The organism is Natrialba aegyptia DSM 13077, assembly GCF_000337535.1.
In the GTDB taxonomy this organism is placed as follows: Archaea; Halobacteriota; Halobacteria; order Halobacteriales; family Natrialbaceae; genus Natrialba; species Natrialba aegyptia.
Genome location: NZ_AOIP01000032.1, coordinates 1 through 56223, shown reverse-complemented (window position 1 = coordinate 56223; position 56223 = coordinate 1). Strand labels below are relative to the sequence as shown.

The 56223-nt window shown below is 64.1% G+C and carries 55 protein-coding genes and 2 tRNA genes; 37 read left to right on the top strand and 20 right to left on the bottom strand.

Going from position 1 to position 56223, the window contains the following annotated elements:
- Positions 1 to 73: 73 nt before the first annotated feature.
- The 4 genes from C480_RS14305 (at position 74) to C480_RS14290 (ending at position 2202) form a co-directional block, all read left to right on the top strand.
- Positions 74 to 955, top strand: a complete 882-nt coding sequence (locus C480_RS14305) for a DNA-3-methyladenine glycosylase family protein (protein WP_006666328.1) — start codon at positions 74 to 76, stop codon at positions 953 to 955.
- 64 nt (positions 956 to 1019) lie between these two features.
- Complete coding sequence (locus C480_RS14300; RefSeq protein WP_006666327.1) at positions 1020 to 1322, top strand: hypothetical protein; 303 nt, start codon at positions 1020 to 1022, stop codon at positions 1320 to 1322.
- Positions 1323 to 1528: 206 nt separating this feature from the next.
- Positions 1529 to 1861 carry a DUF3784 domain-containing protein gene (locus C480_RS14295; protein WP_006666326.1) on the top strand — a complete coding sequence of 111 codons (333 nt, stop codon included), beginning with the start codon at positions 1529 to 1531 and terminating at the stop codon, positions 1859 to 1861.
- 56 nt (positions 1862 to 1917) lie between these two features.
- A complete protein-coding gene (locus tag C480_RS14290) occupies positions 1918 to 2202 on the top strand; it encodes an acylphosphatase (RefSeq protein WP_006666325.1) in 285 nt (94 codons plus the stop codon).
- Between the two features lie 16 nt (positions 2203 to 2218).
- Here the strand turns inward: C480_RS14290 and C480_RS14285 are convergent, their stop codons facing one another.
- The gene (locus C480_RS14285) at positions 2219 to 2716 is read right to left on the bottom strand and encodes a hypothetical protein (RefSeq protein WP_006666324.1); all 498 of its coding nucleotides are present in this window, start codon (positions 2714 to 2716) and stop codon (positions 2219 to 2221) included.
- A 75-nt stretch (positions 2717 to 2791) separates the two neighbouring features.
- Between C480_RS14285 and C480_RS14280 the strand changes: the two genes are divergently transcribed.
- Genes C480_RS14280 through C480_RS14270 form a run of 3 tightly spaced genes read left to right on the top strand, consistent with a single transcriptional unit; the run spans position 2792 to position 5839 of the window.
- Complete coding sequence (locus C480_RS14280; protein WP_049903769.1) at positions 2792 to 4261, top strand: bifunctional ADP-dependent NAD(P)H-hydrate dehydratase/NAD(P)H-hydrate epimerase; 1470 nt, start codon at positions 2792 to 2794, stop codon at positions 4259 to 4261.
- Positions 4254 to 4769 (top strand): cyclic pyranopterin monophosphate synthase MoaC, encoded by a 516-nt coding sequence (gene moaC, locus C480_RS14275; RefSeq protein WP_006666322.1) that lies wholly within the window; start codon positions 4254 to 4256, stop codon positions 4767 to 4769. The genes C480_RS14280 and moaC overlap by 8 nt, the downstream gene beginning before the upstream one ends.
- Before the next feature lie 41 nt (positions 4770 to 4810).
- A complete protein-coding gene (locus C480_RS14270; protein WP_006666321.1) occupies positions 4811 to 5839 on the top strand; it encodes a DUF7351 domain-containing protein in 1029 nt (342 codons plus the stop codon).
- A gap of 39 nt (positions 5840 to 5878) precedes the next feature.
- On the opposite strand, the gene C480_RS14265 is transcribed toward C480_RS14270, so the two are convergent.
- Together C480_RS14265 and C480_RS14260 are read right to left on the bottom strand one after the other, a co-directional pair.
- Positions 5879 to 6763, bottom strand: a complete 885-nt coding sequence (locus tag C480_RS14265) for an archaeal proteasome endopeptidase complex subunit alpha (RefSeq protein WP_006666320.1) — start codon at positions 6761 to 6763, stop codon at positions 5879 to 5881.
- Complete coding sequence (locus tag C480_RS14260) at positions 6760 to 7425, bottom strand: Ntn hydrolase family protein (protein ID WP_006666319.1); 666 nt, start codon at positions 7423 to 7425, stop codon at positions 6760 to 6762. The genes C480_RS14265 and C480_RS14260 overlap by 4 nt, the downstream gene beginning before the upstream one ends.
- Before the next feature lie 257 nt (positions 7426 to 7682).
- On the opposite strand from C480_RS14260, the gene C480_RS14255 reads away from it, so the two are divergent.
- From C480_RS14255 to cdd, 7 genes are all read left to right on the top strand, one after another.
- On the top strand, positions 7683 to 7988 hold the full coding sequence (locus C480_RS14255; RefSeq protein WP_006666318.1) for a hypothetical protein: 306 nt from the start codon (positions 7683 to 7685) through the stop codon (positions 7986 to 7988).
- A gap of 71 nt (positions 7989 to 8059) precedes the next feature.
- Positions 8060 to 9430 (top strand): phosphohexomutase domain-containing protein, encoded by a 1371-nt coding sequence (locus C480_RS14250; protein WP_006666317.1) that lies wholly within the window; start codon positions 8060 to 8062, stop codon positions 9428 to 9430.
- Positions 9431 to 9595: 165 nt separating this feature from the next.
- Positions 9596 to 10645, top strand: a complete 1050-nt coding sequence (locus C480_RS14245) for a BMP family lipoprotein (protein ID WP_049903726.1) — start codon at positions 9596 to 9598, stop codon at positions 10643 to 10645.
- A 4-nt stretch (positions 10646 to 10649) separates the two neighbouring features.
- Positions 10650 to 12326: an ABC transporter ATP-binding protein gene (locus tag C480_RS14240; RefSeq protein WP_006666315.1), complete on the top strand. Its 1677-nt coding sequence runs from the start codon at positions 10650 to 10652 to the stop codon at positions 12324 to 12326.
- Positions 12323 to 13612, top strand: a complete 1290-nt coding sequence (locus C480_RS14235) for an ABC transporter permease (RefSeq protein ID WP_006666314.1) — start codon at positions 12323 to 12325, stop codon at positions 13610 to 13612. The genes C480_RS14240 and C480_RS14235 overlap by 4 nt, the downstream gene beginning before the upstream one ends.
- Entirely contained in the window at positions 13605 to 14651 is a 1047-nt protein-coding gene (locus tag C480_RS14230; protein WP_006666313.1) for an ABC transporter permease, read from the top strand. The genes C480_RS14235 and C480_RS14230 overlap by 8 nt, the downstream gene beginning before the upstream one ends.
- Before the next feature lie 179 nt (positions 14652 to 14830).
- Positions 14831 to 15304, top strand: a complete 474-nt coding sequence (gene cdd / locus C480_RS14225) for a cytidine deaminase (RefSeq protein ID WP_006666312.1) — start codon at positions 14831 to 14833, stop codon at positions 15302 to 15304.
- 25 nt (positions 15305 to 15329) lie between these two features.
- Here the strand turns inward: cdd and C480_RS14220 are convergent, their stop codons facing one another.
- Positions 15330 to 15755 (bottom strand): DUF488 family protein, N3 subclade, encoded by a 426-nt coding sequence (locus C480_RS14220; protein ID WP_006666311.1) that lies wholly within the window; start codon positions 15753 to 15755, stop codon positions 15330 to 15332.
- Between the two features lie 60 nt (positions 15756 to 15815).
- On the opposite strand from C480_RS14220, the gene C480_RS14215 reads away from it, so the two are divergent.
- The gene (locus tag C480_RS14215) at positions 15816 to 16637 is read left to right on the top strand and encodes a nucleoside phosphorylase (protein WP_006666310.1); all 822 of its coding nucleotides are present in this window, start codon (positions 15816 to 15818) and stop codon (positions 16635 to 16637) included.
- A 34-nt stretch (positions 16638 to 16671) separates the two neighbouring features.
- On the opposite strand, the gene C480_RS14210 is transcribed toward C480_RS14215, so the two are convergent.
- The 4 genes from C480_RS14210 to C480_RS14195 form a co-directional block, all read right to left on the bottom strand.
- Entirely contained in the window at positions 16672 to 17436 is a 765-nt protein-coding gene (locus C480_RS14210; protein WP_006666309.1) for a mechanosensitive ion channel domain-containing protein, read from the bottom strand.
- Position 17437: 1 nt separating this feature from the next.
- Positions 17438 to 18250, bottom strand: coding sequence for a diadenylate cyclase DacZ (dacZ, locus tag C480_RS14205; protein ID WP_006666308.1), 813 nt, complete (start codon positions 18248 to 18250; stop codon positions 17438 to 17440).
- A 141-nt stretch (positions 18251 to 18391) separates the two neighbouring features.
- A complete protein-coding gene (locus tag C480_RS14200; RefSeq protein ID WP_006666307.1) occupies positions 18392 to 19399 on the bottom strand; it encodes a hypothetical protein in 1008 nt (335 codons plus the stop codon).
- Positions 19400 to 19605: 206 nt separating this feature from the next.
- Positions 19606 to 19690: transfer RNA gene (locus C480_RS14195), tRNA-Leu, on the bottom strand.
- 571 nt (positions 19691 to 20261) lie between these two features.
- Between C480_RS14195 and C480_RS14190 the strand changes: the two genes are divergently transcribed.
- Positions 20262 to 20570: a transcription initiation factor IIB family protein gene (locus tag C480_RS14190; RefSeq protein WP_006666306.1), complete on the top strand. Its 309-nt coding sequence runs from the start codon at positions 20262 to 20264 to the stop codon at positions 20568 to 20570.
- 202 nt (positions 20571 to 20772) lie between these two features.
- Here the strand turns inward: C480_RS14190 and C480_RS14185 are convergent, their stop codons facing one another.
- On the bottom strand, positions 20773 to 21240 hold the full coding sequence (locus tag C480_RS14185; protein ID WP_006666305.1) for a phosphopantetheine adenylyltransferase: 468 nt from the start codon (positions 21238 to 21240) through the stop codon (positions 20773 to 20775).
- 138 nt (positions 21241 to 21378) lie between these two features.
- Between C480_RS14185 and C480_RS14180 the strand changes: the two genes are divergently transcribed.
- The 6 genes from C480_RS14180 to C480_RS14155 all read left to right on the top strand — a co-directional run bounded on the left by C480_RS14180 (position 21379) and on the right by C480_RS14155 (position 29096).
- Positions 21379 to 23628 carry an NADP-dependent malic enzyme gene (locus C480_RS14180; RefSeq protein WP_006666304.1) on the top strand — a complete coding sequence of 750 codons (2250 nt, stop codon included), beginning with the start codon at positions 21379 to 21381 and terminating at the stop codon, positions 23626 to 23628.
- A 236-nt stretch (positions 23629 to 23864) separates the two neighbouring features.
- Positions 23865 to 25211 carry an NAD(P)/FAD-dependent oxidoreductase gene (locus C480_RS14175; protein ID WP_006666303.1) on the top strand — a complete coding sequence of 449 codons (1347 nt, stop codon included), beginning with the start codon at positions 23865 to 23867 and terminating at the stop codon, positions 25209 to 25211.
- 406 nt (positions 25212 to 25617) lie between these two features.
- On the top strand, positions 25618 to 26421 hold the full coding sequence (locus C480_RS14170; protein ID WP_049903767.1) for an alpha/beta fold hydrolase: 804 nt from the start codon (positions 25618 to 25620) through the stop codon (positions 26419 to 26421).
- Between the two features lie 209 nt (positions 26422 to 26630).
- The gene (locus tag C480_RS14165; RefSeq protein ID WP_006666301.1) at positions 26631 to 28022 is read left to right on the top strand and encodes an outer membrane protein assembly factor BamB family protein; all 1392 of its coding nucleotides are present in this window, start codon (positions 26631 to 26633) and stop codon (positions 28020 to 28022) included.
- A 66-nt stretch (positions 28023 to 28088) separates the two neighbouring features.
- A complete protein-coding gene (locus tag C480_RS14160) occupies positions 28089 to 28463 on the top strand; it encodes a 30S ribosomal protein S8e (RefSeq protein ID WP_006666300.1) in 375 nt (124 codons plus the stop codon).
- Positions 28464 to 28769: 306 nt separating this feature from the next.
- On the top strand, positions 28770 to 29096 hold the full coding sequence (locus C480_RS14155; protein WP_006666299.1) for a hypothetical protein: 327 nt from the start codon (positions 28770 to 28772) through the stop codon (positions 29094 to 29096).
- A 111-nt stretch (positions 29097 to 29207) separates the two neighbouring features.
- Here C480_RS14155 and C480_RS14150 read toward each other — a convergent pair whose 3' ends face one another.
- A complete protein-coding gene (locus C480_RS14150; RefSeq protein WP_006666298.1) occupies positions 29208 to 30203 on the bottom strand; it encodes a phosphate signaling complex PhoU family protein in 996 nt (331 codons plus the stop codon).
- 393 nt (positions 30204 to 30596) lie between these two features.
- Here C480_RS14150 and C480_RS14145 point away from each other — a divergent pair, with 393 nt between their 5' ends.
- The 6 genes from C480_RS14145 to phoU all read left to right on the top strand — a co-directional run bounded on the left by C480_RS14145 (position 30597) and on the right by phoU (position 36464).
- Positions 30597 to 31571 carry a PstS family phosphate ABC transporter substrate-binding protein gene (locus C480_RS14145; protein WP_049903724.1) on the top strand — a complete coding sequence of 325 codons (975 nt, stop codon included), beginning with the start codon at positions 30597 to 30599 and terminating at the stop codon, positions 31569 to 31571.
- Entirely contained in the window at positions 31568 to 32491 is a 924-nt protein-coding gene (gene pstC, locus C480_RS14140; protein WP_006666296.1) for a phosphate ABC transporter permease subunit PstC, read from the top strand. The genes C480_RS14145 and pstC overlap by 4 nt, the downstream gene beginning before the upstream one ends.
- Entirely contained in the window at positions 32491 to 33381 is an 891-nt protein-coding gene (pstA, locus tag C480_RS14135; RefSeq protein WP_006666295.1) for a phosphate ABC transporter permease PstA, read from the top strand. The genes pstC and pstA overlap by 1 nt, the downstream gene beginning before the upstream one ends.
- 2 nt (positions 33382 to 33383) lie before the next feature.
- Positions 33384 to 34283 carry a phosphate ABC transporter ATP-binding protein PstB gene (gene pstB / locus C480_RS14130; RefSeq protein WP_006666294.1) on the top strand — a complete coding sequence of 300 codons (900 nt, stop codon included), beginning with the start codon at positions 33384 to 33386 and terminating at the stop codon, positions 34281 to 34283.
- Positions 34284 to 34553: 270 nt separating this feature from the next.
- Positions 34554 to 35711 (top strand): glutathione-independent formaldehyde dehydrogenase, encoded by a 1158-nt coding sequence (locus C480_RS14125; protein WP_006666293.1) that lies wholly within the window; start codon positions 34554 to 34556, stop codon positions 35709 to 35711.
- A gap of 81 nt (positions 35712 to 35792) precedes the next feature.
- Positions 35793 to 36464 (top strand): phosphate signaling complex protein PhoU, encoded by a 672-nt coding sequence (phoU, locus tag C480_RS14120; protein ID WP_006666292.1) that lies wholly within the window; start codon positions 35793 to 35795, stop codon positions 36462 to 36464.
- A 90-nt stretch (positions 36465 to 36554) separates the two neighbouring features.
- Here the strand turns inward: phoU and C480_RS14115 are convergent, their stop codons facing one another.
- From C480_RS14115 to C480_RS14105, 3 genes are all read right to left on the bottom strand, one after another.
- Positions 36555 to 36899, bottom strand: a complete 345-nt coding sequence (locus tag C480_RS14115; protein ID WP_006666291.1) for a HalOD1 output domain-containing protein — start codon at positions 36897 to 36899, stop codon at positions 36555 to 36557.
- A gap of 54 nt (positions 36900 to 36953) precedes the next feature.
- Entirely contained in the window at positions 36954 to 37595 is a 642-nt protein-coding gene (locus C480_RS14110; protein ID WP_006666290.1) for a helix-turn-helix domain-containing protein, read from the bottom strand.
- Between the two features lie 71 nt (positions 37596 to 37666).
- Positions 37667 to 38530 (bottom strand): polymer-forming cytoskeletal protein, encoded by an 864-nt coding sequence (locus tag C480_RS14105; RefSeq protein WP_006666289.1) that lies wholly within the window; start codon positions 38528 to 38530, stop codon positions 37667 to 37669.
- A gap of 162 nt (positions 38531 to 38692) precedes the next feature.
- On the opposite strand from C480_RS14105, the gene C480_RS14100 reads away from it, so the two are divergent.
- The 3 genes from C480_RS14100 (at position 38693) to C480_RS14090 (ending at position 41166) form a co-directional block, all read left to right on the top strand.
- Positions 38693 to 38890: a DUF5800 family protein gene (locus tag C480_RS14100; RefSeq protein ID WP_006666288.1), complete on the top strand. Its 198-nt coding sequence runs from the start codon at positions 38693 to 38695 to the stop codon at positions 38888 to 38890.
- Between the two features lie 270 nt (positions 38891 to 39160).
- Positions 39161 to 39994, top strand: a complete 834-nt coding sequence (locus tag C480_RS14095) for a YgaP-like transmembrane domain (protein ID WP_006666287.1) — start codon at positions 39161 to 39163, stop codon at positions 39992 to 39994.
- A gap of 2 nt (positions 39995 to 39996) precedes the next feature.
- Positions 39997 to 41166 (top strand): zinc-dependent alcohol dehydrogenase, encoded by a 1170-nt coding sequence (locus tag C480_RS14090; protein ID WP_006666286.1) that lies wholly within the window; start codon positions 39997 to 39999, stop codon positions 41164 to 41166.
- A 30-nt stretch (positions 41167 to 41196) separates the two neighbouring features.
- On the opposite strand, the gene C480_RS14085 is transcribed toward C480_RS14090, so the two are convergent.
- Positions 41197 to 42387 (bottom strand): saccharopine dehydrogenase family protein, encoded by a 1191-nt coding sequence (locus tag C480_RS14085; RefSeq protein WP_006666285.1) that lies wholly within the window; start codon positions 42385 to 42387, stop codon positions 41197 to 41199.
- 86 nt (positions 42388 to 42473) lie between these two features.
- Positions 42474 to 43061 (bottom strand): DUF7097 family protein, encoded by a 588-nt coding sequence (locus tag C480_RS14080; protein ID WP_006666284.1) that lies wholly within the window; start codon positions 43059 to 43061, stop codon positions 42474 to 42476.
- Between the two features lie 193 nt (positions 43062 to 43254).
- Between C480_RS14080 and C480_RS14075 the strand changes: the two genes are divergently transcribed.
- Entirely contained in the window at positions 43255 to 43611 is a 357-nt protein-coding gene (locus tag C480_RS14075; RefSeq protein WP_006666283.1) for a DUF192 domain-containing protein, read from the top strand.
- 225 nt (positions 43612 to 43836) lie between these two features.
- The gene (locus C480_RS14070; protein ID WP_006666282.1) at positions 43837 to 45366 is read left to right on the top strand and encodes a (R)-citramalate synthase; all 1530 of its coding nucleotides are present in this window, start codon (positions 43837 to 43839) and stop codon (positions 45364 to 45366) included.
- Positions 45367 to 45508: 142 nt separating this feature from the next.
- Here the strand turns inward: C480_RS14070 and C480_RS14065 are convergent, their stop codons facing one another.
- From C480_RS14065 to C480_RS14055, 3 genes are all read right to left on the bottom strand, one after another.
- Positions 45509 to 45712, bottom strand: coding sequence for a hypothetical protein (locus C480_RS14065; protein WP_006666281.1), 204 nt, complete (start codon positions 45710 to 45712; stop codon positions 45509 to 45511).
- Between the two features lie 55 nt (positions 45713 to 45767).
- Positions 45768 to 47369, bottom strand: coding sequence for a 4Fe-4S ferredoxin N-terminal domain-containing protein (locus tag C480_RS14060; RefSeq protein ID WP_006666280.1), 1602 nt, complete (start codon positions 47367 to 47369; stop codon positions 45768 to 45770).
- 230 nt (positions 47370 to 47599) lie between these two features.
- Positions 47600 to 47684: transfer RNA gene (locus C480_RS14055), tRNA-Ser, on the bottom strand.
- A 211-nt stretch (positions 47685 to 47895) separates the two neighbouring features.
- Here C480_RS14055 and C480_RS14050 point away from each other — a divergent pair.
- Positions 47896 to 48864, top strand: a complete 969-nt coding sequence (locus C480_RS14050; protein ID WP_006666279.1) for an AAA family ATPase — start codon at positions 47896 to 47898, stop codon at positions 48862 to 48864.
- A gap of 33 nt (positions 48865 to 48897) precedes the next feature.
- Here C480_RS14050 and ppc read toward each other — a convergent pair whose 3' ends face one another.
- The gene (gene ppc, locus C480_RS14045) at positions 48898 to 51588 is read right to left on the bottom strand and encodes a phosphoenolpyruvate carboxylase (RefSeq protein ID WP_006666278.1); all 2691 of its coding nucleotides are present in this window, start codon (positions 51586 to 51588) and stop codon (positions 48898 to 48900) included.
- 715 nt (positions 51589 to 52303) lie between these two features.
- Between ppc and C480_RS14040 the strand changes: the two genes are divergently transcribed.
- The 3 genes from C480_RS14040 to C480_RS14030 all read left to right on the top strand — a co-directional run bounded on the left by C480_RS14040 (position 52304) and on the right by C480_RS14030 (position 54728).
- Complete coding sequence (locus C480_RS14040) at positions 52304 to 52984, top strand: class I SAM-dependent methyltransferase (protein WP_006666277.1); 681 nt, start codon at positions 52304 to 52306, stop codon at positions 52982 to 52984.
- Positions 52985 to 53036: 52 nt separating this feature from the next.
- Positions 53037 to 53732: a creatininase family protein gene (locus C480_RS14035; protein WP_006666276.1), complete on the top strand. Its 696-nt coding sequence runs from the start codon at positions 53037 to 53039 to the stop codon at positions 53730 to 53732.
- A 315-nt stretch (positions 53733 to 54047) separates the two neighbouring features.
- Positions 54048 to 54728 carry a class I SAM-dependent methyltransferase gene (locus C480_RS14030; RefSeq protein ID WP_006666275.1) on the top strand — a complete coding sequence of 227 codons (681 nt, stop codon included), beginning with the start codon at positions 54048 to 54050 and terminating at the stop codon, positions 54726 to 54728.
- A gap of 19 nt (positions 54729 to 54747) precedes the next feature.
- Here the strand turns inward: C480_RS14030 and C480_RS14025 are convergent.
- A partial coding sequence (locus tag C480_RS14025; protein WP_006666274.1) for an ABC transporter substrate-binding protein occupies positions 54748 to 56223 on the bottom strand: 1476 nt, incomplete at its 5' end.

Sequence of the window (56223 nt, the reverse complement as noted above, 5' to 3'; positions counted from 1 at the left end):
TTCACGGCTCCCTCCCACGGGCAAAGCGGCCGGTTCGAAAGGCCCAAGCCGACGCCACCGTAGGGACGAACGAATGGAAACGGGGACGATCCGCCGCGATGAACTCGCGGGCGGACTCGATCTGTATCGGACGCTCGAGAGCGGCCAGACCTACCTCTGGCGGCGCGGCGACGGCGACATGTACGGCGGGACGCCCGCGCCCGGCGAGTGGTACGTCACCGTCGTCGACGGCGAGGTGATCCGGGTGCGGACGACCGACGCCGCGCTCGAATGGGAGTCGACGACGGACGCCGAACCGACCGTGCGCCGCCTCCTCCGCCTGGACGACGACCTCGAAGCGATCGTCGACGCCGCACCTAACGATCCGCTGTTAGACGAGGCCTACGAAGCCCACCGAGGCATGCGCCTCGTCACGGACCCGCCCTTTGGAACCCTGATCTCGTTCATCTGTTCCGCGCAGATGCGCGTCAGCCGCATCCACTCGATGGTCTCGACGCTCGCCCGGGAGTACGGCGACGCGGTCTCCTTCGACGGCGAAACGTACCACGCGTTCCCGGCGCCGGCACAACTCGCGACCGCCACCGAAAGCGAGCTTCGGGACCTCGGCCTCGGCTACCGCGCCCCCTACGTCGTCCGCACCGCGGAGATGGTCGCCGACGGCGAAGCTCACCCGGCCGACGCGCGTGAACTCGAGTACGAGGCGGCCCGCGAGTTCCTCTGCCAGTTCGTCGGCGTCGGCGACAAGGTGGCCGACTGCGTGCTCCTGTTCGCCCTCGAGTTCGACGAGGCGGTGCCGCTCGACACCTGGCTGCGGTCGGCGATCGAGGAGTATTATCCCGACTGCGATCGCGGCTCGTACGCCGAGACCTCGCGAGCGCTTCGTGAGCAGTTCGGCGGGGAGTACGCGGGGTACGCTCAGACGTACGTCTTTCATCATCTCCGGACCGGCGACTGATCGCGGTGGGGGTCGCCGAGTGTCATTCCAAAACAGTATACGCACTAGTCACGATGCGACGCTCATGGCTGGTGGTCGTCCGTCGGAGACTGGTGCGTTCGTGCTCGGCGGTGGCGCAGGCGCGGTGCTTCTCTCGTGGTACGCCACACGGCTGGACTATCCGCTGTTCGCGCTCGAACATCCGGTTCAGGTGCTGGTGGTGGCGGTGTTTTTCGTTCTCAGCGGGCTGCCGGTGTTCCTCCTCCAAAAACGAGCGCTTACACCACCGCTCATTGCTGTGTTGATCGTCGCCCTCTGGGTCCGCGCGGAGACCGAGCGGAGACCGAGCGGGGTCCGGGCGATCCGCTCGTCGGGCTCGTTTTCGTGACGGCACCGATCGGCATCGCGCTGATGCTGGTGAGTTCCAGGATCGAACGCCACGTTTCCCGTCGAATCGCCTGACCCCGCTGCTCGAGTTCAGTGTGGCCGTTCCGACCCGGAGACGACTCTCCCTCCCAGAGTCTTCGAACGCGGTAGCAACTCTACGGACGGGCGGTGGAAGCACTTTTGTTGGATTACAATAACTAACTGCGTATGAGTACCGGCTCCGTCATCCTCCTCGCGTGTGCCGCGTTCGTCGGCGCGCTCGGAATCCTGATCACGTACTTCGGGCGGGTCGAACTGATCGCGGGTTACGATCCGGACCGCGTCACCGACGAGGAGGGGCTGGCGTCGTTCATCGGGACGAACGCGCTCGCCGTCGCCGGGCTCCTCGTCGTCCTCGCACTCGTCGAGTTCACCGAGCCGGCCGACGGCGCTGCAACCGATGTCGCCTGGATCGTCTTTTTCGTCGCCGTGGTCGCACTGGCAGGCTGGATGGTCGTCGGATCGCGGCGCTACGAACGAGAACGCGACCATGAACGGTAGGACGCGGGGAATCGCAGACGACGGGATTTTTGCCGCTCGCAATCGACCGCCCGCACATGGCAGACACAACGCGAACGCGAGCGCACGTTTTCGTGTCGGGAACGGTCCAGGGCGTCTACTACCGGGCGAATACGCGCGATACGGCCAGGGAGAAGGGAATCGACGGCTGGGTGAAGAACCTCGACGACGGCCGCGTCGAAGCGGTCTTCGAGGGTCCCGAAGACGCCGTCGAATCGATGGTCGAGTGGTGTCACACGGGCAGTCCGGCCGCCGACGTCGAGGCTGTCGACGCCGAGTTCGACGACCCGGAGGGCGAGGACGGATTCGAGATCCGGTACTGACGGCGTACGGGATCTATCAGGCCGTCTCGGCGAGGGACGCCGCGAGCCACGGCGGTTCCTCGGTATACTTCCATTCGGCCCACTCGGCCTTCTCGCCGGCGTAGTAGGCGCGGTAGGCGGCGACCGGGTCGCCGGGACGCTTGTACTCGTCGGGCATCGCCTGCGGCCGCGGCGTCGGTTCCGCGGACGGGAACTCGATTCGGTCCGGGTCGATCCGCTCGATGACCTGCCAGCTCGCGTGGTCTTCGTCCTTCTCGTAGCGCTCGGTGAACTCGGCGTTGAGTGCCTCGGCGTGTTCGCGCAGGCGCAGCCAGTTCGCCCGCGATTCCGTCGCCCACTTCGTGACGGGATGGTCGACGTGGGTCGACCGGTAGCAGAACTCGGCGTCGTACCCGTTCTCGCGGGCCGCCGTACAGAGGACCTGTGCGGCCTCGAGTAGCAACTTGTTGACGTGCTGATCGCAGTGATAGCGCGCCGCGAGCCGCGGGTCCTCGTCGAGCCAGAAGACGTTCACGTCTACGAGAGGTGATCGGGGATATTGAGGGTGTCGTCCGCAATCTTCAACGGTCGGCCCGTCGAACGCTCGCCCATGATTACAGGCGAACGAATGGCCGCCGTCGACGCGAACGCCGCGGCGCTCGGCGTTCCGCGAAAGCAGCTGATGGAGTCGAGCGGGAACGCCGTTGCCCGCGTCGTTCGGGAGGTCGCAGAGCCGGACGCGAGCGTTGTGATCGTCGCCGGCCGCGGCAACAACGGCGGGGACGCGTTCGTCGCCGCTCGCTTTCTCGATTCGTTCGACGTGCGGACGCTCCTGCTCGGACGGGCCGAGACGATCGGGACCGAAATCGCCCGCGAGAACTGGGACGCGCTTCGGCGGGCGGGGGACGACGCCCGCGAGGTCACCGATTCCACGGCGTTCGAGGTGCCGGAGTGCGACGTGGTCGTCGACGCGATGCTCGGAACGGGGATCAGCGGCGACCTGCGGGAACCCGAAGCGACGGCGGCACGGGCGATCAACGAGGCCGACGCGACCGTCGTGTCGGTCGACGTCCCGTCCGGATTCGACGCGAACGCTGCTGTCGGCGCGGACGACGGCAATCGCGGTTCGGAGAAGCCGCTCGCAGCCAACGCCGTCGAGGCCGACCGCATCGTCACCTTTCACGACGCCAAACCCGGCCTCTCGGCGCTCGACGCGGACGTGACCGTCGCCGACATCGGCATTCCGGCGGCGGCGGAACGGTTCGTCGGCCCCGGTGACGTGCGCCTCGCGCGGCCCGACGACCGTGGCGGTCGGGCCTTCGTCGTCGGCGGCGGTCCCTACACCGGCGCGCCGGCGCTGGCCGCCCAGTCCGCGCTCCGGGCCGGCATGGAACTCTCCTTCGTCGCCGCGCCCGAGTCCGTCGCCGGCGAGATCCAGGGCTACGCCGAGGACCTGATCGTCCAGTCCTACGAGAGCGACCGCCTGACGCCCGACCAGGTCGACGACCTCGTCGACACCGCCGAACGCTACGACGACGTGGTGATCCTCGGCCCGGGACTCGGCACCGCCGACGAGACGCTCGCGGCTACCCGTCAGTTCCTCGAAACCTACACCGGCCCCGCGGTCGTCGACGCCGACGCGCTCTCGGTCGTTCCCGAACTCGAGACCGAGGCGACGCTGATCTGTACGCCCAACCGCGGTGAACTCGCCGGGATGGGCGGCCCCGACGTTGACGACCTGCGGGAAGCCGCGGACGAGATCGAGGCCTTCGCGGCCGACCTGGGACACGTCGTCCTCGCGAAGGGCGCGACCGACGTGGCGACGGACGGCGAGCGCACGCGACTCAGCCGCTCGGGAACGGCGGGGATGAAAGTCGGCGGGACGGGCGACGTGCTCACCGGTATCGTCGCCGCGCTCATGGAACACGCCGATCCGCTCGACGCGGCCGCCGCCGGTGCGCAGGTCAACGGCGTCGCCGGCGAACGCCTGGCTACGTCACGGGAGTTCGGCTTCCTCGCCTCGGAGGTTCTCGAGGAAATCCCCAAGGCGCTCTGGAACGAGGGTGGATCCGATGACTGACGATTCACCGCCGGCGGACGGCGAGGACGCCGATACCGGCGACCTCACGCACACCACCGACGACGGCGACGTGCAGATGGTCGACGTCGGCGACAAGCCCGACAGCGAGCGCCGGGCCGTCGCGGCGGGCGAAATCCGGCTGCAAGAGTCGACCGTCGAGGCCATCCGCGAGGACGAAATCGGCAAAGGAGACGTGCTCGCAACCGCCCGTATCGGCGCGATCCAGGCCGTCAAACACACCTGGGAGACGGTCCCGATGTGCCACCAGATCCCGATCACGAACGTCGACACCGAGTTCTCGATCGCCGAGAACCGCGTCGAACTCGCGGTGGCGGTCGAGACGACGGGCAAGACCGGCTGCGAGATGGAGGCGCTCGAGGGCGTCACGACCGGCCTCAACGTCGTCTGGGATATGGTCAAGGCCGTCGAGAAGGACGAGAGCGGCCAGTATCCGGAGACCGGAATCGAGAACGTGCGGGTACTCGAGAAGGAAAAGCACCGGGGATAAACGAAGCTACTTCTCCACGCAGCCCGAGTATACAGTATCCTATGTCCGCAGAGGACGGAGAGGAATTACCGATCGCCGCCCCCGAGCCCAGCGACCGCGTCTCGGACCCGAGCGACGCCTTCCAGGCGCTCGGCAACGAGATCCGGATGGGGATTCTCGAGACGATGCTCGAGTTCAGCGACGGGGACACCACCGCCGAGAGCGACGACGGAGACCACGCTGAATCCACGCCTTCGACGCCCACCTTCTCGGCGCTCTTTGACGCCTCCGAGGTCGACACCACCGCCGGATTCGCCTATCACCTGGACGAACTCGTCGGGCCGTACCTCCGAAAGGTGGAGTCCGGTGCCGAGGACGGCGGTGAGGGCTACGAACTCACCTACGCCGGCGAGCGGATCGCGCGAGCGATCGCCACCGGAACGTACACCCAGCGGGTCGATCATCCCCCGACCGAACTCGACGACGACTGTCCGTTCTGTAGCCGGGCGGCGCTGACGGCGCAGGCGAACGATAACAGAGTGACGGTGCGCTGCGAGCACTGCGACCGGCGGCTCCTTCGGCTCGGCTTTCCGCCCGCCGGGCTCGACTCCCACGGCGCGGCGTTTCCGGCCGCCTTCGACCGCCACCACAGACACCGGCTCTCGCTCGTGCGCGACGGCGTCTGTCCCGACTGCAGCGGCGCGGTCGATGCTCGGCTCGCGACGCTCTCGCCGGCGACCGAAGACCTGCTCCCGGCCGAGCACACCGACCACGTCCAGGCCGAGTTCAGCTGTTCGCGCTGCGGGATGACGCTGCGTGCGCCCGTCGCGCTCTCGTTGCTCTCGCACCCGGCCGTCGTCTCGTTCTACCACGATCACGACCGGGACGTGCGCGACCGCCCGATCTGGAACGTCGGCCACGAGTGGGCCGAGACGGTGCTCTCGGAGGACCCGCTCGCCGTCCGCGTCGTGGTTGAACTCGACGACTCGGTGCTCGCGTTGTACGTCGATGAACGAGTGGACGTGATCGAGACGCAACGGGCAACAGCGGAGACGGCGGAGACGGTGGAAACGGCAGAAACGGTAGAATAAGTGAAAGCGGTAAACGTGGCGTGACGACGCCGTGTCGTGTTATTCGAGCGCGTCGAGTATCCGTTCGAGTTCGTCGTCGCCGACTGGCGTCGACTGTCCCGAACTCGATTCCGATTCCGGTTCGGGTCCGAGAACGCGAGCCGTGACCGTCGTCGGTGAGAGCGGGCGGTCGTCCGCGGCCGTGGTTGCGAGTGCGTCGAGAGCGATCGAGAGCCCGTGATCCCGGGTCAAGGCTTGCGTTTCACTGGAATCGCCGCCACCGAGTTCAGTCTCGAGGAACGATCGGATCTCGGCGGTACCGTCGCCGATGGCGGTTCCGCGCCAGCCGTAGAACGTGCCGCCCGGATCGACCTCGTAGAGTGCCGGCTGTGCGGTCCGGTCCGTGACCGACTCGTGCTCGGGTTCGGGCTCGATTTCGTCGGCGGATCGGTTGTCGGAGGCGGGGGAGGAATCCGGATTGGGACTCGGGTCCGGACTCGGGCCCGGGCCTGGATCGACACCCCCGACGAGCACCGCAGCCCCGTACGGTCGCGTCCCGCCAGATTGGGTCTGCTCCTGGATGTGATCCGCGAGGTCGCTCGCGAGGACCGAGACGGTGATCGGTTCCCCGTACTGCAGGCGATGCTGCTGACAGCGCTTGCGGGCCGCGTCGACGAGTTGGCGCGCGTCGGCGGCGTGGCCGGCGGTCGCGACGGCGAGATGATCGTCGACGCGGTGGATCTTTTCGACCGAATCCGGCTCGAGCAGCGGCGACCGAACGCGCTTGCGCGCCGCGAGGACGACGCCCTCGCTCGTCACGACGCCGACGCTCGGCGAGCCGCGCTCGACCGCCTCCCGGGCGTACTCGACCTGGTAAAGCCGGCCGTCAGGAGAGAAAATCGTGTGCCCGCGGTCGTAGGCTTGCTGGCGTGAACTCGCGTTCATCGGGCCACCTCCGAGTCTGTGGGCTGGCTGGTAGCGGCGGAAACGGCGCGTTCGATGCCGTCGTACTGCTCGCGTTCGAGTTCGTCTGCGGTGATCGTCGCGACGGTCATGCCGTCGCCGCTGGCGGTGTCGCGCTCGGTCGCGTTTCGGACGGCCATCGCGGCGACGGCTCGGAGTTCCGCAACCGACTGTTCGGGGTCGTAGGCGTCTTCCAGGTAGCCGTAGGCGAGTTGCATCCCGCTCCCGCTGGCGGCGATCGGTGCGTCCATAACACCGCCAGCGGGGTCGATCTGGTAGACGGTCGATTCGGGAGCGACCCCGCCCAGAACGAGTTCGAGTTGAGGAGTTCCGTCGCGGCGGATGAGATCGGCGGCGACCGTCGCCGCGGTGTCGACCGACGCGCCGGGTTCGTGATCCATATCGTACAGCGCGAGTTCGGCGCGGAGGCGGCGGACGAACGACTGGGCGTCGCCGACGCTGCCGGCGAAGGTGAGCGCCGTTCGGTCGTCGACGGGGACGACCTTCCGGGCCGTGCGGTTCGTGACGAATCGGCCGCCGAGGCTCGCTCGGCTGTCGGCTGCGAGGACGACGCCGTCCGCGCCGACGAGGCCGACCGTCGTCGTGCCTGTCGTGATGATTCCGTCGGAGTCTGTCCCGTGCATTATCCTCGTGAGAATCGAGGGTCCCCGTCGGAATAGGTGGTAGCTAAAATATATTTTAGCGCACCGGGCGTACGAACTCGGCTCGCGGTTCGCTGGCGTACGGAACGGACGGATACGTCTTCGCGGCCGGTGGCCGAAACAGTATTATTTTCGGTCTTCATCCACGTTACAAACAATGATCCCCGTTCTTGTCTGATTCGTGTTCCTCCTCGCGCTCCCGCTGACTGGACTCTGTCTCAGCTACGCCGTCAGCGCCGATGCTGCCGCTCGCGGAGCGGACGGAGGTACCTGGATTGGCTACCTTCTTTACCCTGTCTATCGCCGCCCTTGCGTACCTCGTCTACAGGCGGCGGCTTCCCGACCGGAGCGAACCGGCCACGCGACGCGAACGGTTGATCGGCACGGCCGGTATCGGTATCGGTACCGCATACATCGTCGGGTCGATCATCGCGCCGCCGGATCCGTTCAGCGTGCTCCTGTTCGTCCCGGCGCTGTCGGTGGTTACGCTCCCCGCGGCGTACGGTCTCTGTTACGAACCGGGCTGGCGTGCAATCGTCTCCTGACTGCTCCGATGGGTCCAGCGCGCAGCGCTCGTGTCACGTCATATAAGTAGTTGCTCGCGGAACGGGCCAGTATGACACTATTCGGGACCGCGGGCATCCGCGGACCGGTCGAGCAAATCACGCCGTCGCTCGCCCTCTCGGTCGGGCAGGCCGTCGGCGAACCCGGCGAGACGGTCGTCGTCGGCCGCGACGGACGCGAAACGGGACCGGCACTGGCAGCGGCGATGGAAGCCGGTCTGGAGAGTGCCGGCGCGGACGTGTGCCGTCTCGGCCAGGTGCCGACGCCGGCGCTCGCCTTCGCCTCGCGAGGACGAACGGGCGTCATGCTCACCGCGAGTCACAACCCGCCGACGGACAACGGCATCAAACTCTTCGCCGACGGGGTCGAGTTCGATCGCGACGCCGAACAGCGCATCGAGGGTGCCATCGACGCCGGCTCGTCGCAATCCGCGTGGGATCAGTGGGGTCGATCGAACGAACTCGAGATACTCGACCCGTACCGAACCGCGGTCGCTGCGTACGTTCGCGACCAGTTCGACGAGTTTGGAGAGTCGCCCCTCGCCGGTCTTTCGATCGCCGTCGACTGCGGAAACGGCGTCGGCGCGCTCGCGACGCCGCAGGTCCTCGACGCCCTCGGCGCGACCGTCGTCGGCGTGAACGCGACCGTCGACGGCCACTTCCCGGCTCGAGAGAGCAAACCGACGCCGGAAACGCTCTCGTCGTTCACCGCGTTCCTCGCGGAGGGCTCGTTCGACCTCGGGCTGGCACACGACGGCGACGCGGACCGGCTGGTCGTCCTCGATCCCGACGGCAACGTGATCCACGAAGACACCATCCTGGCCGTCGTTGCAGCGCACTATACGGCCACGAGCGACGCCGACGATCCGGTCGTCGTCACGACGCCGAACGCCTCGGCGCGGATCGACGAGCGAGTTCGGGACGCAGGCGGGCGCGTCGAACGCGTCCGTCTGGGGGCGCTTCACGAGGGCATCGCCCGGGAACGCGCCGCCGGAGACGAGTTCACCGAGGTCGTTTTCGCGGCCGAGCCCTGGAAGCACATCCACACGGCCTTCGGCGGGTGGATCGACGGCGTCACGAGCGCGGCCGTCGTCGCCGCACTGGTCGCCGCCGCGGGCGACACCGACGCTCTCCGCGCCCCCGTTACCGAACGACCCTACCGGAAGGTCAGCGTCGAGTGTCCGGACCAGCGCAAAGCCGACGTGATGGCGGCGCTCGAGAGCGAACTGCCCGCGGCGTTCCCCGAGACGACCGTCGACACCGACTACGGCATCCGCCTCGAGTTCGACGACGCGTCGTGGCTCCTCGTTCGGCCGAGCGGCACCGAACCGTACGTCCGCCTCTACGCCGAAAGCGAGGCCGTCGATGAACTCGTCGCCGAGGCGCAAGCGGTCATCGAGACGGCGGTCGCGGACGCCGCCTAGGGGCGTCGATCGCACGGCTGAACTCGGAATTCCGCCGGCGGCTTTTGTGAGATTGTCTCACTGTCTGGGGTGAGTCGTGATCGGCTGTTGAACTGTGTCTCGAATCGTGAACTCTAAGCGGGAATTTCGACGGGTATAAACCAATTGTGTACGCTAGCCGGTCGTATGTCACGAGATCGACGGCGGTTCCTTACGGGAGTGGGCACTGTTGGGTTGGCAGGCCTTGCCGGATGTGTCGGCGGGTTCGGTGACGAGGGGAGTGCCGATGTTCAGATCGGAACGGTGTATGCGGTCGGTGGCCTCGGCGACGATTCGTTCAACGACATGGCAAAGAAAGGACTCGACCAGGCGCGGGACGAGTTCAATATCGCGGTTGACAAGCGGGAGCCGGATTCGAACGGGGAGTTTAGCAGCGCACAGAGCACGTTTGCGGAGTCCGGCGAGTACGATCTGGTCAACTGTATCGGGTACGCACAGGCGCAGGCTCTCGGGGAGAACGCGCCGGCGTATCCGGAGCAGAACTTCATCATCGTCGACGAGGTCGTCGAGGCGGATAACGTTCGAAGCTACATCTTCGACGAGCCCGCAGGATCGTTCCAGGTCGGTCATCTGGCCGGACTGCTGACGGATCGCGAGTTCGCGGCCGGCGAGGGCGAGACGAATCCGGACGCCGACGTGGTCGGCTTCGTCGGGGCGACTGAATCGCCACTGATCGAGTCCTTCGAGGCCGGATTCCGAGCCGGCGTCGAGTACGCAAACGATGATGCCGAGGTCGTCTCGGCGTACGTCGGGAGCTTCGAGGACACCGGCGGCGGGCAGCAAACCGCCAGAACGATGTACCAGAACGAGGACGCGGACATCATCTTCCACGCGGCCGGCCGAACCGGTATCGGCGTCTTCCAGGCGGCGCGAGACGAGGGGCGGTTCGCGATCGGCGTCGACGACGACCAGTCCGTCTCGAACGAGGACCTCGCCGACGTGATTCTCGCGAGTATGGTCAAGCGCGTCGACAACGCGGTGTATTCCGCCGTCGAGTCCGCCGTCAACGACGAGTTCGAGGCCGGCGAGGAGCGCCTGGGGCTTGAAGAAGACGGTGTCGCTGCGGTCTACGGCGATACGATCGGCGACGAGATTCCCGAGGAAGTCAAGACGCAGGTCGAGGAGTCCAGACAGGCGATCATCGACGGCGAGATCGACGTTCCAACAGCACTGTAACCGCATGACCAAGCCGGGACCGGGAACGACGGACGGAGCAGAACTGGCCGCCGGGTCGGAGGTAGATACCGCCGACCGCGGGACGAGAACGGGGGAGACGGGGACGGATCTCGCCGTCCACCTCGACGGAATCACCAAGCGATTCCCCGGCGTCGTCGCGAACGACGACGTCGATTTGCGCGTCGAACGGGGGAGCGTTCACGCCTTGCTCGGCGAGAACGGCGCGGGGAAGACGACGCTGATGAACGTCCTCTACGGGCTCTACGAACCGGAGGCGGGGCGTGTCGTCGTCGATGGAACCGAGCGCGGGTTCGGCTCGCCGCAGGATGCCATCGACGCCGGTATCGGGATGATCCACCAGCACTTCATGCTGGTCGACTCCATGACGGTCGCCGAGAACATCGCCCTGGGGAACGAGCCGACCAAGTGGTTCGGCATGGCGGTCGACCGCGAGCAGATCGCCCGCGAGATCGACGACCTCTGCGATCGGTACGGGTTCGATGTCGATCCCGAGGCGACCGTCGAGGACCTGAGCGTCGGCGTCCAGCAACGCGTCGAAATTCTCAAAGCGCTGTTTCGCGGCACGGACGTACTGATTCTCGACGAACCGACGGCCGTCCTCACACCCCAGGAGGTCGAGGACCTCTACGACGTGCTCGACGAACTCACTGCCCAGGGAAAGACGGTCATCTTCATCACGCACAAACTCGAGGAGGCGACCCACGCAGCCGACGCGATTACGATTCTCCGGGACGGCGAATCCGTGGGGACGGTCGCGCCCGAACGCACGGACCGCGAAGACCTGGCCGAGCGCATGGTCGGTCGCGAGGTGCTTCTCGAGGTCGACGCCGACCCCGTCACGACGGGTAAGGTCGTCCTCTCGACGCGGAACGTCGCCGTCGAGGACGCTCGCGGCGTCGATGTCGTCTCCGGCATCGATCTCGACGTTCGCGCCGGCGAGATCGTTGGTATCGCGGGCGTCGACGGGAACGGCCAGGCCGAACTGATCGAGGCGATCACCGGCCTCCGAACGCCCGATGCGGGAACGATTGCCTACGAAGGCACGGACATCACCGACTGGTCTCGCCGCCGGCGGATCGACGCCGGCATGTCCTACATTCCGGAGGACCGCCACGAGCGCGGGCTGGTCATGCCGTTCGACCTCGTCGAAAACAGCATCCTCGGAAGCCAGCGTTCCCCCGAGTTCGCAGCCGACGGCCGCATCGACTGGACCGCCGTCCGCGACCACACGGACGACCTCATCGACACCTACGACGTCCGACCGCCGGACGCCGACGCCGATGCCAGCTCGTTCTCCGGCGGGAACCAACAGAAGTTCATCGTCGGCCGCGAGTTCGAGCGCGATCCCTCGCTGGTTATCGCGACGTATCCCACCCGCGGGGTCGACATCGGGTCGACCGAGTTCATCCACGACCGACTGCTCGAACTCCGCCGGGAGGGAGTCGCGATCGTGCTGGTTTCCTCGAAGCTCGACGAGGTGCAGGCGCTGTCCGATCGGCTGGCCGTGATGTACGAAGGCGAGTTCATCGACGTCACCGACCCGGATGCGATCACCGAAGAAGAACTCGGATTACTCATGGCGGGCCAGCAGGTGGACGAGACCGGAAAGGGTGCCAGCGATGCTGGCACGGTCGGAACGAACGGCGGTGAGTCGCGATGAGTTCGGATTCGGATGCGCCCGGTCGGATACGGCGACTCCTCGAACGGCTTGTCCGGGCGTCAGCCATGGAACGGATCGCCATTAGCGTCGCGGCGCTGTTCGCAGCGGTGCTCGTCGGCGGTGCGTTCGTCTTCGTCTCGGGCGGCGTCGCCTCGTGTCGGTCCGGACTCGACATAGCCGGCGTGACGTTCTGTTACAACCCGATGCAGGTCTTCTACGAGCTGTTCCTTGGGGCGCTTGGCAACCCGCTGCAGGGTGGCTGGTCGCCGACAAACTTGAGCCTCGCGAAGACGCTCCAGCAGACGACGCTGCTGATCTTCGCGGGATTGTCGGTCGCGGTGGCGTTTCGCGCTGGCCTCCTCAACATCGGAACACAAGGCCAACTCGTTATCGGCGGGTTCGTGACGGCCATCACCGTCGTCTTCGCGGAATCGATCGTTCCTGGCGGCCTGGTCGGGATGCTCGTTCTCATCCCCCTCGGCGTGCTCGCGGGCGCGATCGGTGGCGGCCTCTACGGCGCGATTCCGGGAGCCCTGAAGGCCTACGCCGACGCGAACGAGGTGATCACGACGATCATGCTCAACTTCGTCGCGGTCGGTATCACGTCGACGCTACTGTCCTGGCAGTTCCAGGATAACAACAGCACTACCGCACAAACTGCGCCGGTCCCGGAGTACGCCGAGGTTCCGACCATTCCGTACATCGGATTCGACGAACGGGTGGATTTTTCGCTGCTCGCGCTCGGGTTCGCCGTCGTGCTCATGCTCGGCATCGCCTGGCTGTTCTCCCGCACCTCGTTCGGCTACGAACTCCGCACGAGCGGCATTCAGCCGGCCGCAGCCGCCTACGGCGGCGTCGACGAGAAGCGCATGACCGTCGCGACCATGTCGCTTTCGGGCGCACTCGGCGGCGTCGCCGGCGCGTTCTGGGTGCTGATGGTCCACGGACGGTGGCTCAAGAACGTCCCGTCGATCGGGTTCGATGGGATCGCCGTCTCGGTGCTGGCCGGCAGCAATCCGCTGGGCGTCGGCGCATCGGCGTTCCTGTTCGGCATGCTCGATAGCGGCAAGAGCGCAATCGGCTCCGCGACGAACGTGCCGCCCGACCTGGTCGGCATTCTCTCCGGGTTGATCATCCTCTTCGTCGCGATGCCGGAGTTCTTCCGCATGATCGGGACGCGGTACGTTGACGTTCGCTCACCGAAACCCGCCAGAGCCGACGGGGGAAGCGTTCCCGACGACAACAACAAGGTGGCCGACGAATCCGGGGGTGAGGACGATGCGTAAGCGATTCCGCCGCACGCGCGAGTTCATCGGTCGACACCCGCGCGCGGCGAGTCTGAGTGCCGTCGCCATCGTCCTGGCGTTCCTCTGGGCGACTCCCGCGAGCTGGCAGACCTCGACGCTCCGGCTCGCCGTGCCGATCGCGCTCGCGGCGATCGGCGGCATCTTCGCCGAGAAAAGCGGCGTCATCAACATCGGTATCGAGGGCCTGCTCATCGTCTCGGCGTTTAGCTCGATCATCGCGGTCTACTGGCTGGGCGACGGCGGCGCGACGATGGGCGTGTCGAACCTGTGGTGGGGACTGCTGGTCGGCATCCTCGTCAGCGTCCTGTTCGCGCTGATCTTCGCGATCGTCTGCATCGAGTTCAAGGCCGACCAGATCATCGCCGGTCTCGCGATCTGGCTCATCTCGCTGGGGCTCGCGCCCTTTGCGTCGCGGATCGTCTTCGGCAGCCCCAACACCGCGAGCGTCGCGCGCTTTGGAAGCGTGACGGTCCCCGGACTGTCGGAAATTCCGATCGTCGGCTATCTCCTGTTCGATACGGAACCGCAGGTCTATCTCATGCTGGCCGGCACGCTCGCGGGCTGGTACCTGCTCTCCAGAACCACCTTCGGCCGCTGGGTCGTCGCCAGCGGCGAGAATCCGAAGGCGCTCGATACGGCCGGCGTCGACGTTCGCAAGGTCCGGTACGCTGCGGTGTTGCTCTCGGGCGTCTTCGCCGGCCTCGGCGGTGCCGGCTTCGCGCTCGGCACCCTCGGGACGTTCGCCGGCGGCGGCGACACGGCGATCAACGGCCGCGGGTTCATCGCGATCGCGACCTACCTCCTCGCGAACTACCACCCCGTCGGTGCCGTTCTGAGTTCGTTCCTCTTCGCGGGACTGAACTCGCTCCAGACTGCACTGCAGTCGGCCGGCTACGCGATCCCGACCGAACTGATTCGCACGATCCCGCACATGTCGGTCATCGTCGTCCTCGTGCTCGTCGGCCGGACGCGGTTGCCGGACGCCGCCGGCGACCACTACGAGTCCGGCGAGGACTGATACGGTCTGCCGTAACGATTTACCGGCGCAACTGTCTGTCCTGCGGTTGCGCCGGAAATGACTTACAGCAGTCCGTATGAGCCGGGTAGCACGGTGGATCCCATTCCCTGGACTGGATCTGGACCTAGACCTGAAGAGCGGTCGATGCCTTCTTGCGCTCACTCGCGGTACTATCCGGTGTGACTCCGCACGACGACAGCAATAGCGTCGCCACCGATCACCGTACCGCCCTCGTCGCGGCCGCCCGCGACGCCCAGTCAGCCGCCCACGTCCCCTACTCCGAGTACCGCGTCGGTGCCGCACTCGAAACCGAAGCCGGCGACGTCTTCGTCGGCTGCAATCTCGAAAACGCCAATTTCAGCAACAGCCTCCACGCCGAGGAGGTCGCCATCGCCGAAGCGGTCAAGAACGGCCACCGCGAGTTCAGTCACCTCGCCGTGAGTTCCGACCGACGAGACGGCGTCACGCCCTGTGGGATGTGCCGGCAGACGCTGGCCGAGTTCTGCGACGACGAACTCGTGGTGTGGTGCGACGAAGGAGACGTGAGCGACGAGAATACCGACGACGAAGCGGATGTGACTGCGATTCAGGTAACCGAGTACACGCTCGGTGAACTCTTGCCGAATACGATCACCGAGGAGACCCTGGAGTAGCCGGCTTGTGGCTCGAGCGCCGACGCTACCGCTCGAGTTCAGCGCGAAGGATCGTTCGATGGCAGCGTTTTTTCTCGGTGTTTTCGTAGCAGACGAGCGCCAGGTCCTCGCCGTCGTCGAGCCGCGTCGAGAGGGCCGCGAGTGCCGTCCGCGCCTCGTCGGCCGTCGCGAGGTGCTCGCGGTAGGCGTCTCCGAACGCGACCTGGTCCCACGCGGCGTTGTGGGCTTCCTCGTCGCAAATGCCGCGCATCTTGAGGTCCTCTTCGGCGGTGCGGATCGCGTCGAGCAGGTCGGCCGGCGGCCCGAGTTCGGGAACGTTCTCGTCGACCGCGGCGTGAAACCACGAGGTCGGACTGCGGACGACGCCGACTCGCGTCGCGTCCGCGGGCACGTCGGCGAACTCGTGCTGGAGCGCGGCGACGTACGTGTCCGTGAGGGTTCCGCGTGCCATACCCATCGATACGGCCGCCCCGCATTTATATACGGCGTCGGTGCGAATCGCCGCCACTCGATGACCGGCGACAGCGAAGACCCGAACGCAGACGTACAGTACCATCTCGAGGTCAGCGGCGCGGACGTGGCCGATACCGTCCTCCTGCCCGGCAATCCCGAACGCCTCGAGAAGATCGTGGCCCACTGGGACGACCACGAAATTCGCGCTCACCACCGCGAGTACCGGACCGCGACCGGCACCTACGAGGACACGCCCATTTCGGTCACCTCGACCGGAATCGGCAGCCCGTCGGCCGCGATCGCCGTCGAGGAACTGGCCCGCGTCGGCTGCGAGACGTTCATTCGGGTCGGCTCCTGCGGGGCGATCCAGGCCGACATGGACGTCGGCGACCTCGTTATCAGCACCGGCGCGGTCCGACAGGAGGGCACGAGCGACGAATACGTCCGCGAGGATTACCCCGCGAGCGCGGACTACGAGGTCGTCTCCGCACTCGTCGCCGCCGCCGAACGACTCGGCTACGACTACCACACCGGCATCACGATGAGCGCCGACTCCTTCTACGCCGGCCAGGGCCGTCCCGGCTACGACGAGTTCGAAGCCGCCGGCGCGGACGACCTGATCGATGAACTCGTCGAGGCGAACGTCAAGAACATCGAAATGGAGGCGAGTTCGATTTTCACGCTCGCGAACATCTACGGGCTGCGCGCCGGTGCGGTCTGTTCCGTCTACGCGAACCGTCAGACTGGCGAGTTCAGAACGGAAGGCGAGTCCCGTGCGGCCGAAACGGCGACGCTTGCGACGCACTTGCTCGCAAGAATGGATGCGATCAAGCGCGAGGCGGGGGCGGATCGGTGGCATCCCGGGCTCTCGCTGGAGTAAGCGGTCTGTATCCGTATCCGATTTGCGGGTGGTCTCAGTCCCGGATACGAACGAGTTCGTCTTCGAAGACCTTCCGGTTCGGGATGATGTACTCCTCGGAGTTGTCTTCGATTTTGGTGACGAAGAGGTCGACTTCCTGGACGATACCGGCCTGGTCGCCGATACGGACCCGATCGCCGATTCCGTAGGGCTGGTTGAGCAGCAGGTAAATCCCTGCGGCACTCGAGATCAGGAAGTCCTTAAAGACGACGGAACCGACGAAGACGAGGCCGAGTGCGTAGACGGCAAGCAGGATGAGCAGTGGCAGGACGTAGACGCCGATCTGCCCCAGTGCGATGAGAAAGGCGACGTACAGGACGGAGTACTTGAGGACCCGAGGAATAAGCGAGGCTTCGGGGAGTTTGACGCTGCGAAGATACTCACTGACGGCTAACTCCGCCTTGTCCGCGACGATGAACCCGAAGATGAGCACGAGGACGGCGATGAACACCTGCGGGATGTACTCGACGACGCGAATCCAGAACGCCTCGGTGTCGAGTAATTGCGCGATATGAATCGCCGTCAGAACGGCGATCCCGTAAATGAACCACGAACTCAATCTGGCGACGATGTCGACCAACGAGGTACCGATCGACTGGGCGGTGCGCTCGAACGGCGTCCCCTCAACGGCTTCTGGCACACCTGAGGCCGAGAGCAGTTCCTTGTTGAGTCGACCGACCAGGTAGCCGATGACCAGCCCGAGTACGAGCACCGCCGCAGCTATGACGGCCGGCTCGTCGATAAGGGTCTGCCAGTTCATGTCAGTACGCCTCCGGATCGACCTCCATGATGAGCTCGCCGGCCTTGAACGCCCGGACGAGCCCATCGCTTTCCGACAGCACGATCGTGATCGCGTTCGTATCGCGCGTGATCGCGCCGCCGGCCATGTGGCGTGCGCCGAGCCCTTTCGGAATGTCGACACCCTCCGCGGATGGCTCGAGATACCGATAGGCTGAGACGATTTTCCCCGCATCGGAGATGACGAACGCGCCGTCGAGCCGAGAGAACTCCTTCAACATGACGTTCACGATCGGATCGCCGACGTGAACGTGTGACTTCTCGAAGGGGTTGTACGACAGCGGCCGAGACTTGTTCATCACCTTTCCCGCATCGCCGACGACGAAGAGTGCTCCCACCGGCTTGCCCTTCTGACCCTTCTTGCCGAGTTCAATCGCGAGTTCGAGGACGGCTTTGATGACGGTCGGTTCGGCCCGCGACTTCGCGAAGAGGTCGTAGATCCCGGTCCGGTCGTCCGCGTTGGCTCGCACGCGCGAGATGGTGTCGATTTCGTCCCCGAAGACGCGCGTCGCACAGACGAGTTCGTCGCCGTCCTCGATAACGTCCTGCTCGAGCGCCCCCTCGAGGCCGAAGCTGATCCGTTCGGCAACGTCCTCGAACTCGAGGGGGAGTTCGACGAACGTCTCTGCGCCGACATCGTTGGTGGTGGCGACGACGAGTACGTCGAGGTCGTCGGCTGTTTGACAGCGTTCGTAATCGGAGCTACTCGGTGAAAAGAGAGCGACGGCATCGGCGTTCGAGAAGAGCTGCCCGAACACATCGTCTAACCCGGCCATTGCTCATACAAGCCGTTTCCGCGCGAATAAGCGTTATGGAGCGTCAGACGTATGTCTGCCACAGCAGGCTGTGCTTTAATCGTGGAGCAGTCACTATGGGAAGGTCATCGCTATGCGGGCGGTTGTGATCAGGGATTGTGATCAGGTTTCCCCACCGGATGGAGAGCGAAACGACGCACCGGAATCGAAGCTGGTGAGATCGTCGATACGCGCCTCCAGGGCTTCGATTTCTCGCTGCAGTTCGTCGGTTTCCTCGTCCGTCCCGGTGAGTTGATCCTTGAGCCCCTGCAGTCGCGATTCTTTCTCTTCCTCATCGACCTCGGCTTTGCGGACGTACTCGCTGCGTTCGATCTCGTACACCGCGGATTCGGCGAGTTCAGTCACCGCGAGCGCCTCGTCGACCTTCGCCGGGTCCACGCTCGTGACGCGCTCGGGGTCGATTCCGGCGTCCGCCAGGACGGTCAGTACGTCCTCGTCGTCCTTGAGCGAGCGATTTCGGCGGGCAGTCCGCTGGACGGACCCGTATTGTCCGTTCACCGGGTGATCGTGGTGGAGTCGATCGAGCAAGACGGCACTGACATCCTGTCGAAGGTCGTCGGCGTTTCGTTGCACGTCCGAGAGGAGCGTATAGAGATTGACCAACGCCGCCGTCTCCATCCCGTCGAGTGCGGTTGGATCGTGTCGCTCCAGAGCGTCGATCAACAGCAGGGCGTCGGCGTAGACGGGGAGTTCGGGCTCTTCGCGCTCCGTGCGCTTTGTGGCGGCAGCCGAACCGGACTCGAAGCCGACATCTGTATCGACGAGCGGAGAGCCGGATGGCGTGTCGGTTTCGGTCAGCGTTCCAGCCTTGTCATCGAGTTCAAACTGCGGATGAAGACTGAGCACCGTCGCGTAGGGTTCCGCCTCCGAGGGAAGCCGATCAAGACTGAAGCCGCCGGCCGCGTCCTGAACTCGTTGAAGCAGCGTCTCGAACTGTTCGCGTTGCAGCGGAACCGTCTCAGATTCGCGTTTGTACTCGACGAAAAGCCGGTGTTCCTGCGTCTCAGTTATCCGGAAGGGGTCCCGCGAGAGTGGCGTGAGGAGTGTCGCATCGGGTGGTAACTCCGCGACGGTCTCGAGAAGGGTATGCCAGCTCGTGGTGCCCGGCATACCCTTGTCTTATCGCGCGTGTGGCAAAAGGCTGCCGACATTATTCCGACTCAAATATCTCGTATTTATACACAGAGTCGGGAAAGTATAATAGATGAGACAGTGCAGGACCGGATTCGAATCGGAGCAAGACGGGCTCTCACTGCGTTTTGCAGGGTTCGAACCCGCTGATCGCAGTCTCCGCTCACGATGTTGTTCGCGGAGAATGCGCGGGACCGGATTCGAACCGGCGGACCCCTACGGGACAGCGTCCTAAGCGCTGCGCCGTTGGCCTAGCTTGGCTACCCGCGCGCACCTTTCGCTTTTCACGAATCCAGTAAGTAACTGTCGGTCCGGACGGCACCTCGTGACTTCCCACTACTGATGTTTCACCGGCTCTTCGGGCGACCAGTCCGGTGGAACGATAAAGGTCACGTGCTCGGCATCGCGAAGTTGGTGTAGCTCTGCCGCCTGCTCGGCTAACGATCGGTCTCGGTACGGCATCTCGAGACCACAGCCGGTGCAGACGAGCTTGCAAGTTGGCTCCTTCATGACGGGACGCAGGTCCAGCCCGTACCGAGACCGGAACCCAACGGTGTTTCTCACTTGGCGATTCTCGGGCTTTAGTAGTTGTCTCCTAGTGAAACCCAGGCAGAACGGCCGATTCGGCGACCTGTTCGTAGCTGGCTCTTGGCGCAAGTAGCGCGCTATTGGGATTCACAACGATCTGAAACAGACCCGTTCCGAGGGCCACTACACTGATTCTCCATTACACATACTCCAGTCACCCACCGACTACGACGGTCCACGTCCCGACTACCCCGCCCCTGTTCGCCGACGCTCACGTCCGCAGATTTATTTCCGGTGGTGCGCTACCTCGCCCATGCACAGCGCCCGCGATCGCATCGAGTACGATACCTGGCTCACCGAACTCGAGCAGATCGCCGACCGACTCGACCTCTCCAGCGACGCTCGCTCCTGTGCTACTGAACTCTTCCTCGGCGACGTACCGCCGGAAGACCGCTCGAAACGGGCCGTCCTCGCTGCGAGTATCTACGCCGGCTCGCTCGTCGCCGGGGATGGCCGAACGCAGGGTGCCGTTGCCGACGCGGCGGATGTCTCTCGCCTCTCGATCCAGACCCGCTGGAAGGACCGACTGGCTGCAGCCGGTCTCGAACCGCCCAACTGGTAACGCGATTGATTGATCAGAACCGACGCCTGTCCACACCACCACGCCACCGACCGTTACCGACCGTAAGTTTACGATACATGGCTGGAAAGACGGTATTAGTAGCCCCCTGTAATTTCCATTGGCGATAGAACTGCCGAGTTCACTCGATTCGGTTCGAGTTCAGTGCAGTCCGTGCAGATTCCGCGACGGACACGGTCGGTGACTAGTCGCCGTCGAGAACGGTGCCGTGTTCGTCGATTTCCCCGTGGACAATTCGGGTACTGGAGATGATATCGCCGTCGTCGGCACGCAGGTGCGGGACGACGACGACCTCGAGCGGGTCGTGGCCGCGCTCACGGCGAATCTCATTGATCCGTTCGCCGCCGGATCTGGTCTCCGGCGAGACGACCAGGTAGTCGAACTGAGGTTCAGTCGCGATGCCGGTCGGTTCCTCGAGCCGTCGGATTTCGAACGAGCGATCGTGCTCGGTTGCGATCGCTTCGAGTTCGGTTTCGAGGTCGGCCCGTCGGTCGTCGAACGACCGGACCGTTCGCTCTACATGTCGTGTCTTCGGGGCGAGTTCGTCGCTGGTTAAGCCGACAGTGACGTCTCCGAGTTCGAACGCCCGTTCGAAGAGCCGCCGGTGGCCGTCGTGAACGGGGTCGAACGTCCCACCAAGCGCGACGTCCATACCCCACCTCACTGGCGCGGCCCGTATAAAACGGTCGCATCCGGAAACGGGTGAGCGAGACGAGCGATACCCGTAATTCGACGATTGTCGATATCCGCCTTCGAATTGTTTTTAGTGAATGCCCACACTGTCCATGGTATGGGACTTGATGAGGACGCGCTGGAGTACCACCAGACTGATCCGCCGGGGAAGATCGAAATTTCGACGACGAAGTCGACGAACACGCAGCGAGACCTCTCGCTCGCGTATTCGCCGGGGGTTGCTGCGCCCTGCCGAGAGATCGACGACGACGAGACCCAAGCGTACACGTACACGGCAAAAGGGAACCTCGTCGGTGTCGTCTCGAACGGCTCTGCCGTGCTCGGACTCGGTGATATCGGTGCACAGGCCTCAAAGCCCGTCATGGAAGGCAAGGGCGTCCTGTTCAAACGCTTCGCCGACATCGACGTCTTCGACATTGAACTCGACGAGTCGGACCCACACGAGTTCGTCGAGGCGGTGAAGATGATGGAGCCGACCTTCGGCGGGATCAACTTAGAGGACATCACGGCACCGTCGTGTTTCACGATCGAGGAGCGCCTGCGCGAGGAGATCGACATTCCGGTGTTTCACGACGATCAGCACGGGACGGCGATCATCTCCGGTGCTGCACTGCTCAATGCGGCGGATATTGCGGGTAAGGATCTCGAAGACCTCGAGATCGTGTTCTCGGGAGCGGGCGCGAGCGCCATCGCGACGGCCCGGTTTTACGTCTCGCTCGGCTGTCGCGCCGAGAACATCACGATGTGTGACTCCTCGGGTATCATCACCGAAACTCGGGCGCAGGAGGTCAACGAGTACAAACGCCAGTTCGCTCGCGACATTCCCGGCGGCGATCTCGCGGACGCGATGGAGGGAGCGGACGTCTTCGTCGGCCTCTCGGTCGGCGGTATCGTCTCCCAGGAGATGGTCCGGTCGATGGCCAGCAACCCGGTCATTTTCGCGATGGCCAACCCAGATCCCGAAATCGGCTACGAGGAGGCAAAGGCCGCCCGCGACGACGACGTCATCATGGCGACCGGCCGCTCTGACTACCCGAATCAGGTCAACAACGTCCTCGGGTTCCCCTTCATCTTCCGGGGCGCACTCGACGTGCGCGCGACGGAGATCAACGAAGAGATGAAAGTCGCCTGCGCCGAGGCGCTCGCCGACCTCGCCCGCCAGGACGTTCCCGACGCCGTCGTCAAAGCCTACGGCGACGAACCGCTCCAGTACGGCCCCGACTACATCATTCCGAAGCCCGTCGACCCGCGCGTGCTCTTCCAGGTCGCCCCGACGGTCGCCGAGGCCGCGATCGAGTCCGGCGCTGCCCGCACTGACTTCGACCTCGACGCCTACGAGGAAGAACTCGAGGCCCGCCTCGGCAAGTCCCGGGAGATGATGCGCGTCGTCCTCAACAAGGCAAAGAGCGACCCCAAGACGGTCGCGCTCGCCGAGGGCGAAAACGAGAAGATGATCCGGGCGGCCTACCAGATTCAGGAGCAAGGCATCGCCGCACCGATTCTCATCGGCGACGAGTCAGAGATCCGCCAGACCGCATCGAGCCTCGGCCTCGAGTTCACGCCGCAGGTCGCGGATCCCTCGGTCGGCGACTACGAGGCGTACGCCGACCGCCTGCACGAACTCCGCGCACGCAAGGGTATCACGCGAACGGAAGCCGGCGAACTCATCGAGGGCGATTCGAACTACTTCGGCAGCGTGATGGTCGAACAGGGCGACGCTGACGCACTCTTGACGGGTCTCTCCCATCACTACCCCTCGGCGCTGCGGCCGCCGCTGCAGGTGATCGGCACCGCGGACGATGTCGACTACGCCGCCGGGGTCTACATGCTCACCTTCAAGAATCGCGTCGTCTTCGTTGCCGACGCGACGGTCAATCAGGCTCCCGACGAGGAGGTCCTCGCGGAGGTCACCAAACAGACCGGCAAACTCGCTCGCCGGTTCAACGTCGAACCGCGCGCCGCACTGCTGTCGTACTCGAACTTCGGCAGCGTCGACAACGACGGCACGCGCAAACCGCGTCGCGCCGCGACGATGCTGCAGGACGATCCCGAGGTCGACTTCCCCGTCGACGGCGAGATGCAGGCGGATACCGCCGTCGTCGACGACATTCTCGAGGGCACCTACGGCTTCTCCGAACTCGAGGAGCCGGCGAACGTGCTCGTCTTCCCGAACCTCGAATCGGGGAACATCGGCTACAAACTCCTCCAGCGTCTCGGCGGCGCGGACGCCATCGGTCCGATGCTGGTCGGCATGGACCGTCCGGTGCACGTCCTCCAGCGCGGCGACGAGGTCAAGGACATCGTGAATCTGGCGAGCGTCGCGGTCGTCGACGCACAACAGGAGTAGCGACGAGCACCGGCGTTTGGAAGGCGAATTCTTCCGTTCGAAACGGTTGGACAGGAGTGCTGTCCGATCAGTATCTGTTCAACTGTACTGGTGGACACTGTGTGCGGTTCCGACTGTTTTCGGCGGATTGTCCGGGATAGTCGTCTGCGTTCAGCAGTAGTCTACGCATCAATGGCGAGTGATGTGGTAACATTTAACATACTACTCCGAGAACTACGTACCGAGGGGGAGCCACGATGACTCTCGAAACCGTTTCCCGGTACGATCCGACTCGGAGTTTCGAGGGTGGTGATCATGCCGTAGTTATCGGGGCCGGAATGGCCGGTCTGTGCGCGGCTCGAGTTCTCGCCGACGGGTTCACCGAAGTCACGATCGTCGAGCGAGATTCGCTGGCCGACGAGCCAGTTGCCCGTCGCGGGGTTCCCCAATCCCAACACATCCATGTCCTTCTTGAAGGAGGACGGGCCACGCTGGAGGACCTGTTTCCGGGCTTCGGCGAGGAACTGCTCTCGGCTGGCGGCGTGTCACACGATGCCGCGCGTGACGTAAAATTCTACATGGAAGGTGATTTTCTCGCAAACGGTCCCCGGCGCTGCACCGTGTACGGTGCGACCCGGCCACTGTACGAGCAGGTAGTACGCGAGCAGGTCGCTGCGCTTGAGGGCGTTCACTTCCGCTCGAACAGCCAGTTCACTGACTACCTCGTTACGGATGCAGCAACGAGCGTAACGGGCATTCTGGTGCAGGATGAAGGCGGGGAGACGACGGCGATTACTACCGACCTGACCGTTGATGCCACCGGCCGTACGAGCCGGACCCCGCGGTGGTTGGACGAGCACGGGTACACTCGGCCGTCCATTGACGAGGTTCGTATCGACGTGGCCTACAGCAGCACCACTGTCGAGCGTCCTGCTACCGACCGCCGCGGTATCATCGTGACACCCTCACCGCAGCGCCCTCGCGGCGGCACGTTCGTCCCCGTCGAAGGCGGACGATGGGTGATGACGTTGTGGGGGATGCACGGTGATGCTCCCCCGACCGATCCGGCGGGCTTTGCAAACTTTGCAGCCAGTCTTCCCGTTCCCGACCTGAAGCGGATGCTCGACGACCAGCCGTGGCGAACCGACGATATCGCACACTACCCGTTTCCGTCCAACCTTCGCCGCCGATACGAGGACCTTGACCGATTCCCGGAGGGACTGATCGTTATCGGCGATGGGGTCGCCAGCTTTAATCCCATCTACGGCCAGGGCATGTCGGTTGCGGCCTTCGAAGCCGCCCAGCTCCAACACGCGCTCGCGGCGGATAGTCACACGAATCTCGCGCCTCGATTTTTCGACCGAATCGAGGAGACGGTGGATCTGGCGTGGAACTTGGCGGTCGGTAGCGACCACCAGTTCCCCCAAACCGAGGGGCCGAAACCGCGCGGAACGGATTTCCTGAACTGGTATCTATCTCGCTTTCTTCGGAAGGCCCACACCGACGGCGAACTCTGGGAACTCTTCTTCAGCGTGCAAATGATGGAGAAACCACCGACCGCACTACTGCGCCCCCGCGTCGTCTGGCGCGTGTTCAAGCCATAGGTGAATACAGACCGCGTGCTCTTCGTTCCCGTGAAGCGAATACCGCATAGTGGTCGCGATAGCTTCTGCCGTGTTGAATAGTGCTAGGCCGGACGTAGAGCGGATCACAGAGCGATTCTATGATGATTAGAGAACTGAACTGTCAGACGTCACTCCTAACGCCATGCTATCGGCTGATTCGATCACGATTCAATACGGTGTTTGCGAGCGCAGTAAACGATTTCTTCGGACTGCCACCGCGCTCTCGTCGCCCACTCTCACAGAAGCGCTTAAAATGGATGTTGAACGTCTCATAGCGACTCTGAGAACTAACGACTTGCTATGGTAAAATAGAGATACCCGCTGTTAGTCGGAGATATGGACGAAACAGCTATAGACACCCATGTTGACCCTGGCTTTGGTCATTATGACCCGAATAGAAGTTGAAGAGGAGGTAGAACTGTTCGTCCAAGACTGGGGATCTGGTACTCCGTTCGTGTTTGTCCACGGATGGCCACTGAACCACAGAATGTTCGAATACCAGTTCATCCAACTCCCGAGGGAGGACATCCGGTGTATCGGTATCGATCTCCGTGGCTACGGACGATCTAGTAAACCGTGGAGTGAATACGACTTCGATACGTTCGCCGACGATCTCAAGACGGTTCTCGATGAACTCGATGTCGATGACGTAATACTTGTGGGTTTTTCAATGGGCGGCGGGGTGGTAACCCGGTATATGCACCGACATAACGAAGAATATATACGAAAACTTGTTTTGCTTGGTGCTGCGAGCCCTCTCCTGGCCGAAAAGCCCGACTTCCCGGAAGGCATCGATAAAGCTGCGTTCACGGACCTCGCTGAGGGATGCTACCGCGACCGACCAACGGTAAGTAGTGACTTCACCGATTCCATGTTTCATTCTGCACCGAGTCCTGCGCTGAAAGAGTGGTTCCAGAGTATGAGCATGGAATCATCGCCGCAAGCCATGGCCGATTCCATCGAAGCGGTCGGTGACATGGATCTGCGTGCTGACCTCACGGACATCTCTGTTCCGACGCTCATCTGTCATGGCGTTCACGATCAGGCTTGTCCGTTCGAGCTGACGGCGGAGAAACTCCACGATGGAATTGCAAACACGGAACTCGTTCGCTTTGAGGAGAGTGGCCATGCACTCTTCTACGAGGAAAAGGAGAAACTCAACCAAGAGTTGATACAATTCGGTAAATAATTCATTCGCAGTCGTTTCTAAACGTTTTTCTCCAGTGCCTGGGTCGGTAGTTTAGTGAAGACTCAGGCGAAGAAACGATCCCAGCATGCAAACCGCTCCCTGGAGTCACCTCGCCGCTGCTTTCTCCCCGGCACCACTCACCGGTCGACTCGCACAATAAATCGCCGGTATTTAGCCGGTCTCGACCGTGGCTGTTGCTAGAGCCCGCTATGGAACCGCCACACCGACCTCGATCTCGTCGATCCCGAACCCGCCCTCGCTCTCGAACCTCCCCTGCCGACGGCGAGGCGAACGCGTCGCGACGCCGTTTTCTCGGCGCGACCGCGACTGCAACCGCCGCGGCGACGGGCCTCGCCGGCTGCGTCGACCTGCCGAACACGCTCGGCGGCCTCGTCGACGGCTCCGAAGACGTCTCCCTGTTCCAGAACGACCTGCGGCGACTCGGCTACTACCCCGACGAGGTCGTCCCCGACGCCGTACACGTCGACTGGACCTTCCCGATCAACTACGTCGGCCACACCGCAGCCAAATCTAGCCCCCTCCCGACGCCCGACGGCGAGACGATCCTGTTCGCCGGCGACACCGGCCGCGTTCACGCCTACACGCCCGCGGGCGAACTCCGCTGGACGACTCAAACCGGCGCGACCGAACTCGGCTTCCACGGCTCCCCCGCCATCGTCGGTGATACCGCCTACATCGGCGGCTACGACGGCGACCTCTACGCGCTCGACACCGACAGCGGCGACACCGTCTGGCGCACCCGCTCCGCCGAACTCGACGGCGCGCTCGCGATCGGCTCGAGCCCGGCCTACCACGACGGCACGCTGTACGTCATCTCCGAATTCGCCCCGCCCTCGAGCGGTGCGCTCTGGGCGATCGACCCGAACACTGGCGACCCAACCTGGAGCGACGACCGCATTTGGGGGCAGGCCCATCCCTCGCCGACGATCGACCTCGACGCCGGACGGATACTCGCCGGCTCGAACGACGGTGCCGTCTACTGCTGGGAGTTTCCCGAACTCGAGTTCAGTTGGCAATACCAGGCCGACGCGGACGGCGAAGAAGCCGCGGATGGTGCGTTTCGGAAGGGTGCCCAGATCAAGGGGACCGTCGCGGCCCACGACGGCTACGGCTACGTTGGCAGTTGGGACAACAACTTCTACTGTCTCGATCTGGCGGACGGCGAGGAGGAGTGGGTGTTCGAGACGGGAGCGTCGGTGATGTCGAATCCGGCGGTCGATGTCGAAGAAGATATCGTCTACATGGGAAGCGACGACAACTACGTCTACGCGCTCGATGCCAAATCCGGCGAGGAACTGTGGTCGACGGACGTCAACGGGCGCGTCATCGGGGCGCTGACGGTCACGGCCGAAACGGTGCTCGCCGGCTCGTACGATTCGCACCTGTACGCACTGGACAAGGAGACCGGAGACCGTCGCTGGCGCGTCGAAAACCGCGGGCGGGTCACCAGCGCTCCAGTTCCCGTCGACGGGCGGATCTACTACGCCGAGCGCGGCGTGATTTCGAATTACTACGACGATGACGAGGAGACGACGCTCGAGGAACCGGGGCACGCGTACTGTCTGGTCGCCGACGACTGAGACTCAGTACCAGTCTCGCCGGTACGAAAGCGTGCATTCAAGTATTTGCCGGGATTGTTCCCGCGTATGCAAGATCAGGGACGCTCTACGCGAAAGCGAACCGGCGGTCGACTGAAGAACGTTCGCAAGCGCCGAAAGGACGAACTCGGCCGACTGCCGACGGAGACGCAGGTCGGCGAACCGCGCTTCCGGACCGTCGATGTCCGCGGTAACGACACGAAGACGCGTGCACTCGCGACGGACGTTGCAAGCGTCAATACCGGCGACGAGACGGTCGCCGCGGACATCGAGGACGTCGTCGAGAACGACGCGAACCCGAACTACGTCCGCCGAAACATCATCACGAAGGGTGCCGTTATCGCGACCTCCGAGGGTGAGGCCCGCGTCACGTCCCGGCCCGGCCAGACCGGCCAGGTCAACGCCGTGTTGCTCGATAACTGATCGACGCCGACTCGATCCTCTTCGACGCTGGTTCCGTAGCTCCAGCAGTGGCCGAATCCGACGCCTATTCTGTGGCCCTGTCGGATCCCTGTCGGCAGCCACGAACGAATCAACTGCTGAGAACTGCGACCGGTTGCAGACGGGACAGCAGGACCAATACGCGGTGACTCGTCGCACCCGTCCGCTCTCGCTACGCCGACGATTTGTTTTCAGGGTGCCTCTCTCACGCCGACACCCGCACCGGTCACTACCGAAGGGATCGGTGGGGTCGGTTATTTTATAGTAGCGCCTTGCTAACTAGTACGTATGCTCGCTCCGTTCGCCGCCGTCCTCTCGTTCATTGTCGTGCTCGCGGGGACCCTCTGTCTTTACGAGTTCTTCCTGTACGATGCGGACGAGAAGGCGGCGGCCCCTGTCCGGTCGCGCATATATCTCGGTTCCGTCCTCCTCTTGGTGTTACTCGGCGTGGGCGGACTGGTTGCGATCGCCACGAATGCCGTCTCCCAGATGACGGTACTCGGACTCATCGGTATCTTCGGGGCGTTCCCGGCGTTCGCCCAGTACCTGTTTCACCGACAGATTGACGCCGAGACGGGACCGCTGGCCCGTCGCGTCTCCGACCGCTGGTCGTGATCGTGGATTGCACACCGGATTTCAATTGAATTCGAGTCAAACCCGCCGCGGCGGAACAGTGCGGAGAACGAACGCTGGCGCCCGGAGAACCGGTTAGAGTTACGATTACGATTAGGGCCGCGGAGCCGCCTTCTGCAACGCCGTCTCGGCGATGTTCCCACCGTAGTCTGCGCTTCGCGAAAGCGAGTCGACGATCAGCCCGAGCGACTGGGCCTGGACGGGATCGAGTTCACGGAGCATGTCGTCGATCGTTCGGGTATGTTCGTCGATTTCGACGACGGCCTGGCGGGCGGCGTGTCCCAGCCGATTCGCTTCTTCGGAGTCGTCGGCGACCAGCGCGTCCATCGACTTCTCTAAGACGTCGGCAGCGTCCTTGTGAAGCGCAACGACCGCCTCGGCGACCGATTCCGGAATCTCCTGGAGTTTGAGCGCGAGATTGCTGATCTTGGTGGCGTGGTCGGCGATGCGCTCGAGTTGGCGCGCGCTCGAGTGGTAGTCGAAACAGTCCTCGCGGGGTACGCCGAGTTCTTCCGCGGCGCGCGGGGAGCGAAGCGTCGCCCGGAAGATGCGCGAGACGACGAGCCAGAGTCGGTCGACGTCGTCGTCGCGCTGGATCACGTCGAGTGCGATGTCGTCGTCGTTCTCGACGAGGGCGGTGATCGCATCCGCGAGCATCGAACTCGCGATCAGGCGCATGCGCGAGACGGCGTTGACGATCGAGAGTTCGGCGGAGTCGAGCAGATCCTGGATGACGACGCTGTCGTTCGTCTCCTCTAAAACTTCGACGCCGACGAGGCTCTGCGTGGCGTTCCGAATCGCCCGCCGCTGGTCGGTCGTGATCCGGGTCGCCTCGAGCCGGATGAGGTCGAACCCGCTGACGTACATGGTCATCACGGCCCTGGTCAGGCGTTCGCCTTCGAGATCGGAGACGTCGAGCGTTCCTTCCTGGCGCTCGGTGTCGCTCGCCGGCGTGAGCAAGAGCGCATCGTCCTCGGGATAGAACTCGACTGTCGTTCCGGCCTCGACATCGTTTTCGGTCGCCCACGTCTTGGGCAGTGAGACGGTGTACGTCGACCCGCCGGTCACCTGAACCTTCCGCGTTTCCATACCGGAGGTGTTTGAGCGTTCGAATATAAATACTCTGCTATCTATAGAGATCAATGCCAACTATAAAACGGGCGTGTTGGGACCAGAAACGCACTATTCACCGATGACGATGGCCATCAGAACGAATAGTGTGGCTGAATACATATAACTGAGGATCACTCCGGAACCGTTCCGTCTGTATGCGAGACGACAGCAATACAGTATAGACGTTCAAAGCTACGTGGAGACTACTGATTCGTAACGACTTCGTAATCGTTCGTCATCCAGGCGCATGGCGGGGGTGACGACTAGACTGGCTATCTAGCTCATTGCGGAAACTCAGGATGGATATTATATATAGATATATAGCCATCATAGTAGAGTACTTATTTAGGTGCTGGCGAGTCTTCAGTGATGTCGAGAGATACCACGGCGTCCTTGCCGACCGGACTCGGTCGGCGTGATTTTCTCGCCGCGGCAAGTGTTGCTCTCTCCGGCGGAATGGCCGGTTGTGCCGGTGTCTTCGCCGAAGAGGGCAATCAAGTGAATATCGCGGGAAGCAGTACCGTGTTTCCCGTGACCGAGGCGATCGCTTCCGCATTCTCCGAGGAAAACCCGACCGTCAACCTCTCGCTCAGTAAAACCGGGACCGGCGGCGGGTTCGGGAACTTCTTCTGTGCGGGACGGACCGACATTAACAACGCGAGTCGGGCGATCGCCGACGCCGAAATCGAACAGTGTGGAGAGAACGATATTACGCCGATCGAGTTCCAGGTCGCGACGGACGCGTTGACGGTCGTCGTCAATCCCGAGGCCGACTGGGTCGATTGTCTTACCGTCGACGAACTCCACGATATCTGGCGCGCCGGTGGAGCCGAGCGCTGGAGCGATATCAACGAAGACTGGCCCGACGAGGAGTTCGAACTGTACGGCGCTGCGACGACCTCCGGCACGTTCGATTACTTCAACGAGGCAATCATCGGCGAGGAGGAAAACCACCGAAGCGACTACCACGCGACCGAGCGCGACCGAACGATCGTACAGGGCGTGCAGGGATCGGAATACGCGATGGGCTACTTCGGCTTCTCGTATTACAGCGAAAATCCGAACTCGATCAAGGCGCTCTCGATCGACGACGACGGCGCTTGCGTGGAGCCCTCGATCGAGACGGCGATGTCCGGTGAGTATACCCCGCTCTCGCGGCCGCTGTTCATCTACGTCGCGAAGGAATCGCTCGCAGATCCAGCCGTCCGCGACTTCGCTCGCTTCTATATGGAACGAGCCGCGACGGACCTGGTCTCCGAAGTCGGGTACGTCCCGATCACCGAGGATCAACGCGATGAAAACGTATCGAAACTCGACGAGGCGATCGCCGAGGTGACCGAATGAGCCAGCCAGACTTCTCTCACGACGGCATCCGAACCGCGCGCGGCACGGCATTTCGCTATCTCTTCATGCTGTGTGCGCTCCTGTCGATCCTGACCACCGTCGCCATCGTCGCGACGCTTCTCATCGACGCGATCGATTTCTTCGCGACCGTCTCGCCGATCGAGTTCCTCACGGGAACGCGGTGGAGTCCGACGAACGACCCGGTCGCGTTCGGCGTGTTGCCGTTGATTTCGGGCACGTTGATCATTACCCTCGGCTCGGCGCTGGTCGCGCTGCCGATCGGATTGCTGACCGCGATCTACCTCAGCGAGTACGCCTCCGAGCGCCGACGAGCCTACCTCAAGCCGGCGCTCGAGGTGCTGGCTGGCGTGCCGACGGTCGTCTACGGCTACTTCGCGCTCGTCTACGTGACGCCGGCGCTGGACACGATCTTACCGCTCTCGACGTTCAACGCGCTCTCGGCATCGATCATGGTGGGAATCATGATCATCCCGATGGTGTCCTCGATCAGCGAGGACGCGATGAGCGCAGTCCCGGACTCGCTTCGACAGGCCAGTTACGGACTCGGGGCGACGAAGTTTACCGTCTCGACATCCGTCGTCGTGCCGGCAGCGCTTTCGGGAATCATCTCGTCGTTCATCCTCGCTCTCTCGCGGGCGATCGGCGAAACGATGATCGTCGCGATCGCAGCGGGGCAGACACCGCGGATGGTCGATCTGACCGATCCGGCGGGGATGTTCCTGGATTCGATCCAACCCATGACTTCTGCCATGGTCCAGATCGGAACCGGCGACATCGTCGGTCAGGGAGCCGCTTACAAGAGCCTCTTTGCAGTCGGGCTCACCCTGTTCGTCATCACCTTCGTCATGAACCTCGTCAGTGAACTCGTCGCCTCGCGCTACCGGGAGGTGTATCGCTAATGGCTGCCGATACGCAGGAGGCGTCGGTCGACTCCGGGTTTGGCCAGATCAGCCGTACGAAAGACGTGGCGTTCCGGCTGCTCGCACTGGCGGCGACGCTCATCGGCATCGTCTCGCTCGCGGCGTTGCTCCTGAACGTCGCCGTCGACGCGGTTGGCTGGCTCGACTGGGGGTTCCTCACGAACCCGCCCCATCCGAACCCGAACAATGCCGGATTCCTGCCAGCGCTCGTCGGCTCCATCGCGATCATGATCATGATCGCGCTCGTCACCTTCCCGCTCGGTGTCGGGGCTGCGATCTACCTCGAAGAGTACGCCAGTGACGGCTACCTCACGCGGTTCATCCAGCTCAACATCGCCAATCTTGCGGGCGTTCCTTCAGTTGTGTACGGTCTGTTAGGGCTGGGGCTGTTCGTGGGGCTCTTTAACATCGGCTACGGGTCGGTGCTGGCCGCGGCGTTTACCGTCGCCTTGCTCATCCTGCCGATCGTGATCATCTCGGCACAGGAAGCGATACGATCGGTCCCCGACTCGCAGCGACAGGCATCCTACGGGATGGGCGCGACGAAGTGGCAGACGATCCGGAACGTCGTTCTTCCACGGGCAATGCCCGGGATCATGACCGGGACGATCCTCGCACTCGGTCGCGCAATCGGCGAGACGGCACCGCTGATCATGATCGCGGCACCGACGACCGTCTTCGGGGTCCCGAACAGCCTTCTCAGCAAGGTTAGCGCCATGCCCTTACAAATCTACAACTGGGCGTCGTACCCGCAGACTGAGTTCCAGTACGGCGTCGTTGCGGCTGGCGTCGTGACGCTGCTCGTGATCCTGCTAACGATCAACTCGGTCGCGATCATCATCCGGAATCGATATCAACAGCGAACCTGACAATGACTAACAAACAGATGACGTCCTCGGAAACGGAACAGACTGACGACCAGCAGCCCAATCCCACGCCGGGCACCGATAGTCTCGCGGACCGCGGAACCGATATCGGCGTCGAGACGAGTTCACGAGACGATCCGGCGACGGTGCCCGACCGAACGATCATCGAGTCGCGCGATCTGGACGTGTACTACGGCGACGACCAGGCGCTGAACGGGATTTCGATGGAGATCCCCGAACAGCAGGTGACGGCACTCATCGGGCCCTCGGGCTGTGGGAAATCGACGTTCCTGCGCTCGATCAACCGCATGAACGACCTCATCGATATCGCCCGCGTCGACGGGGAGTTGTTCTTCCGCGAAAAGGACGTCTACGACGACGATGTCGACCCGGTTGCGTTGCGCCGGCGGATCGGCATGGTGTTCCAGTCGCCGAACCCGTTCCCGAAGAGCATCTACGACAACGTCGCCTACGGGCTCCGGGTGCAGGGCCAGGACGACAACTTGGACGAGAAGGTCCACACGGCCCTCGAACGCGCCGCGTTGCTCGACGAGGTCGAGGATCAACTCGACTCGAGCGGCCTCGATCTCTCGGGCGGCCAACAACAGCGCCTGTGTATCGCGCGGGCGATCGCGCCCGACCCCGAGGTCATCCTGATGGACGAGCCGGCGTCGGCGCTCGACCCCGTCGCAACCTCGAAGATCGAGGATCTGATCGAGGATCTGGCCGAGGAGTACACGGTGATTATCGTCACCCACAACATGCAGCAGGCGGCGCGTATCTCCGACAAGACCGCCGTCTTCCTCACCGGAGGAAACCTCGTCGAGTTCGACGACACGACGAAAATCTTCGAGAACCCGGAAAGCGATCGGGTCGAGGATTACATCACGGGCAAGTTCGGGTAGTCGACGATCGGCGCTCCGCTTCGGAAGGGTATAGTGGCGCTCCGCTTCGACAGGTTGTTCGCTGTTCTGGGCTTCGCTTCGGCGTTTTTTTCTCTCTCTCTCTCTCTCTCTCTCTCGTTCCCTTTCCGATTCGCACTCGGTTTTCCACGCTCCACGCTCTCCGCTCCACGCTCAGCGTTCAGCGCTCGGGCGGTCGGTTCGTCACCGAGTTGCACGTGCACCGCGAATCTTTAGGGACAGGGTCGAAGTCGCGGCCAATAGGTGTCACCGATGTCAATCAGAGGCGTTGTCTACCACGACTCCCACGACGTATCGGTCGATGAAATCGACGAACCGACGCTCGAACACCCGAACGACGCGATACTCGACGTGACGACGACCGCGATTTGCGGCTCGGACCTGCACATGTACGAGGGACGGGCCGGCGCCGACGAGGGGATGGTCTTCGGCCACGAGATCATGGGCGAAATCGCCGAGGTCGGCGAGGGCGTCGACACGCTCGAACCCGGCGACCGAGTCGTCCTCCCGTTCAATATCGCCTGCGGGTTCTGCGAAAACTGCGAGGAAGGGAACTACAACTACTGTGAAACCGTCGCGGAGACGCCCGGCGGCGCCTACGGCTACGTCAAGATGGGCCCCTATCAGGGCGGGCAGGCAGAGAAAGTCCGCGTCCCCTACGCCGACTTCAACGCCCTCTCCTTACCCGAGGAGGGCCACGAAGAGGACTTCATCATGCTCGCCGACGTGTTCCCCACCGGCTGGCACGGCACCGAACTCGCCGACCTCCAGCCCGGCGAATCGGTCGCCGTCTTCGGCGCTGGTCCCGTCGGCCTCATGGCTGCTTACAGCGCGAAACTCAAGGGTGCCTCTGAAATCTACGTCGTCGATCGAGTCGAGAGCCGCCTCGAATTGGCCGAGGACCACTGCGACGCGACGACGATCAACTTCGAGGAGACGGATGCAGCCGAGGCCATCGTCGACGCCCACGGCGGCCCGGTAGACAAGGGCGTCGACGCCGTCGGCTACCAGGCGATCGACAGCGAACGCGACGGCGACCACCCCTACGATCACGAACGCGAGAACCCCTCGCTCGTGATCAACCAACTGATTCAGGCGGTCGAAGCGACCGGCAAGATCGGCATCGTCGGCCTCTACATCTCGGAGGAACCCGACCCGCCCGAGCAGGTCGACGAACAGGGATTACTCAACATCGATCTCGGCATCGCCTTCGAAAAAGGCCTCCAGTTCGGCACCGGACAGTGCCCGGTCAAGCGCTACAACCGACGGCTCCGCGACATGATCGTCTCCGGCCGGGCCGAACCGGGCTTTCTCGTCTCCCACGAGGTTGAACTCGAGGATGCCCCCGAGATGTACGAACGGTTCGACGAGCGGGAGGAGGGCGTGACGAAGGTATTGTTGCACCCCTAAGGCGAGGAACAGGCAGCGACGAACCGAGACGAGAGTTCATCGCTACCAATCTTTATCAACCACCAGCGTGCTTTCTGCAGTATGGCCCGCCAATCCTACCAGGAGAAACTCGAAACGCTTCGCGAGGATATCCTCTACATGAGCGAGATCGTCATGGAACGCCTTCGGATGGGGCTTGACGCCCTCGAACAGAAGGACAACGATCTCGCCCGCGAGGTCATCGAAGGCGACAGCGAGGTCAACCAGCAGTACCTCGACCTCGAACAGCAGTGTATCGAACTGCTGGCCCTCCAGCAACCCGTCGCCAGCGATCTGCGGTTTATCGCCGCGTCGTTCAAGATCATCACGGACCTCGAACGAATCGGCGATCTCGCGGTCAACCTCGGCGAGTACACCCTCGACGCCAGACACGACCTCTTCCCCGATGTCGACGTGCAGGAGATGGGCGAGATGACCCTCGACATGATCGAAGACGCGATGCTCGCCTACGACAGCGAAGACACCGACGGCTGCCGCGAACTGGCAGAACGCGACGACGACCTCGATCACTTCGCCGAGCGCGCGAGCGAAATCGTCGTCCGCGACCTCATCGAACGTGAACTCGATTCGCCCGACGAGGTCGAACGGCTTCTGCAGGACGTTTCGCGTCTCCTGTTGACGATTCGAGACCTCGAACGGGTCGGCGATCACGCCGTCAACATCGCCGCACGGACGCTGTACATGGTCGAGAACGACGACGAACTGATCTATTGAGCCGAACGCGAATCAGATCTAAACACCGACAGAGCAAGCGCGAATCAAGCGACAGACCGAAAACAATCCAAACCTGAACGGCGGTCCTCGTTACGTATCTTCGAGTTCAACGCGGCCGGTCGTATCGACCGTGACGGTGCGGCCGGCGTAAGAGAACGTTACGCTGCCGCCCGCACGGTCGAGGGGAGACGAGCCGGCCGACGCGTTACCCGGCTCGGGTTCGAACAGAGAATCGAGCGCCGCTGGGTCGATCACGTTGTAGAGGGGATCGAGTTCGTCCGCGACTTCCATCATGTCGCGGCCGTCCTGGTTCGCAATTGCGGAGATAACGGCGACGCTTAAGGGTTGTTCAGGGTCGGCCTGGTAGACGAACCGGTCGTCATTCGTGGCCGGCTGGGTCGCATCGGCGTGAGTGCTGTGAGGTGTCTGGTTCATGGATCAACTAACGAACGGGAGCCGGGAAAGACCGTCCGTTGACTGGCCAACCTTTTAAGAGAGGGCATCTGCGAGCGTATTCCAGAGCAGATTCGCCTGTCCGCGTCGGAGTCGGGCCGAGAGGGCCTGATCCGAGATATCGAGCTCGGCGGCGACCTCCGAGAGGGTGATTGTCCGCGGGACCTCGAAGTAGCCGCGTTCGAGGGCGGTAAGGAGGGCCTCACGTTGGTGTGCCGTCAGATCGTACTGTGCGGTTTCAGTCCGGTGTTCCTGGTATATTCGCCGGACGAGAAAGCCGATGTCTCGCTCGAGACAGCCCTCGCGATACGCACGAAGCGCCTCTCGAGAGGGGACGCGGGCGCGAACGACGGTCGTTTCTGTAACGACGATGTCCAGAATCCCGATGTCGTGTTCGGCGGCGACCGGATAGGTGAGCTTCGCGGTTGCCTCCTCCGAGAGGACCACGCTGTACAGGCGTCGCTCGGCCAGCGACTCGAGTTCGGCGAACCGATCGACGCTGTCGTCGGCCCCCAGTGCGCGTTCGAACGCGTCGAACTCCTCGCCCATCGCCCAGAAGAGCAGTTTCGGCTCGCCGGTTTCGGTCCGGTAGAGCTCCTCGATCCGCAACGTTTCGATCGCCGACGCTGCGGTGCGAAGGATCGGCGTTTCCAGTTCGAACTCGACGATGAGGGACACGGGTTGGTATCCAGGTTGTGGCCCGATGATTGTTCGGGTGGGACGAGCAAGCGGTGGCGCTACAATGGAATCTACTCGAGATCGCGCTCGCCCGTCGCCATCGTAATTTCGCCATCGGCCCGGATCGTGCCGTCGATTTCGGCGCCGGGCCCGAGTTCGAGATCGGCACACGACACGTCGCCGAGGATGCGCGCGTCGTCGGTGATCGTCACGTCGCCGTTTCGCGTCGTCAGGTCGCCGTGGATGCGCGTTCCATCGCCGACGGTTACGTCGTCGCGGGCGCGGAGACTCCCGAAGATATTGCAGTCGTTCCCGACGACGATCGTTTCGGCGCGGACGTTGCCGTGGAGCCGACAGTCGTCGCCGATCGTCGCGGGCGTCGAGACGCGCCAGGCGTCGTCGCCGACCGTTGCGTTCCCGGGGATGACGAGCGGCTCCGTGTCGGGGTCGTCTTCGTCCGCATCCTCGTCGACGAGTTCGGAGATCAGCCGCTGGGCGGTGTCTTCCTCGCCGATCAAGAGGAGGTGTTTGAGGTAGACGAACATGAGGACGATCGTCGGCATGGGGTTGCGGATGACGATCCAGCCGTTGGCTTCGAATCCCTCTTCGATGTCCACGTCGTCGCCGATGTCCAGGTCGCCGGCGACTTTGAGTTCGCCTTCGATATGCACTCGCTCGCCGATATAGGCGTCTTGGCCGACGAGGACGTTCTCCGCAACGTCACACCACATGTCGAGGCGACAGTCGCCTTCGGCTTCGATCTCGCCGTCGACGGAGACGCTCTCGCCGGCGAGGACGTTCCGACCGCGCACGCCGAACTCGATGGTCGAGCGACTGCCGATCAGTACGTCTCCATCGGTTTCGAGGGCGACTTCCTTGGCTTCCGTCCCGTCGGGAACGACGAGTTCGTCGAGCGGGTCCCTGTGTCCGGCCACACTCTCACCCAATGTGAGTGCCCGGTAATAAACCTCGCGCGTCGTCCGCCGTTCGTCTGACGCCTGTTAGCGGAGTATCACCATCGCGGTCCGTCCGGACGGAACCGTCGGCCCGTGGCCGCGTTCGGTTCCTTTTACATCCCCCATCGCGTACACCAGGCCATGACAACGCTTGCATTCGACGACGACGGCGTCGATGTCGTCTACGAAGGCACCGAGTTTCGCCTCGAACGCGAACTCATCGAGGAAGCCGTCGAGAAGTCCTACTACGACGTGACCGATCACGAGGTCCTGCAGATGGTCGCCGAGCAGCCGAACCTCCAGGGCGAGCCGCGCCGCGTCGGCGATATTCTCGCATAGCGCGCCGAACTCGCGTCGGTCGGTCGCCGGTCGTCGGTGGATTTTGCCGTGTGGGTTTTGCCGTTCCCGTTTGCCACGTTCACGCCTGCGTCGCGTCCAGCGTTGCACTTGCAGCCCGAATCACCAATGGATCGGTTCACCCGATTACGTATCGGACTGACACGCTATGGAACGAGTCAAACTGGCGCACGTCGGCGACGAGCGGCGGACGTATCGACCGGACGGGACGGAACTCGCTTTCGCGCGGAGAACCGGCCCGACGGTGGAACCATGACCGCCCAGCCGAACGACGCCTCGCTTGCGACAGCGGACGAGCCGGCCACGCCCTCGAGTCGTTCCGAATCCGGTCCGACCGGCAACGTCGGACGCTGGGACCGACTCGGCTCCGCCGCGCTCGGCGGCATCCTCCTCGTCCGCGGGCTCCGGAAACGCTCGCTCGGCGGCGCGGCGACGGCACTCGTCGGCGGGGCATTGGTCTCCCGCGGCGTGCGCGGTCACAGTCACCTGTACCGCCGTCTCGGCGTGAACACGGCGGGCAACGAGTACCGAGACCCCGAACCGCGAACTGACTCCGCCACGGTCGAACGCTCGATCACCGTCGGGAAGCCGGCAGACGAACTCGTCTCGTACTGGCGGGACCCGGAGCAGTTGTCGCGTCTCGTCGGCCACTTCGCCGACGTGACCACCTGGGGCAAAGACCGATACAACTGGCGCGTATACGGTCCGCTCGGGCAAACGATCGAATGGGATACGCAACTCGTCTCGGACCGGCCCGATACGGAGCAGCCCGACGGGGACCGGTCGGACGCGACTCGATCCGACGACGACCTGCACTGGGAGACGATAGAGGATGCACCGATTCCTCACGACGGAACGGTCGAGTTCCGTCCGGCACCGGGCGACCGCGGAACCGAGGTGACGCTTCGAGTGCAGTACGACCCGCCCGGCGGTGCACTCGGCACTGCGGTCATGCGATGGCTCGATGTCGCCCCCGACGTACTCGTCGGCACGACGCTCCGCCGGTTCAAGAGCCTCGCCGAAACGGGAGAAATCCCGACGCTCGAGGCCAACCCCTCCGCTCGCGGAGCGGGTGATCTGGTATGAGCATGCGCGCACTGTGCTGGCACGACGTCAACGATCTGCGCGTCGACGACGTGCCCGAACCCGAACTCGTCAACCCGCGCGATGTCGTCCTGCGAGTGACGATGACGACGGCCTGCGGGTCGGACCTGCACTTCATCGACGGCTACCTCCCTACCATGCGCGAGGGCGACGTGATCGGTCACGAGTTCATGGGCGAGGTCGCGAAAGTCGGCCGCAAGGTCGAGGGCGTCGAGGAGGGGGACCGCGTCGTCGTCCCCTCGTTCATCGGCTGCGGGAGCTGTGGCTACTGCCAGGATGATCTCTGGTCGCTCTGTGACAATACGAACCCGAACGCGGCGCTACAAGAACCCGTTCTCGGCGACACGACCGCCGGCATCTACGGCTACACGCACGCCTTCGGCGGCTACGCGGGGTCACACGCCGAGTACGTCCGAGTGCCCCACGCCGACGAGAACTGTTTTCACGTGCCCGATGAACTCGACGACGAGCAGGCGCTGTTCGCCTCCGATGCCTGGGCGACGGGCTACATGGGCGCTGACTTCTGCGACATCGAGGAGGGAGACACCGTCGCCGTCTGGGGCTGCGGCGGCGTCGGACTGATGGCCCAGCAGAGCGCCGCCCTCATGGGTGCCGAGCGCGTGATCGGGATCGACCGGTTCCCGGAGCGGCTGCGACTCGCCGAGCGGGAGGCGGGCTCGGAGACGATCGACTACACCGCGGTCGACAGCGTCGTCGACGCGCTCAAAGCCACGACCGGCGGGCGCGGTCCGGACGCCTGCATCGACGCGGTCGGCATGGAGGCCCACGGCACCGGCCCGGCTCACGCCTACGACCGCGCGAAGCAGCAACTGAAGCTACACACCGACCGCGGCGAGGCGCTCCGTCAGGCCATCGTCGCCTGCCGCAAGGGCGGAACCCTCTCGATCCTGGGAGTCTACGGCCTGATGGATAAGTTCCCGCTCGGAATCGTCATGAACAAGGGTCTCACCGTGCGCACGGCCCAGCAACACGGCCAGCGGTACGTGCCGGACCTGCTCGAGTACGCGGCCGAGGGCGAGATGGATCCCTCGTACCTGGCGACCCACGAACTCGAACTCGAGGAATCCCCGCGGGGATACGACCTGTTCAAGCACAAGGAAGACGGCTGCGTTCGGCCGGTGTTCGTGCCGTAAGGTCGACCCGGTCCCGGTCTCCCTGGCGGCTCACGACGGTACGTCGACCGCTGGCGAGTCGGATTCGGGCGTCGACTCGTCGAAGAACCCCGCAACGCCCTCGAGTTCGAGAACGAACTCGGGTCCGAACGCGCCGGCCGGCGTCCGGAAGCCGTCCTCGGTCTCACCGTCGAGGACGCGCTCGGTCGCCGCGACGGCGGCGTCGACGGTGACGACGTAGGGGTCCGGCGTTTGCAGGCGGGAGACGGCTCGCTCACCGCCGTTCGTGTCTTCGGTATCGGCGTCAGCATCGTCCGCGGCTCCGGACCCGCGCTCGTCGTCACCCTCCTCACCTTCCTCCTCACCTTCGACCCGCGCCTCACCCCAGAGGTACGCCGAACCGCGCTTTCGCGACCACGAGCCGGGCCCCTCGCGGACCAGCCCCGCGAGTTGCTTCATCCCCTCTCGGACGGGCGTCGCGGCGAGCAGCGGCGTGAGGTACTGGTGGGATTGCAACGCGAGCCGCGCTGGCCGGGGTGCGATCGCGTAGACTGAGACGTTCTGAATCCCGGTCGTGTAGTGAGCCGTCGACACGTCGCCCATCGGCATCGTCACCGCGGAGCGTTTGCCGCGGCCGAAGTCGATGCGCCGCGTTCGCCACGCGGCCGGAACGTGTTCGAGCCGGCCGTCACGGTAGATCGCACCGCCGTCCTCGATCCCTTCGATGACCGTCCTGACCGTTCCGATCGACGGCGGGCGAAACGAGTCGACGCCCAGTTCGAGCGCGTCGGCGTCGGGGAGGCGCTCCGCGAGGTGGGCGGCGAGGCAGTCCATCGGCACCGCCGAGAATCCGACCGCCGGGAGGAGCGTGACGCCGGCGTCGCTCGCGTCGTCGCCCCGCTTTCTGATACCCTCGATAACGGGGATTTCGCCGGTGATATCGACGTAGTCCGTGCCGGTTCGCAGACAGCCCTCGACGAGCGGGTCCGCCGTGTTCGAGAACGGGCCGGCGCAGTTCAACACGCAGTCGACATCGTCATCGTCGAGCGCGTCGGTGACGACGGCCGGATCTTCGAGGGGGAACACGCGGCCGGGCCGCTCGAGTTCGTCGACCTGCTCCGCGAGCGCCTCGCGGTCGCGGCCGGCGAGGAGCACGTCGAGGTCGCGGTCGATCGCCTCTCGGGCGACCAGGTTTCCGACGAACCCGTAGGAGCCGTACAGCAGGACTGATGGTGAGGACATACGCACGAATCCGATTTCCCGGTGGGTAAACGATGGCCCGGCGAGCGCCGCCCGCGCTGTGAGCGGCGCGAATCGGCCCGGGACGGCTACTCCTCGCGGTCGGCGCGGTCGTACCGCTCCGCCGCGGATTCGAATCCGAACTCGTCGCGTTCGCGGCCGCGCCGTCCTTCGAGTTCGGCGATCGCCTCGGGGTCGGGTGCGGCGTCGTCGGTGATCCGCGCCCACGAGTTGTGGACCTTGGCGTGGCACCAGCGACAGAGGTAGACCGTAATCTCGTGAGAGAGCGTCTCGCCGTCGTCGGCGTCTTCGGAACGCGTCGCGTTCCGATTGCTCGATGGACGATGGCCATCGTTGTAGGACAGGTGGTGTTCCTCGAGTAACGGCCGTTCGTCGTCGTGAGTCAGGCGCTTCTCGGCGAGCCCGCAGCGGACGCACTCGCGGTCGCGGTTGCGCGAGCGAAAGTGCGGACAGTCGGCCCACGTCTCGTCCGTCTCGGGGTCGACGACGGGGCAGGCGTAGTCCTCGTCGGCGCGCTCGCGAGCGAACTCGGGGTCGTGCTCGTAGTGGTCGAAGGCGTACCGACACTGCCCTTCACCCGTGAGATGGTCGCAGACGCCGGCGAACTCGTAGGGGTCGTCGACGCCGACGGACGTGCCGTTTGGCGTTCGCTCCATCCTCGACCCGAACCACGGTGTCGATCGGTTTGAACCCCTCGGAGCCTCTCGGAATCGCTCGGAACCGCTCGGAACCACTCGGAACCACTCGGAATCTGCCGCACCCTCGGGACGACATCCACGACTCGCGAGACGGCGCTCCGAGCCGCCGAAACCGGCAGTCTTTTTGCCATCTGCGCATCGATTCGCGGCCGTGCACCTCGTTCACGACGCCGAGACAGCCGACGGCGCGACGGTACTCGCCTCGCAGGTCGAACTCGCGGACTCGCTGCTCGCCCAGACGCGCGGGCTCATGTTCCGACGGTCGCTCCCCGACGAGTTCGCCCTCGCGTTCCGATTCGATTCCGCGAGCACCCGCGACGTACACATGCTGTTCGTCTTCGTGCCGCTCGATGTCGTCTGGGTCGTCGACGGCGTCGTCCAGCGGGTCGAACGCCTCCGGCCGTGGCTCGGCTTCGCCCGCGAGCGAGCGGACACGATCCTCGAACTGCCGGCGGGGGCTGCAGACGGGGTCGAACCCGGCGACGAACTCGTGCTCGCGGACGAGTAGCCCGAACGCGGCAGTCGCAGATAGTACCGTCACCGGCGCGTTTAAGAGGGTGTGCCACGGTAGACCGAGGTACAATGGCACGAGATTCCGTCTCATCGTCGGAGGATAGAGGAAGTCGGGGCGACCCGGCTGGACGCGAAATTCTACGGCGAACGTAGTCACACCGCATCGCTCTGTGGTACTGCTTCTCTACAACCCGCGACAGAAACTGCACCTGATTCTGATATGACTTCGCTCACCCCCGACCAGACGATTCACCCGGACCGAACCGTTCGACTACTCGACACCACGCTTCGCGACGGCGAGCAGGCACCCGGCGTCTCCCTCTCGCCCGACGAAAAGGTCGACCTCGCCCGGGGACTCGAACGCGCCGGCGTCGCCGTCATCGAAGCCGGCAGCGCCTGCACCGGCGCGGGTGAGCGACGAGCAATCTCGCGGGTCACCGACCTCGACCTCGACGCCCTCGTCACCAGTTTCTGCCGCGGGATGCGGACCGATATCGACCTCGCGCTCGAGTGCGCCGTCGACGGCGTCCACATCGTCGTCCCCTCGAGCGACCGCCACGTCGAAGGCAAGGTCGGCACCTCCCGCGAGGACAACCTCGCGACGACGGCCGAACTCGTCGAGTATGCGACCGACCACGACCTCTGGGTCGAAGTCATCGGCGAAGACGGCTCCCGAGCCGACCTTGACTATCTCGAGGACCTCGCCGAAACCTCACTCGACGCGGGGGCGGACCGCTTCTGTTTCGCCGACACCGTCGGCCACACGGGCCCCGAACGGACCACCGAGGCCGTCTCCCGACTCGCCGCTCTCGGCCCCGTCAGCGCCCACACTCACGACGACCTCGGTCTCGGCGTCGCGAACGCGCTCGCGGCCGTCTCGGCCGGCGCGGACCTCGTCCACTGCACCGTCAACGGCCTCGGCGAACGCGCCGGGAACGTCGCCCTGGAGGAGGTCGCAATCGCCCTCTCGCACGTCTACGACGTGGAAACGCTCGAACTCGACGAACTGTACGACCTCGCCCAGCGCGCCGCCCGCGCGACCGGCGTTGAACTCGCGCCGAACAAGGCCGTCATCGGCGAGAACGCCTTCACCCACGAGAGCGGCATCCACACCGACGGCACCCTCAAAGACGACAAGATGTACGAGCCCTACTCGCCCGAGACCGTCGGCCGCGAGCGACGCCTGGCCCTCGGCAAGCACACCGGCCGCGCCGGCGTCGCCGCCGCACTCGAGGAACACGACGTCGAGGCCAGCGACGAGGAAGTCGCCGAAATCGCGACCCGCGTCACCGAACTCGGCGACCGCGGCCGCCGCGTCACCGACGCCGACCTCCTCGCCGTCGCCGAGGACGTAACCGGCGACGACCGCGAGCGCGTCGTCGAACTGCACGATCTCACCGCCACGAGCGGCGGCTCCGTTCCCACCGCGAGCATCCGCCTCGAAGTCGACGGCGAGGACCGCGTCGCCAGCGGCACCGGCTCCGGCCCCGTCGACGCCGCCGTCTCCGCCATCCGCGACGCGCTCGGATCGAACGCCACGGCTGAACTCGAATCCTACCACGTCGATGCCGTCACGGGCGGCACCGACGCCGTCGTGACCGTCGAGGTAACCATGGTTCGAAACGACCGATCCGTGACCGTCGCCCGCAGTGAAGCGGACATCACGCGGGCGAGCGTCGAAGCCATGGTCGACGCGCTCGATCGGTTGCTCGCAGTCGATCAGCAACCGCTCACGCCGGCGGACGACTGAATCCGGCAGCCGACTGAATCCAGCGGACGATCGAATCGGTGAACGGTAAACCGAGTGCCGCGCTTCGATTCGAGAGCACCATGACAAATGCTACAGGTCGAGTGCTACACACCGAGTTCAGCCAGCGATCCGCCCTCCCGAGTCACTGAAACGGCTGTCGACTGAGCACACCCCAGGGATCGAGGAGGTAGATACCGGCCAGAAAGAGCGCGAGGACGATCACGAACACCTGTGCGAGTTCACCGGCCGAACTGGGGAGCCCCGAATCGAGCGACAGGGGGACGGTCATCAGCGCAGCTACCCCGATCCAGAGGGTTCCGATAAAAAGCCGATCGCGACTGATCATGTGGATGTGAACTCGTTCGTGTGCAGCGTTATGAACGCCCCGTATTCGGCGCTCGCTATAACTCGAGGCCGCCGAAGGTGCGCTCTTCGGTTTCGTTCATCCGGTTATCGACCAGATTGACATCGTCGTAGGCGACCGGGCCCTCGACCTGTTCGGCCTCGGATCCGGGTTCGTTGCCGAGGTAGGTGACGTTCGGGTCGGTGTTGTACTCTTCGAGGAGTTTGAACGACGAAGTGTTATCGCCGTACTCGCCGCGCAGGAGTCGCATCGCGTCCTCTTCGGTCATGCCGTCCTCGTCGTCCTCGCTCGCCGGTTCCTCCTCGCCCTCGACGATTGCGATGGCTTCCTGCAGTTCCTCGTCGTCGGGGTCGTGTTCGAGCGCTCGCGCGAGCGGAACGTTCTCGATGTACTGCTGGGGATCGCTGTCGGGATCGTTCATATTCCCGAACTGGATCGCGCCGGGCGGGCAGGCCTCCTCGCAGGCGGTCGTGCCGACCATGTCCTCGCCCATATTGCCGTCCTGGCGGGCCGGATCGAAGATGCACTTCTCCATGACGCCGCGCGGACCGCGGCCACTCACCCAGCGGCCGCGCTCGTCGTACATCATGTCCTCGCCGAGATCCTCTGAGGGGGCCTCGGACGCCGGGTCCTCCCACTGGAAGTAGTTGACGCCGTAGGGACAGGCAACCTGGCAGTACCGACAGCCGATACAGACGTTGTAATCCGTCAGAACGAGGCCACCGTCCTCGCGGGTATGGCGGGCCGTCGTCGGACAGACCTTTTCGCACGGCGCGTCGGTACAGTGTTGACAGGGGCGGATCAGGTAGTTGAAATCCCGCGTGTCCTCGAACTCGTCGGCATCGGGGGATTCGACGGTGCCGTCCTCGTAGGCGAGGATGTACATCCAGTTCGCGCCGTCGTTCCAGTTGTGCTCGTCGTTGCAGGCGACCACGCAGGAGAGACAGCCGTCACAGGTTTCGAGGTCGAGAACCATTCCCCACTGCGTTTGGTCGCCGTCATCTCCTCCATCTTCGTCCGTCTCGTTTTGTATCGCTCCGGCCACCGGATCCGACTCATCGGCGTGCGAAGCCCCCCACGCGCTGAACCCGAAAATACCCGCGCTTGCACCCATCTTCGTGAGTAGCTCCCGCCGTGACTCGTCTTCCGCGCCGAACCGCGACAGCGCCCGGTCGAGTCGTCCCTCCTCGCGGGCCGCCTCGACTCGTTCGGCCATCGGCCGTTCGTCCTCGCCGAACTCGTCGACGACCTCGTCGTGGTACCGGTCGTAGAACGCTTCCTCGGAGAGTTCACCTTTCGTGAGCCGCATCGCGTCTCTGGCCATCTCCATGCCGAGGTCCGTGTCGTACTCGGTCTCCTCGAGCATGTCCCTGAAATCGGTCTGTGCGCTCTCGCCGAGCGGGTGGAATAGCTCTCCGGTTTCGAGGTCAGTCTCGTCAGTCTGTGTGTCGTCAGTCTGTGTGTCGTCAGTCTGTGTGTCGTCCGGCCGTGTATCGTCCGGCCGTGTGTCGTCTGCCGACGGTCCCTCCGAGTCTCGCTTTCGATCTCGTTTCTCGGCGGAGTCATCCGGCTCATCCGGATCGGTTCGATCGCTGCCCGCTCGATCGTCGTGCTCGTCCCGGTCACCTGGATCAGTCATCGTCGCTGCCCACCCCGCTGCCGATCGCACCCTGAATTATGACACTCATTGTCAGGGATATCGACCAGCCCGACGTGAATAATGGGGTCCCCTGCAGATGACGGCGAGCAAAGCGTGCATTTCTCTCGTCCAGCGGCGTTCCGGTACAGCTCGTGCTCGCTACGAGTGCAGGTTGCATCCGAGACCGAGCACACGCTACACGGCGCTCGGAGGTAGCGTCTCGCGAAAAACGCCGAGAGGGAGATTTGAACTCCCGAGTCCGTGGGGACAGCAGATTTCGAATCTGCCGCCTTGGCCGGGCTAGGCTATCTCGGCTCATCCGTTGATACTCGGGTAACGTTTTTACCGGTTTCGATCTCTCTCGGAGTCTGTGGATCGGTCACGTCCGATCGGCTGGCCGCCGTCGGCGATCCTCGAACGGGGGACGCCAGTCGAGGAACCGGTCACGAACGCGTTCCAGCGATCACGGTCCAGTAGAGCCACCAGGAGCGAAAACCATTTGACACGAGCGGCCGAGGACGCTTTCATGGACGTCACCCAGGCCAGCACCGAGTGCACGGCCGTCCTCCAGACGATCGACGACGCCGTCATCTGCGACCGATCCTTCCCCGAGGACATCCTCGTCGGGGTCGTCGGTCGCGGCCACGTCCTCGTCGAGGACGTTCCCGGCACCGGCAAGACGCTGACCGCCCGCAGCGTCGCCACCGCACTCGGCCTCTCGTTCTCCCGCATCCAGTTCACGCCCGACTTACTCCCCGCGGACGTCACCGGCACGCACATCTTCAACGAACGCGAACGCACCTTCGAGTTCAACAAGGGCCCGATCTTCGCGAACGTCGTCCTCGCAGACGAAATCAATCGCGCCCCGCCGAAGACCCAGGCTGCGCTGCTCGAGGCCATGGAAGAAGGACAGGTCACCGTCGACGGCGAAACCCGTCAGCTCCCCGACCCCTTTATCGTGATTGCCACCCAGAATCCGGTCGAACAGGAGGGGACCTTCCCGCTTCCGGAAGCCCAGGTCGATCGATTCCTCGTCAAAACGTCGATGGGATACCCCGACGAGGCCGGCGAAGTCGAACTCTTGCGGCGGCGCGCGGATCGGGAGACGACGAGTCCGTCCGTCGAACGGGTGCTCGAACCCGAGCAGGTCGAACAGCTCCGTCGGGCTCCGGAAACGATTCGGGTTGACGAGGACTTACTGGAGTACATTGCGGCGCTCGCCCGCGAGACGCGAAGCGACGGTCGCGTCGAGGTGGGCGTCTCACCGCGTGGCACACAGCGGTTGTTCGAGGCGGCGCGGGCCTACGCGGCGATTACCGGACGGTCGTACGTCACACCGGACGACATCAAGCGCGTTGCCCGGTCGGTGCTCGCCCATCGGCTCGTACTGACGCCGGACGCGACCGTCAACGGCGTCGACAAATCGCAGGTCGTCGACGGCGTCCTCGAGTCCGTTCCGGTCCCGACGGTCGAGGCACCGGACCAGAACGCGTAGCCGACCGACTCTCAGTCGCGCCGTTATCCGGTGTTATCCGGTGTTTTTCATCCCGGCAGCGATCCCTTTGACCGTCAATCGGAGCGTTCGCTCTTCGATGTCCGTCCGGTGCGAGCGATCGAGCAGGTACGTCTGGAGCAGGTTCAGCGGATCGACGTAGGGGTTTCGTCGCTCCAGGTTTTCGCCCAGCCAGTCGCGGGTGTGCAGTTGCTCACGTTGGCCGATTTGCGTGATCAGGTCGGCCGCTCGCTCGTACTCGTCGAGCAGTCGCGGGAAGAACTGCTCGCGGAGATCCTCGTCCGCGAGTTCAGCGTACTGGGCTGCGATTTCGGGTTCGGTGCGAGAGAGCGAGAGTGCGGCGTTGTCGAGCGTCGTCCGGAAGAACGGCCACGACTCGTACATCTCCTGGAGGGTTTCCACGTCGCCGCCGTCGTCGAGGTACGCGTCGATCCCGGTTGCGATGGCGTACCAGCCGGGTAGGATACACCGCGATTGAGTCCAGGAGAATACCCACGGAATCGCCCGCAGATCCTCGACGGTCCGCTCGCCGGAGCGAGAGGCGGGACGGGATCCCAGGTCGAGGTCCTCGATGACGGTGATCGGCGTCGCCTGTTCGAAGTACTGGACGAAGCCGTTGCTCTCGAGCAGGTCGCGGTACTCCCGGCGGGCGACATCGGCCATGGTCTCCATGGCGTCGACCCACTCCTCGCGGACCTCCTCTTCGGGCTGGTCTTCCGCGTAGAGACGCGCCCGAAGCTGTGCGTTGAGCATCTGTTCGATGTTGCGCTCGGCGATGCGGGGGTTGGCGTACTTCTCGGCGATCGCCTCGCCCTGCTCGGTGAACTTGACCTGGCCCGTCACGGTGCTGTTTGGCAGCGCGAGCAACGCCTCGTTCATCGGGCCGCCGCCGCGCGAGATCGACCCGCCGCGGCCGTGGAACAGCCGCATCGTCACGTCGTGGTCGTCGCAGATCTCCCCGAGTCGGCGCTGGTTCTTGTACAGCGACCAGTTCGCCGCCAGGAAGCCGTTTTCCTTGTTCGAGTCCGAGTAGCCGAGCATGATCTCCTGCGTGCGTCCGCGCGCTTCGAGCGCCTGCGCGTAGGCCTCGTTTTCGAAAAGCGAACCCATGATTCGGCGTGCGCCCGAGAGCGCGTACTCGGTTTCGAGCAGCGGCACGATATCGATCCCGCAGTGTTCGGGCAGAGAGATGACGCCCGACTGATCGGCCAGGAACAGGACTTCGAGGACGTGACTCGGTTCCTCGGTCATCGAGATGCAGTAGGTGTCGATCGCCTCGACGCCGTACTCGGTCTGCCAGTCCGCGAGCCGGTCGAACAGGCGGAGGACGCGAGCGGAATCGTCCGAGAGGTCGGCAGTCGCCGTCAGGTCGATCACCGGCTCGTCCTGCAAGATCGCGTCGGTCAGCAACTCGACGCGCTCGTCCTCCGAAAGGCCGTGGTAATCGACGCCCTCCGCTTCCAGTGCCTCCGCGATCGCGTCAGTGTGTTTCTGCTGGTGATCGCGCAGGTCCAGACTCGCGAGCGAGAAGCTGAACGTCGCGACCTGTCGGCGAATCGGATCGACGTGGGCATCGACCACGCTCTCCGCACCGTTATCCCTGAGGCTCGATGCGATCACCGTCAGATCCGACCGCAATTCCTCGGCGTCGTCGTACCCACCCGGCCGCACATCGCCGACGCGATCCAGTCGCTCTCGCATCAACTTGAGCTTCTGGCGGTACGGCTCGCCCGGATACCGCTCTGCCGCGGTCTCGGCACTCCCCGGCACCCGCTCTCGGTCCGCCTCGAGTTCAGCCTGGAACTCCGGTCCGGTGTCGATCCGACTGCCGTCCTGGCTCAGCACCCCCGACAGTCGCTTGAGTTGCTCGCGGTAGCGCTCGAGCACGACCGAGCGCTGCCGTTCGAGCGTCGTCGCCGTTACCTCCGGGGTCACGTACGGGTTTCCGTCGCGATCGCTTCCCGCCCACGACCTGAACTCGAACAGCTTCGGAATATCGAGATCGCCCGCGACCTCCTCGTCGATCGCGTCGGCGAACTCGTCGTAGATCTCGCCGACCACGTCGAACAGCGTATTCTGCAGATACCACTGCACGTTTCGCGCCTCGTCTTCCGGTTCCGGCTGCCGGTTTCGAACCTGCGGCGTCTGCCAGAGACTCGTCACCTCGGAGTCGACATCCTTCCAGACCTGTCGTTTCTCCTTGTCGGTGAGCAACCGTTCGTCTAAGGTTTCGAGCGCCGTCGCAATCGTCCGAAGCTTCGACTTGACCGTTTTCCGCCGCGCTTCCGTCGGGTGCGCCGTAAACGTCGGCTCGATCAGGACGTCCTCGAGAACCCGCCGTACCGTCTCGATATCTTCGTCTCCGAGTTCAGCCGCCGCCGTCTCGAGACTGTCCGCGAGCGCCCCCTCCTGGGAATCGGTTCGGATCGACCGAACTCGTTCGCGCTCCTCGGCCAGATTGATGAGCTCGAAGTACGTCGTAAACGCGCGGGCAACGATCCGTTGTTGGTGGGGTGAGAGTCCTTCGAGTTCGGTGATGAGTGACTCTCTTGAGTCGAGTTCGCCCGCGCGGTAATCGATGGCTGCTTGGCGACACGACTCGACCGTTTCGAAGGCCTGGCGTGAGGTCTGCTCCTCGAGGATGTCGCCGAGTAGGGTGCCGAGTTCCCGGACATCCTGCCGGACTTCCCTGTTGTGTAGTCGCATATCATAGGGGTGTGAGTTGAACGGTAAAAAATCCTTGCAGGTGCTCAGCCGGCCATATACATCGTTTTCGATGATAGTTATCAGCGATACCGGACGAAAGGAACCGGTCGAATCGTGCCGGTGAATCGTCATCGGGTTTGTAGTGCCGCTATTCGGCCGAAATAGAGTCAGTATTTACTACAACTGATGTTAGTATACCCCACCATGTCCCTTATATCCTTTTATAAATATGGGATACCACCATTCAAAGTTAGGAAATATTGAAATTATTTATACCTTATTAGTTCTGAACTTCCGTCTAAGCGGCGAGATCGAAACGAGCATATTCATCGGCCCGCTGGGCAACGGTCGCGAAAGTCCGCGTAGCGGCTCCCAACACGACCGGCGAGACGACGGCTGGTCACCGTATACGGAATTATAAATAATACCGGCTTCAGTATTAATAACACATGCCTCGAACGACGAGTTCACTCACGACGGGCGACGACGGCGGACGGAACCGGCCGGGAGACGCCCGCCAGAACGCGCGAACGGACGATGCCGCTGCGGCTCGGAGGAACGATGTCGCAGTGAGGCCCGACAGCAGATGCAGTAGTTCCGATGTCGGGGGAGACGGAGCCGATAACCGACGGAGCGCAGACGCAAATCTCACACCGTTGCGCTCGCGCGGAACTCGCGGCGGGATGTCCACCGAGCGAATCCGGGGTGCCCGATAATGCCCGGCTCCGACCCGTCCGCGGAGGATATCAAAGCGCACGTGCAAACGTACTGGAACGATCGCGCCGAGACGTACGACGACGACAGCCACCACGCCATCCATGACACCGAGCAACGCGAGGCGTGGCTCTCGGTTCTGCGCACGTTGACGGGTGAGCCCCCACAGCAGATACTCGATCTCGGCTGCGGGACCGGCGTCATCTCGTTATTGCTCGCTGAACTCGGCCACGACGTGACGGGAGTCGATGTTTCGACCGAGATGCTCGAGCGAGCGAAGGAGAAAGCCCGTCAGGCCGAGGTATCGCCCGAGTTCTATGCGGGAGACGCGGAGGATCTGGACGAGCCCGAAAACGAGTTCGATCTGGTGACGGGCCGGCATCTCATCTGGACGCTTCCGACGCCCGCGAGCGCGATCCGGGAGTGGCAGCGAGTTGTCCGTCCCGGCGGTCACATTGCGCTCATCGAGGGCCACTGGGATTTCCCGGAGCCGTTCGAGGGCTACGAGGCGATTCACGACGACCTGCCGCTGTACGACGGTCGTCCGCCCGCGGAGTTGGCCGCGTTCCTCGCGGAGCACGGACTCGAGGCCGTCGAGTACGAACCCCTGATGGATTCGGTGCTTTGGGGCGACGAGCCGAACTATGATCAGTATATCGCGGTCGGTACCGTTCCACGATGAGCGATCGGAAACCGTCGCTCGTATTCCGATTGCGGTTCAACGAATCAGACCGATGCACCTAGAGACAAGTTCGTGGCCGGAGATCGAAGACGAAGCACCGACGGCGGCGCTCGTTCCCGTCGGCAGCACGGAGCAACACGGTCCGCACGCACCGGTCGGAACCGATACGATCATCGCCCGTGCGATCGCCGCTGCGGCCGACCGAGAGTGGGACGGTACGTCAGTCGTGCTCCCGCCGATTCCCGTCGGAATCGCACCCTACCACGGCCGCTTCCCCGGAACCCTGTCGATCTCGCCGGAGACGCTTCGCCGCTACGCCCGCGATATCGTCGACTCGCTGGCGAAGTCCTGTTCGAGCATCGACACGGTCGTATTCGTCAACGGACACGGCGGAAACGGCGAGACGCTCTCACACCTGGCTCGAGAGGTGACCGAGTCGGATGCGACCGATCTCACCGCGTACCGCTGGGAATGGATGCGCGCTCTCGACGACCACGTCGGACACGCCGGTGAACTCGAGACGTCGGTTCTCCTTCATCTCTGTCCGGATGATGTCGATGATCCGGTCGCTGGGGACGCAACGACGTGGGCGAGCACGGTCGACGGCGGGGTTCTCCACGAGTTCACCGACGAGTTCAGCGAGAACGGCGCGGTCGGTGATGCGACGAACGCGAGTTCGGAACAGGGCGAAGAAGTGTTTGTAGCGGTCGTTGATGCGCTCGTGTCGTTTTTGGGGCGCGTGCAGTAGGGCGGGGAGCGGTGGAGTCGGCAGTGAGGGCGGTCAAGCGGGCACAGGTGAGCGTGAAGGCGGCAACAGGAGCGGTAGGGGGTGAGGGCAATACGGGAGCGTGTGGTGGGTGCGGTACGGAATCAGTGTGAGGGGAGCAGTACGGAAGCGGTGTGGGAGGGGCGGTTTCGACCGAACCGGTTCGCGCTCGGCCGTATGTGACGAAATGCAGTTAGTGGAGCGTGACGGAGTCGTGAGCATGGTTCGATACGCGCGGTGTCGTCGGCACCCGAAACGAACGGGGCAACTCCCGCGGTCGATTGACGGTGATCGGTCATGACGCGGTCGGAGCGACCCGACGAACCGGTCAAAGCGGTCGTCCAACAGTACTGGAACGGACGGGCCGAGTCGTACGACGACGACGGCATTTCCGGCGTCCACGCCGACGAGCAGCGCGAGGCGTGGCTGTCCGTTCTCCGTCCGTGGGTTGGCGAGCGGTCCCGATCCGTCCTCGATCTCGGCTGCGGGACGGGGACGCTCTCGGTGCTGTTGGCGGCGGCTGGACACGACGTGACGGGAATCGACCTCTCGCCCGAAATGCTCGGCCGCGCTCGAGAGAAGGCACAGCGGGCGGGACTGTCGATCGAGTTCAGCGTCGGAGATGCCGAGCAGTTACCAGTTCCCGAGAACGGCTACGACGTGGTGACGGCGCGACACCTCATCTGGACGCTTCCGACGCCCGCGGCGGCGGTGCAGGAGTGGCAGCGGGTCGTTCGTCCCGGCGGCCGTCTCGTGCTCGTGGAGGGCTACTGGGACTTTCCGGAACCGTTCGAGGGCTACGAGGCGATTCACGACGACCTACCGCTGTACGACGGTCGTCCGCGCGGGGAATTGACTGCGTTTCTCAGGGAGGAGGGATTCGACGCCGTCGAGTGCGAACCGCTGTCGGAGCCGGTGCTCTGGGGGGAAGAGCCGGAGCAGGAACTGTATCTCGTGGCCGTCGACGTGTCCGAATGAGGAGACGAATGCCCCGCGTTCACTCGCTGTCCATCGAAATCGCCTCGAGCCCGTAGTGCAATTCCGTCGGGTGAGGTTCGTAGCCACGGACATCGTCCCCGGTCGCGATGACGTTCGTGTCGTTGGTCACGACGACGATCGGCGCGTCTTCGACGACGATCGACTGGACCTCGCGATAGCGTTCCCGTCGCGCCCCGCGCTCGTCGAGTTCTCGTGCGTCTTCGAGCAGCGTATCGACGCGATCGTTCCCATAGCCGTGGGGTATCGACGAGGCCGTCGAGTGGTACAGCTCCGCGAGTCGGTCCGGATCGGGATACCAAAGCGTTCCCCACGACGTGAAGTAGGCGTCGAACGACCGCTGAGTGACCCGATCGATCATCGCGCTGTACTCGAGCGTTTGCACGTCGACGCTGATGCCGACCGCAGCGAGGTGATCTTGCATCACCTCGGCGATCAGGGGAAGGCTTCTGGCGTCGAAGGTGAGAAATTCGACGGACAGTTCGACACCGTCGCGCGTCCTGGTCTCGCCGGCGGTTCCGGTCCATCCGGCATCGTCGAGCAGTGTCCGGGCCCGGTCCGGATCGTAGGGATTCGACTCCAGATCCGGATTCGCCCACTCGGTGATCGACGGCGAAAACGGCCCGACTGCGGGCTCGACGAGCCCGTCCAGGAGCGACTCGGTGATCGTCTTCCTGTCTATCGCAAGGGACACGGCCTGCCGAACTCGCCGGTCGTCGAACGGTTCCGAATCCGTATCGAACGCGAGGAATCGAATTCGCGGAATCGGTGGCGTGTAGACGTCGATCCCGCCGGTCGATTCGAGCGCGTCGACCGTTTCGTGCGGGAGGATTCGCGCCATCTCGAGTTCGCCGTTCTCGAGTTTCATCCGGCGCGTCTGATCGTCGTCGACGACCTCGTAGCGAACCGACTCGAGGGCCGGAACCTGCCCGTAGTAGTCGTCGTTGCGGGCGGTCAGGATCTCAGTGTTGGGGTTGAACGATTCGACGGCGAACGGTCCGGTACTGATCGTCTCGGTGACCGACCCGTCGTCGTCGACGGCGCGGGGGCTGAGGATCACCGCCTCGTTACGCGAGAGGTGAGCCGGCAACGGCGCGAACGGCGTTTCGGTTGTGACGGTGACGGTCGTCTCGTCGACCGCCTCGACGGCGTCGATCGGAACGTCCTCGAATGCGGGCGCGTCGACGGTTCGGGTGAGCGAGTCGACGGCGGTCGTCGCGTCGAACGCCTCTCCGTCGTGAAACGTAACGTCCTCTCGAAGCGTGAACTCCCACTCCCGGTCGCCGCGTCGCTCCCAGTCGGTCGCCAGTTCGGGCGCGGGCGACGCGTCGTAATCGACGCCGACCAGTCCCTCGGTGATTCCGAGCCGGCGGATCGTGCTGCCGCCGTCGAGCGGGTCCCGGTTCGGTTTCCACGGGCTACCGATTCGAAAGTCGGCCCTGTTTGCATCGTTCGCCAGACACCCCGCAACGGCGAG

Bases quoted from the DNA above. Each gene is read 5' to 3' on its own strand.
- C480_RS14305 (WP_006666328.1), top strand. From the start codon at position 74: ATGGAAACGGGGACGATCCGCCGCGATGAACTCGCGGGCGGACTCGAT.
- C480_RS14300 (WP_006666327.1), top strand. From the start codon at position 1,020: ATGGCTGGTGGTCGTCCGTCGGAGACTGGTGCGTTCGTGCTCGGCGGT.
- C480_RS14295 (WP_006666326.1), top strand. From the start codon at position 1,529: ATGAGTACCGGCTCCGTCATCCTCCTCGCGTGTGCCGCGTTCGTCGGC.
- C480_RS14290 (WP_006666325.1), top strand. From the start codon at position 1,918: ATGGCAGACACAACGCGAACGCGAGCGCACGTTTTCGTGTCGGGAACG.
- C480_RS14280 (WP_049903769.1), top strand. From the start codon at position 2,792: ATGATTACAGGCGAACGAATGGCCGCCGTCGACGCGAACGCCGCGGCG.
- moaC (WP_006666322.1), top strand. From the start codon at position 4,254: ATGACTGACGATTCACCGCCGGCGGACGGCGAGGACGCCGATACCGGC.
- C480_RS14270 (WP_006666321.1), top strand. From the start codon at position 4,811: ATGTCCGCAGAGGACGGAGAGGAATTACCGATCGCCGCCCCCGAGCCC.
- C480_RS14265 (WP_006666320.1), bottom strand. From the start codon at position 6,763: ATGAACGCGAGTTCACGCCAGCAAGCCTACGACCGCGGGCACACGATT.
- C480_RS14260 (WP_006666319.1), bottom strand. From the start codon at position 7,425: ATGCACGGGACAGACTCCGACGGAATCATCACGACAGGCACGACGACG.
- C480_RS14255 (WP_006666318.1), top strand. From the start codon at position 7,683: ATGCTGCCGCTCGCGGAGCGGACGGAGGTACCTGGATTGGCTACCTTC.
- C480_RS14250 (WP_006666317.1), top strand. From the start codon at position 8,060: ATGACACTATTCGGGACCGCGGGCATCCGCGGACCGGTCGAGCAAATC.
- C480_RS14245 (WP_049903726.1), top strand. From the start codon at position 9,596: ATGTCACGAGATCGACGGCGGTTCCTTACGGGAGTGGGCACTGTTGGG.
- C480_RS14240 (WP_006666315.1), top strand. From the start codon at position 10,650: ATGACCAAGCCGGGACCGGGAACGACGGACGGAGCAGAACTGGCCGCC.
- C480_RS14235 (WP_006666314.1), top strand. From the start codon at position 12,323: ATGAGTTCGGATTCGGATGCGCCCGGTCGGATACGGCGACTCCTCGAA.
- C480_RS14230 (WP_006666313.1), top strand. From the start codon at position 13,605: ATGCGTAAGCGATTCCGCCGCACGCGCGAGTTCATCGGTCGACACCCG.
- C480_RS14220 (WP_006666311.1), bottom strand. From the start codon at position 15,755: ATGGCACGCGGAACCCTCACGGACACGTACGTCGCCGCGCTCCAGCAC.
- C480_RS14215 (WP_006666310.1), top strand. From the start codon at position 15,816: ATGACCGGCGACAGCGAAGACCCGAACGCAGACGTACAGTACCATCTC.
- C480_RS14210 (WP_006666309.1), bottom strand. From the start codon at position 17,436: ATGAACTGGCAGACCCTTATCGACGAGCCGGCCGTCATAGCTGCGGCG.
- dacZ (WP_006666308.1), bottom strand. From the start codon at position 18,250: ATGGCCGGGTTAGACGATGTGTTCGGGCAGCTCTTCTCGAACGCCGAT.
- C480_RS14200 (WP_006666307.1), bottom strand. From the start codon at position 19,399: ATGCCGGGCACCACGAGCTGGCATACCCTTCTCGAGACCGTCGCGGAG.
- C480_RS14190 (WP_006666306.1), top strand. From the start codon at position 20,262: ATGCACAGCGCCCGCGATCGCATCGAGTACGATACCTGGCTCACCGAA.
- C480_RS14185 (WP_006666305.1), bottom strand. From the start codon at position 21,240: ATGGACGTCGCGCTTGGTGGGACGTTCGACCCCGTTCACGACGGCCAC.
- C480_RS14180 (WP_006666304.1), top strand. From the start codon at position 21,379: ATGGGACTTGATGAGGACGCGCTGGAGTACCACCAGACTGATCCGCCG.
- C480_RS14175 (WP_006666303.1), top strand. From the start codon at position 23,865: ATGACTCTCGAAACCGTTTCCCGGTACGATCCGACTCGGAGTTTCGAG.
- C480_RS14170 (WP_049903767.1), top strand. From the start codon at position 25,618: ATGACCCGAATAGAAGTTGAAGAGGAGGTAGAACTGTTCGTCCAAGAC.
- C480_RS14165 (WP_006666301.1), top strand. From the start codon at position 26,631: ATGGAACCGCCACACCGACCTCGATCTCGTCGATCCCGAACCCGCCCT.
- C480_RS14160 (WP_006666300.1), top strand. From the start codon at position 28,089: ATGCAAGATCAGGGACGCTCTACGCGAAAGCGAACCGGCGGTCGACTG.
- C480_RS14155 (WP_006666299.1), top strand. From the start codon at position 28,770: ATGCTCGCTCCGTTCGCCGCCGTCCTCTCGTTCATTGTCGTGCTCGCG.
- C480_RS14150 (WP_006666298.1), bottom strand. From the start codon at position 30,203: ATGGAAACGCGGAAGGTTCAGGTGACCGGCGGGTCGACGTACACCGTC.
- C480_RS14145 (WP_049903724.1), top strand. From the start codon at position 30,597: ATGTCGAGAGATACCACGGCGTCCTTGCCGACCGGACTCGGTCGGCGT.
- pstC (WP_006666296.1), top strand. From the start codon at position 31,568: ATGAGCCAGCCAGACTTCTCTCACGACGGCATCCGAACCGCGCGCGGC.
- pstA (WP_006666295.1), top strand. From the start codon at position 32,491: ATGGCTGCCGATACGCAGGAGGCGTCGGTCGACTCCGGGTTTGGCCAG.
- pstB (WP_006666294.1), top strand. From the start codon at position 33,384: ATGACTAACAAACAGATGACGTCCTCGGAAACGGAACAGACTGACGAC.
- C480_RS14125 (WP_006666293.1), top strand. From the start codon at position 34,554: ATGTCAATCAGAGGCGTTGTCTACCACGACTCCCACGACGTATCGGTC.
- phoU (WP_006666292.1), top strand. From the start codon at position 35,793: ATGGCCCGCCAATCCTACCAGGAGAAACTCGAAACGCTTCGCGAGGAT.
- C480_RS14115 (WP_006666291.1), bottom strand. From the start codon at position 36,899: ATGAACCAGACACCTCACAGCACTCACGCCGATGCGACCCAGCCGGCC.
- C480_RS14100 (WP_006666288.1), top strand. From the start codon at position 38,693: ATGACAACGCTTGCATTCGACGACGACGGCGTCGATGTCGTCTACGAA.
- C480_RS14095 (WP_006666287.1), top strand. From the start codon at position 39,161: ATGACCGCCCAGCCGAACGACGCCTCGCTTGCGACAGCGGACGAGCCG.
- C480_RS14090 (WP_006666286.1), top strand. From the start codon at position 39,997: ATGCGCGCACTGTGCTGGCACGACGTCAACGATCTGCGCGTCGACGAC.
- C480_RS14085 (WP_006666285.1), bottom strand. From the start codon at position 42,387: ATGTCCTCACCATCAGTCCTGCTGTACGGCTCCTACGGGTTCGTCGGA.
- C480_RS14080 (WP_006666284.1), bottom strand. From the start codon at position 43,061: ATGGAGCGAACGCCAAACGGCACGTCCGTCGGCGTCGACGACCCCTAC.
- C480_RS14070 (WP_006666282.1), top strand. From the start codon at position 43,837: ATGACTTCGCTCACCCCCGACCAGACGATTCACCCGGACCGAACCGTT.
- C480_RS14065 (WP_006666281.1), bottom strand. From the start codon at position 45,712: ATGATCAGTCGCGATCGGCTTTTTATCGGAACCCTCTGGATCGGGGTA.
- C480_RS14060 (WP_006666280.1), bottom strand. From the start codon at position 47,369: ATGACTGATCCAGGTGACCGGGACGAGCACGACGATCGAGCGGGCAGC.
- C480_RS14050 (WP_006666279.1), top strand. From the start codon at position 47,896: ATGGACGTCACCCAGGCCAGCACCGAGTGCACGGCCGTCCTCCAGACG.
- ppc (WP_006666278.1), bottom strand. From the start codon at position 51,588: ATGCGACTACACAACAGGGAAGTCCGGCAGGATGTCCGGGAACTCGGC.
- C480_RS14040 (WP_006666277.1), top strand. From the start codon at position 52,304: ATGCCCGGCTCCGACCCGTCCGCGGAGGATATCAAAGCGCACGTGCAA.
- C480_RS14035 (WP_006666276.1), top strand. From the start codon at position 53,037: ATGCACCTAGAGACAAGTTCGTGGCCGGAGATCGAAGACGAAGCACCG.
- C480_RS14030 (WP_006666275.1), top strand. From the start codon at position 54,048: ATGACGCGGTCGGAGCGACCCGACGAACCGGTCAAAGCGGTCGTCCAA.